This window comes from Paenibacillus sp. PL2-23, assembly GCF_040834005.1.
Lineage (GTDB): Bacteria > Bacillota > Bacilli > Paenibacillales > Paenibacillaceae > Pristimantibacillus.
In genome coordinates, this window is record NZ_CP162129.1 from 845172 (window position 1) to 902842 (window position 57671).

Annotated in this window: 44 protein-coding genes, 2 other RNA genes and 2 pseudogenes (1 of these 48 only partly in view); 39 read left to right on the forward strand and 9 right to left on the reverse strand. The window is 50.6% G+C overall.

All coding sequences use genetic code 11. The features are described from left to right. Nucleotides 1-52: 52 nt before the first annotated feature. Entirely contained in the window at nt 53-1288 is a 1236-nt protein-coding gene (gene dgt, locus AB1S56_RS03665; RefSeq protein ID WP_340872580.1) for a dGTP triphosphohydrolase, read from the forward strand. A 194-nt stretch (nt 1289-1482) separates the two neighbouring features. Here the strand turns inward: dgt and AB1S56_RS03670 are convergent, their stop codons facing one another. Then, nucleotides 1483-2820 (reverse strand): IS1380 family transposase, encoded by a 1338-nt coding sequence (locus AB1S56_RS03670; protein WP_340873812.1) that lies wholly within the window; start codon nt 2818-2820, stop codon nt 1483-1485. Between the two features lie 178 nt (nt 2821-2998). Between AB1S56_RS03670 and AB1S56_RS03675 the strand changes: the two are divergent. From AB1S56_RS03675 to ssrA (AB1S56_RS03695), 5 genes and pseudogenes are all read left to right on the forward strand, one after another. Continuing rightward, a pseudogene (locus AB1S56_RS03675) lies at nt 2999-3124 on the forward strand (hypothetical protein); the annotation flags it as partial. Between the two features lie 17 nt (nt 3125-3141). After that, nucleotides 3142-3849 carry a hypothetical protein gene (locus AB1S56_RS03680; RefSeq protein WP_340870810.1) on the forward strand — a complete coding sequence of 236 codons (708 nt, stop codon included), beginning with the start codon at nt 3142-3144 and terminating at the stop codon, nt 3847-3849. Beyond that, nucleotides 3849-4194, forward strand: a transfer-messenger RNA (tmRNA) gene (gene ssrA, locus AB1S56_RS03685). The genes AB1S56_RS03680 and ssrA (AB1S56_RS03685) overlap by 1 nt, the downstream gene beginning before the upstream one ends. An 837-nt stretch (nt 4195-5031) precedes the next feature. After that, nucleotides 5032-5289, forward strand: coding sequence for a hypothetical protein (locus AB1S56_RS03690; protein WP_340870808.1), 258 nt, complete (start codon nt 5032-5034; stop codon nt 5287-5289). 182 nt (nt 5290-5471) lie between these two features. After that, nucleotides 5472-5735: a transfer-messenger RNA gene (ssrA, locus tag AB1S56_RS03695) on the forward strand. A 40-nt stretch (nt 5736-5775) separates the two neighbouring features. Here ssrA (AB1S56_RS03695) and AB1S56_RS03700 read toward each other — a convergent pair. Together AB1S56_RS03700 and AB1S56_RS03705 are read right to left on the reverse strand one after the other, a co-directional pair. Continuing rightward, a pseudogene (locus tag AB1S56_RS03700) lies at nt 5776-6183 on the reverse strand (type II toxin-antitoxin system death-on-curing family toxin). After that, the gene (locus AB1S56_RS03705) at nt 6180-6443 is read right to left on the reverse strand and encodes an AbrB family transcriptional regulator (RefSeq protein ID WP_340870807.1); all 264 of its coding nucleotides are present in this window, start codon (nt 6441-6443) and stop codon (nt 6180-6182) included. The pseudogene AB1S56_RS03700 and the gene AB1S56_RS03705 overlap by 4 nt, the downstream one beginning before the upstream one ends. A gap of 443 nt (nt 6444-6886) precedes the next feature. Between AB1S56_RS03705 and AB1S56_RS03710 the strand changes: the two genes are divergently transcribed. From AB1S56_RS03710 to AB1S56_RS03720, 3 genes are all read left to right on the forward strand, one after another. Next, nucleotides 6887-8425, forward strand: coding sequence for a GNAT family N-acetyltransferase (locus AB1S56_RS03710; RefSeq protein ID WP_340870806.1), 1539 nt, complete (start codon nt 6887-6889; stop codon nt 8423-8425). Nucleotides 8426-8443: 18 nt separating this feature from the next. After that, on the forward strand, nt 8444-9331 hold the full coding sequence (locus tag AB1S56_RS03715; protein ID WP_340870805.1) for a carbon-nitrogen hydrolase family protein: 888 nt from the start codon (nt 8444-8446) through the stop codon (nt 9329-9331). A 359-nt stretch (nt 9332-9690) separates the two neighbouring features. Beyond that, entirely contained in the window at nt 9691-12480 is a 2790-nt protein-coding gene (locus tag AB1S56_RS03720) for an AAA domain-containing protein (protein ID WP_340870804.1), read from the forward strand. A 183-nt stretch (nt 12481-12663) separates the two neighbouring features. Here AB1S56_RS03720 and AB1S56_RS03725 read toward each other — a convergent pair whose 3' ends face one another. Next, nucleotides 12664-13479 carry an AraC family transcriptional regulator gene (locus AB1S56_RS03725; RefSeq protein ID WP_340870803.1) on the reverse strand — a complete coding sequence of 272 codons (816 nt, stop codon included), beginning with the start codon at nt 13477-13479 and terminating at the stop codon, nt 12664-12666. Nucleotides 13480-13621: 142 nt separating this feature from the next. On the opposite strand from AB1S56_RS03725, the gene AB1S56_RS03730 reads away from it, so the two are divergent. The 19 genes from AB1S56_RS03730 to AB1S56_RS03820 all read left to right on the forward strand — a co-directional run bounded on the left by AB1S56_RS03730 (nt 13622) and on the right by AB1S56_RS03820 (nt 37188). Then, complete coding sequence (locus AB1S56_RS03730) at nt 13622-14392, forward strand: sugar phosphate isomerase/epimerase (protein WP_340870801.1); 771 nt, start codon at nt 13622-13624, stop codon at nt 14390-14392. Next, nucleotides 14393-15454: a Gfo/Idh/MocA family oxidoreductase gene (locus AB1S56_RS03735; protein WP_340870799.1), complete on the forward strand. Its 1062-nt coding sequence runs from the start codon at nt 14393-14395 to the stop codon at nt 15452-15454. Nucleotides 15455-15708: 254 nt separating this feature from the next. After that, the gene (locus tag AB1S56_RS03740) at nt 15709-15909 is read left to right on the forward strand and encodes a cold-shock protein (protein WP_340870798.1); all 201 of its coding nucleotides are present in this window, start codon (nt 15709-15711) and stop codon (nt 15907-15909) included. 74 nt (nt 15910-15983) lie between these two features. After that, nucleotides 15984-16193 carry a cold-shock protein gene (locus AB1S56_RS03745; RefSeq protein ID WP_340870797.1) on the forward strand — a complete coding sequence of 70 codons (210 nt, stop codon included), beginning with the start codon at nt 15984-15986 and terminating at the stop codon, nt 16191-16193. Between the two features lie 381 nt (nt 16194-16574). Continuing rightward, nucleotides 16575-21497: an S-layer homology domain-containing protein gene (locus AB1S56_RS03750; protein WP_340870796.1), complete on the forward strand. Its 4923-nt coding sequence runs from the start codon at nt 16575-16577 to the stop codon at nt 21495-21497. Nucleotides 21498-21839: 342 nt separating this feature from the next. Next, nucleotides 21840-23945, forward strand: coding sequence for a pectate lyase (locus AB1S56_RS03755; protein WP_340870795.1), 2106 nt, complete (start codon nt 21840-21842; stop codon nt 23943-23945). 166 nt (nt 23946-24111) lie between these two features. Continuing rightward, nucleotides 24112-24993, forward strand: a complete 882-nt coding sequence (locus AB1S56_RS03760; protein ID WP_340870794.1) for a pirin family protein — start codon at nt 24112-24114, stop codon at nt 24991-24993. Nucleotides 24994-25074: 81 nt separating this feature from the next. After that, nucleotides 25075-25626 (forward strand): S-layer homology domain-containing protein, encoded by a 552-nt coding sequence (locus tag AB1S56_RS03765; protein ID WP_340870793.1) that lies wholly within the window; start codon nt 25075-25077, stop codon nt 25624-25626. Between the two features lie 196 nt (nt 25627-25822). Next, complete coding sequence (locus AB1S56_RS03770) at nt 25823-26911, forward strand: PhnD/SsuA/transferrin family substrate-binding protein (RefSeq protein WP_340870812.1); 1089 nt, start codon at nt 25823-25825, stop codon at nt 26909-26911. 150 nt (nt 26912-27061) lie between these two features. Next, entirely contained in the window at nt 27062-27844 is a 783-nt protein-coding gene (phnC, locus tag AB1S56_RS03775; protein WP_340870792.1) for a phosphonate ABC transporter ATP-binding protein, read from the forward strand. Further along, nucleotides 27837-28652: a phosphonate ABC transporter, permease protein PhnE gene (gene phnE / locus AB1S56_RS03780; RefSeq protein ID WP_340870791.1), complete on the forward strand. Its 816-nt coding sequence runs from the start codon at nt 27837-27839 to the stop codon at nt 28650-28652. The genes phnC and phnE (AB1S56_RS03780) overlap by 8 nt, the downstream gene beginning before the upstream one ends. Nucleotides 28653-28667: 15 nt before the next feature. Further along, nucleotides 28668-29474, forward strand: coding sequence for a phosphonate ABC transporter, permease protein PhnE (gene phnE / locus AB1S56_RS03785; RefSeq protein ID WP_340870790.1), 807 nt, complete (start codon nt 28668-28670; stop codon nt 29472-29474). A gap of 1187 nt (nt 29475-30661) precedes the next feature. Further along, on the forward strand, nt 30662-32665 hold the full coding sequence (locus AB1S56_RS03790) for a histidine kinase (RefSeq protein ID WP_340870789.1): 2004 nt from the start codon (nt 30662-30664) through the stop codon (nt 32663-32665). Then, entirely contained in the window at nt 32625-33632 is a 1008-nt protein-coding gene (locus AB1S56_RS03795; protein ID WP_340870788.1) for a response regulator, read from the forward strand. Before AB1S56_RS03790 ends, AB1S56_RS03795 begins: the two co-directional genes overlap by 41 nt. 207 nt (nt 33633-33839) lie before the next feature. Beyond that, nucleotides 33840-34421, forward strand: a complete 582-nt coding sequence (locus tag AB1S56_RS03800) for a phosphatase PAP2 family protein (protein WP_340870787.1) — start codon at nt 33840-33842, stop codon at nt 34419-34421. 107 nt (nt 34422-34528) lie between these two features. Then, nucleotides 34529-35380 (forward strand): hypothetical protein, encoded by an 852-nt coding sequence (locus AB1S56_RS03805; protein ID WP_340870786.1) that lies wholly within the window; start codon nt 34529-34531, stop codon nt 35378-35380. A gap of 116 nt (nt 35381-35496) precedes the next feature. Beyond that, complete coding sequence (locus AB1S56_RS03810) at nt 35497-35967, forward strand: hypothetical protein (RefSeq protein WP_340870785.1); 471 nt, start codon at nt 35497-35499, stop codon at nt 35965-35967. Then, on the forward strand, nt 35964-36449 hold the full coding sequence (locus tag AB1S56_RS03815) for a hypothetical protein (protein WP_340870784.1): 486 nt from the start codon (nt 35964-35966) through the stop codon (nt 36447-36449). The genes AB1S56_RS03810 and AB1S56_RS03815 overlap by 4 nt, the downstream gene beginning before the upstream one ends. A 67-nt stretch (nt 36450-36516) precedes the next feature. Beyond that, nucleotides 36517-37188, forward strand: coding sequence for a glycosyltransferase (locus tag AB1S56_RS03820; RefSeq protein ID WP_340870783.1), 672 nt, complete (start codon nt 36517-36519; stop codon nt 37186-37188). Nucleotides 37189-37266: 78 nt separating this feature from the next. Here AB1S56_RS03820 and AB1S56_RS03825 read toward each other — a convergent pair whose 3' ends face one another. The 3 genes from AB1S56_RS03825 to AB1S56_RS03835 all read right to left on the reverse strand — a co-directional run bounded on the left by AB1S56_RS03825 (nt 37267) and on the right by AB1S56_RS03835 (nt 40776). Beyond that, nucleotides 37267-37803, reverse strand: a complete 537-nt coding sequence (locus AB1S56_RS03825) for an NUDIX domain-containing protein (protein ID WP_340870782.1) — start codon at nt 37801-37803, stop codon at nt 37267-37269. A 79-nt stretch (nt 37804-37882) separates the two neighbouring features. Then, nucleotides 37883-38998, reverse strand: coding sequence for an alanine dehydrogenase (ald, locus tag AB1S56_RS03830; RefSeq protein WP_340870781.1), 1116 nt, complete (start codon nt 38996-38998; stop codon nt 37883-37885). Nucleotides 38999-39117: 119 nt separating this feature from the next. Beyond that, a complete protein-coding gene (locus AB1S56_RS03835; RefSeq protein WP_340870780.1) occupies nt 39118-40776 on the reverse strand; it encodes a PucR family transcriptional regulator ligand-binding domain-containing protein in 1659 nt (552 codons plus the stop codon). Between the two features lie 184 nt (nt 40777-40960). Between AB1S56_RS03835 and AB1S56_RS03840 the strand changes: the two genes are divergently transcribed. The 11 genes from AB1S56_RS03840 to AB1S56_RS03890 all read left to right on the forward strand — a co-directional run bounded on the left by AB1S56_RS03840 (nt 40961) and on the right by AB1S56_RS03890 (nt 55844). After that, a complete protein-coding gene (locus AB1S56_RS03840; protein ID WP_340870779.1) occupies nt 40961-42466 on the forward strand; it encodes a TIGR02677 family protein in 1506 nt (501 codons plus the stop codon). Beyond that, nucleotides 42459-43703 (forward strand): TIGR02678 family protein, encoded by a 1245-nt coding sequence (locus AB1S56_RS03845; RefSeq protein WP_340870778.1) that lies wholly within the window; start codon nt 42459-42461, stop codon nt 43701-43703. The genes AB1S56_RS03840 and AB1S56_RS03845 overlap by 8 nt, the downstream gene beginning before the upstream one ends. Further along, entirely contained in the window at nt 43700-47854 is a 4155-nt protein-coding gene (locus AB1S56_RS03850) for a TIGR02680 family protein (RefSeq protein ID WP_340870777.1), read from the forward strand. The genes AB1S56_RS03845 and AB1S56_RS03850 overlap by 4 nt, the downstream gene beginning before the upstream one ends. Further along, nucleotides 47847-49259: a TIGR02679 domain-containing protein gene (locus AB1S56_RS03855; protein WP_340870776.1), complete on the forward strand. Its 1413-nt coding sequence runs from the start codon at nt 47847-47849 to the stop codon at nt 49257-49259. Before AB1S56_RS03850 ends, AB1S56_RS03855 begins: the two co-directional genes overlap by 8 nt. A gap of 108 nt (nt 49260-49367) precedes the next feature. Further along, nucleotides 49368-49463, forward strand: a complete 96-nt coding sequence (locus tag AB1S56_RS03860) for a putative holin-like toxin (protein WP_257444737.1) — start codon at nt 49368-49370, stop codon at nt 49461-49463. Nucleotides 49464-49788: 325 nt separating this feature from the next. After that, complete coding sequence (locus AB1S56_RS03865; protein ID WP_340870811.1) at nt 49789-49857, forward strand: putative holin-like toxin; 69 nt, start codon at nt 49789-49791, stop codon at nt 49855-49857. 206 nt (nt 49858-50063) lie between these two features. Next, nucleotides 50064-50627, forward strand: a complete 564-nt coding sequence (locus tag AB1S56_RS03870; protein WP_340870775.1) for a helicase-related protein — start codon at nt 50064-50066, stop codon at nt 50625-50627. Nucleotides 50628-50840: 213 nt separating this feature from the next. After that, entirely contained in the window at nt 50841-51167 is a 327-nt protein-coding gene (locus AB1S56_RS03875; protein ID WP_340870774.1) for a hypothetical protein, read from the forward strand. Between the two features lie 11 nt (nt 51168-51178). After that, nucleotides 51179-53041, forward strand: a complete 1863-nt coding sequence (locus tag AB1S56_RS03880) for a DUF2075 domain-containing protein (protein ID WP_340870773.1) — start codon at nt 51179-51181, stop codon at nt 53039-53041. Nucleotides 53042-53089: 48 nt separating this feature from the next. After that, nucleotides 53090-53413 (forward strand): nucleoside triphosphate pyrophosphohydrolase, encoded by a 324-nt coding sequence (locus AB1S56_RS03885; RefSeq protein WP_340870772.1) that lies wholly within the window; start codon nt 53090-53092, stop codon nt 53411-53413. Next, the gene (locus tag AB1S56_RS03890) at nt 53400-55844 is read left to right on the forward strand and encodes a DEAD/DEAH box helicase family protein (protein WP_340870771.1); all 2445 of its coding nucleotides are present in this window, start codon (nt 53400-53402) and stop codon (nt 55842-55844) included. The genes AB1S56_RS03885 and AB1S56_RS03890 overlap by 14 nt, the downstream gene beginning before the upstream one ends. Nucleotides 55845-56180: 336 nt before the next feature. Here the strand turns inward: AB1S56_RS03890 and AB1S56_RS03895 are convergent, their stop codons facing one another. Together AB1S56_RS03895 and AB1S56_RS03900 are read right to left on the reverse strand one after the other, a co-directional pair. Continuing rightward, complete coding sequence (locus tag AB1S56_RS03895; RefSeq protein WP_340870770.1) at nt 56181-57272, reverse strand: hypothetical protein; 1092 nt, start codon at nt 57270-57272, stop codon at nt 56181-56183. A 3-nt stretch (nt 57273-57275) separates the two neighbouring features. Further along, nucleotides 57276-57671 carry the 3' end of a hypothetical protein gene (locus AB1S56_RS03900; protein ID WP_340870769.1) on the reverse strand. 789 nt of this gene lie beyond the right edge of the window, so only the last 396 of its 1185 coding nucleotides appear in the window; the start codon falls outside the window, past its right edge; it ends in the stop codon at nt 57276-57278.

Sequence of the window (57671 nt, forward strand, 5' to 3'; positions counted from 1 at the left end):
TGGGATTAAGAATTCTGCTATACCACATGACTAACAAACAAGGGAGATCGAAATGGCACGTTATATTATGCGATGGGACGACTTATTGTGTGAAAAGAGATTTCGAGAACATAGTCAGGTAACAGCTCAGACTGATGGAAGAAACGCTTTCGAAAATGATTATTCTCGAGTTGTGTTTAGTTCTGCTGTTAGAAGGCTTCAAGATAAGGCACAGGTATTTCCATTAGACAATAGTGATTTTGTCCGGACTCGCCTGACACACTCAATAGAAGTATCTGCCTTAGAGAGGTCTATTGGAGTTAGTGTGGAAAATGAACTAATTAAAAATAGAAGCTATTTGTTTGATGAAAAGCATCGTGGTAAACTTGGAGCCTTGCTATCTACTGTAGGTTTATTGCATGATTTGGGAAATCCACCTTTTGGTCATTTTGGAGAGGCAGTTATACAAAAGTACTTTCGTAAGTGGCTTGAAAATGGTAATGGTGAAGGTCTAACTGAGGCAGAGAAAGGTGATTTAATTCATTTTGAAGGGAATGCTCAAAGCTTCCGTTTGGCACATAAATTGCAGTATCTAATTGATGAGAATGGATTTAACTTAACATATGCAACTTTAGCAAGCCTGTTAAAGTACCCGCGGTCTTCCATTGAAGGGAATAAAAAAAGTGGAAAAGCTAGTTATAAAAAGTTTGGTTATTTTCAATCCGAGCATAGTTCATTTAGTGAAATTCAAAACTGCACTGGCATAAAGGAATTCAGACATCCACTTGCATTTTTGTTAGAGGCTGCCGATGATATCGCTTATTCCGCTGCTGATATTGAAGATGGATTAAAGAAGAAGGTACTGAATTACGAAATATTAAAGACGACTCTAGGTCAGTATCTTGATTTTTCTTGTGAGAAGGAACGGAAAATATACGAAAAGTTTGAAGAGTACTATTGCGATGTTCATCCTAATTATACTGATAAGTCTGAACTAGCTATTCAGAGGTTCAGAATATATGCTCAAGGATTCATGATCGATTCGGTGGTCAAAACGTTTAATGAACAACAACATCAGATATTAGATGGTACGTTTGATGAGGATATAATTCTCGCGTCTAAAGCGAGAAATCTCCGTCTGGCCTTTAAACATCTTGCTAATGAGTATATTTTTAAAGACAAAAGCATAATTCTAAAAGAACTAGTGGGGCAGCAAGTTATTTCCGGATTACTCGATCTATTTGTAGGAGCCGTTACCTCAGAAGACAGATATAAGCAAAACACAAAAGATGGTAACCTGAATCCGTGACAGCTTAGGTCCCCTACCTCCTAGGCAGTCCGTATTTTGGAAAACAGGCGTAGAAGATTGTGTATCTTACAACATTCCCATCTTCGGATTCAAACAAGAAGCGCTTTTCACAGGAAGCAAGGCATGCGAAATAAACCTCCTTTTTTACAGGGGGGAGGCGACTGGTGGCTGTGCTTGCGTTTCATTCACAATAATCAGGCAAATGCCTGGTAGATTCGACGAACGGTTTGGAACCATGGACTGTAACGGCCGAAATTGAAGGACGTTTGTCGGGCATGGCGGCTGACTCTAGCTGCGATGTAGATGATGTTCTGAATGACAGTTCGGATACGACGGCGCCCGACGCCTCCACGAATCGGTGCATCATCTTGACGTAAGCTTTCTTGTCCCATGATGCGAAGCAGGTTATAGGCGAATACGCCAGCGTGCAGGACTAGCTCATTCGTATCGAACTTGCCTGCCGGCAATCGCTCCAAATCTAGATCGGTCTTAAGCTCACTATGAAATTGCTCGCTTGTGCCATGATCGCGATAAAGCTCAATGACACGCCATGGCGAGCAAGTCAGAGATGTCCAGTAAACGTTCACTTCCACATCTGGAAACATGAGCACCTGCCCATCCCGATCGATCGTACGCACGATGACTTGGAACACTTGACGCAGGTTACAATCGAAGTCTTTCTGTGGAAATGTAATCGCGCCGATGTAGGTGGTCTTCCCAGGGCGTTGCTCACAAGATATCCCTTTGTCTTCGGCTACTCGCAGCCAGCTTTCTTTGGAAGCGCCGCGAAGATTGACTTTAATGATGTAGTCAACATCTTTCTCCGCGTGGCAAACTTGCAAGTTTTCAAGACTATCGTGAGCAGAATCCATACGGACGAGTAGACGATCACTTGTAATGCGACGAGCGTAATGAATCGTTTCCCGAAGGAAATCAGCACCATCTTTCTGGCTGTGTGTACTACCTTCACGCAATTGAAGATTTACGCCATACCCTTCTCGGCCCAAATAGGCAAAGATGGGGGCATATCCAAATGTTCCTTTGTACGTGAGGGAGACACCTTCTTTTTTCGTGCCGGAGTTATCGAACGGCGAAACGTCAATGTCCAGCGGTATGACCGTATGCTCGCCTGCGTCAAGTCCAGTTACCGGGGCATTGAGGTTTCGGATGAGGTCGGCAGATTCCTGCAACAGAATGTCATTCCAATTGGCATCTATTGTTTGTGCAGCGGCATCCAGTCGCTGACGGAGCGTAGGGCTTGAAGGCACTTTGCGAATACCCAGGCATGTTTGAAACACCGTATCTTTGCGAAAAGGCTCGATGTGGTCGAAATCGCTTTTACCTTGGCAGAGCAGACCAAGATAGCTTTTCATGACTTCGCCGTTCCCGTGGATCGGATTCTCCATTCCTTTAACGGCTGAGCGATTAAGACGCTGAGACAACTGTGTATGGGAAAGCAGCGCACCGACCGCAGCCAAGCCTGCATGCGTTGTTAAGAGGATTTCCTTAGATTGGGTGAATTGGATCTTCATATTCAGCACCTCGTTGGTGAAAGTAGATAATAAGCGATTATCTTTAATTTTCGACTTCAGAGATGCATTTTCCTTTAAATATCTCGGTTTTTATAAACTTTGTATCACGGATTCAGGTGGTAAGCTATATTCCCTGATTTCACCAAATTATCGTTTTGTTTTAGAAGAGTTTGCTTCAAAAAAAGATTCTGAGGGCAAGCCCAGTTTATATGACCGATTACTTTTAGCTACAGACTTTATATGTGGAATGACTGATTCGTATGCATTTGAATTGTATCAGAAACTAACAGGCGTCAGGTTATAATGCTTGGGGGTGATAGCATGAATAGCAGTGTTTGTCGCTTTAATAGGGTTTCGGACTATATAAATGAATTGCGTGAACAGGAAAATATTGATAATTTTTTTAGTAATCTTGAGAGATATGGAGATATAATACTTATTGGGGGTAGCATAAGAGATATTGCCTTAAATGGAAAGAAGCCTAGGGACATAGATATTATTGTTGATACTGACAAGGAGTCACTGGATGATGCATTTGTAGGAATCCAACATGTTAGAAATCGTTTTGGTGGGTATAAAGCAGTGTATATGGAGCAAGAGTTCGATATATGGACCCTAGCTAACAATTGGGCATTCAAGAGCAAAATATTAGATGCCAAGGTGGAAAATATACCTCAAGGCTGCTTTTATAACTTAGATTCTGCATACTTTAATGTCACCACTGGGAAAGGGTATGCTGACTATTTTGAAAGTGCAATATATGGAAGGCGATTAGACATTATGTTGGAAGATCAATATGTGCCAAGTAATCCTTTTCCAGAAGTAAATGTTATTAGAGCTATTGTGTTAAGAAAACAATATGATGTTTCATATTCAAACAGGGTAAGATCATATATAAAAAAATGGTTTTGTGAGGTTGATAATCCGATACTTGAGTTGCAAAAAGCTCAACTCAAACATTATAAGAGTAGTAGAAAGGTATCTAATAAAGAATTGAGAGAATTGAAAAATGAAATTTTAAGCTGGTAGGTGGACAATTAATAAGCGTGCCAGCGGGTAGCAGGGAGTCGTCTGCTTCATCAACGCTAAAGCCAATTAAATGGCAAACAACAAACAAACTACGCTGTAGCAGCTTAATAACCTGCTCGCGTGCTCTCGCTCTGTATCGCCCATGTACCGGGATGAGGGCCCAACTTTAGTGGGATACGCTGTCACATCTCCGCCTGGGGTGTGCTGAAGAAGACAATCAGGCTGACCTATAGAGTACCGTGTTGCAGGGGGACTCCGTAGGTGACATCAAAACTGCAGCTACACCCGTAGAAAGCCGTGTGGCGTGGTCTTCGGACAGGGGTTCAAATCCCCTCGCCTCCACCAAACATGAAAAACCCGACCTCGAGAGGTCGGGTTTTTGCATTTTAAACGTAAAAACTAATAGGTTTTCAATCTGATCGTGATACTACAGTTTAACTCAACTATCGCAGTGCGAAAAAAGGAATAATGATGTGACTGCGATGCGGCGGAAAAAACAGGGTTGAGAGGTCCATTAAATAGAAAAACACCACTTCAATTAGTATAAGTAGGAGTGTCGAGCAATCAACCACACAGAGATGTGTCCCCTATATGATTAGCTTATCTGCCGCAATTAAGCTGCGAAAGTTGAGTTTATAGTGAGAAAGTCTCCGCGATGTTATGTGAGCCGCAACAAAAAGCTGTTCCATAAAATTCAATAGTCTGACAATTCTAGCTCGATAGGTAATGCTCCGCCCTCCCTGTCATATACTTTGATTTTCTTAACTGTGCCATCGCTCTGATACTCTAGATAACCTTGGGTACTTTCTTCAATTAATTTTAGAGTTGGAAACGGTTCAGTTATCACGTATTCATTCTTAACTTTTTTATAATGAACGACCAGCAGTAATTCGGTGCCCCAATAACCGTGCACGATCAAATGATTTGGCCGCTAACATTAGACCTGAGAAGACGTTTCTTGAAAATATATAGGCTGCAAACCATATTGCTAGTCCAACAAATAGAATAATTAGACATGTACGTCTATAGTCCACTTGAGAGCCTCCAATTGAATATACATCGACTTTCTTTTTTATCGACATTTTCTAATATTATTTAACTTGAAGGAGTGTGTCGGTGACTTTATAGACTGTTTGCCAATATGTTATACTGAGCTAAATGAAGTAGGGCGGGGGTGTTTAAATGCGGTGGAACGAGGTGCAGGAGCGTTTTCCCAATGAATGGGTCGTACTTGAGGCGACAATGGCTTATTCCAAGGAAGGTCAACGTTTTATTGAAGAAATGACTGTAATCGATTCTTTTGATGACTCGATGAAGGCATTAAAGAAGTATAGTGAGCTGCATCAAAATGAGCCTCATCGAGAATACTGCTTCTTCCATACATCACGTCCTGAAGTAGTGGCAAAAGAACGCTATGTAGGAATAAGAGGGCTAAGATGAAGATAACAGAATACCACGGACTTCCGTTTATTACCATAGTTATTGAGTTTCGAGGACAACGATTGCATTTGGAAAACGTACTTATAGACACAGGATCAGCCAGTACCCTGCTGAATGCAGACATCGTTAGGGATATAGGCATAGTTCCCGAAAAGGATGATATAGTTGAGACGATCCGAGGTGTGGGCGGTGTAGAGTACGAAATGAACGGGATAATAGGCTTCAACCTTCTGAAACTAGTCGGAGCAAAAATTGATGTTGATGCACTGGAAATAATAGTGGATTAACTAGCTCCGCCTGGGGTGCTGAAGAAGACAATTAGGCTGACCAGAACGGAAGCTGGTTACGAAGCGTCTGCTCAGGTGACATCAAATTCGTGACTACACCCGTAGAAAGCCGTGTGGCGTGGTCTTCGGACAGGGGTTCAAATCCCCTCGCCTCCACCAAATCATGAACACCATCCGCATGAGGATGGTGTTTTTGTGTTTATGTTCTTGGAATTGTGAGGCAGTGAGCTTCAATGATCATAGCCGTTTGTTGACGGTTCAATCGATGGTTAACCATATCCACTGTAAAATCTTCGGCTTTCTTAGTATTCATCTTAAAGTGCAAGTTATTATAGCGCAGGAAAATAACCAGAGCAGTAAAAGCAGTTCGTTTATTCGCGTTATGAAAAGGATGATTTTGTCCTAATGATTCAAATAAAGCAGCAGCCTTGTCAAAAATAGTGGGATATGCATCTTCGCCAAAAACAGAAGATTGGGGACGGAAAACGGCCGATTCAAGTAAACCGGCTTCTTTAACTCCTATGTGTTCCGCTGGGCTGTAACGTTGAATCATTGCTACATTAATAGCTATTACTTCTTGAACGGATAAATATCAAATCGGTGTCATCTATCTTTGAGTCCTCGTAATGTTTGATCATATTCTTCAATGACATCTGTTAAAGTGCCCATGAAGTCAGCGCTAATTCCTTCGGGCAATAAAATCTTAGTCGATTTTTTAATAATGATCTCGCCTGTCGAAGGCCTAACATCAATGCTAACGATATCGCCTTGATCCAATCCAATCTGCTTAAGAGCGTCTGTCATCGTTATTCCTAAGCTATTACCGAATTTCGTTACTTTCCTCTCCATCTCTATCATCCTATTCATATGATTTCCTCCGTATCATTCTATTCAACTGTTATAACAATAATACAATGGTTCGAACTATTTTCAATCAGTTCTTAGCGGTTCATTTGTTCTCGTGTTCGGCGAGAGGGCCCAACTTTAGTGGAAACGCTGTCACATCTCCGCCCGGGTGTGCTGAAGAAGACAATCAGGCTGATCTATAGAGAACCGTGTTGCAGGGGGACCAGTTATCGCTTACGATGCCAGTCATTGTTCCAATGAGTTTTAGGTGGCATCAAAACTGTGGTTACACCCATAGAAAGCCGTAGAGTCATCCCCTCCATTCAAAGAAGCCTGATGCCCCGCTGGACACACTATTCTTAGTTCATCCGATAGGCCGTGAGACAATATAACAAAACCGCTACATCCCGATACTAGGGACGTGGTACAATATAGATGACAGTAATGATAAAGGGGTCATTTTTATGACATTTGATCAAACCTCGCATTCCGAAAAGAAAATCATCATCCGCAACATTGAACGCGATGATTTTGATAAAATCATCGCTCTGCAAAATATTTGTTTCCCGAACATGGATCCCTGGAAGCTGGATCAATTGGAAAGTCACATCCGCACGTTTCCCGATGGTCAGATGTGCGTTGAGCTCGACGGTGACATTATCGGCTCCTGTTCTAGCCTAATCGTGAACTTTGATGATTATTTGGAGCAGCATACGTATTCCGAAATCACGGACAAGGGTTATATTCGTAACCACAACCCCCGGGGCGGGAACCTCTATGGGATGGAAGTTATGGTACATCCGAATTTCCGCCGCATGAAGATCGGCAGAAGGTTATATGAGGCAAGGAAACGGCTGGCGGAGCGGCTGAATCTCAAGAGTATTATCGTAGGAGGACGCATCCCGGGGTATCACAACTATTCCGATAAGCTGTCCCCAAGAGCTTACGCGGAAGAAGTGTTGCAGCAGAACATCTACGATCCGGTGCTGACCTTTCAGATGATGAACGGATTTACGCTGAAGAGGATCATTACCAATTATTTATCCGATGACGCCGATTCCGAGAATTTCGCGGCCCTGTTAGAATGGAATAATATCGAATACAAGCCGAGCATCAACAAGACGCTTTATAAAATGTCTTTCCCCGTCCGTATTTGCGTGGTCCAGTATATGATGAAAAAAATCGATTCTTTCGAGGAATTTGCCACCCAGTGTGAGCATTACGTGGACGTGGCATCGGATTACAAATCCGATTTCGCCGTTTTCCCGGAGAACTTCACCATGCAGTTGCTTTCCTTCTTGGATGAACGCTCTCCGAGCTTGGCCGTCCGGAAGCTCACGACATTTACGACTAACTATATAGAATTATTCACCGAGCTTGCGGTTAAGTATAACGTAAATATCGTAGGCGGCTCCCACTTTGTCGAGAACAATAACCGGATCTACAACGTGGCTCATTTGTTCCGTCGGGACGGCACAATTGAGCGGCAATACAAGCTGCATATTTCTCCGAACGAGCGGAAGTGGTGGGGCATCAACGGGGGTAACTCACTCGGAGTGTTCGACACAGATTGCGGTAAAATATCGATTCAACTCAGCAGCGATATCGAGTATCCGGAATTGTCACGTATCGTCGCGGAGGAGGGGGCGCAAATTATATTTGTTCCTTTCTGCGCGGAAGATCGGCAGACGTTCCTGAGGGTGAAGTACTGCGCACAGGCCCGGGCGATCGAGAACCAAATGTTCATTGTGACCTCGGGTACGGTAGGGAATCTAACACATGTGGATAACGTAGACGTTCAATACGCCCAGTCCGGTATCTATACACCTGCCGATTTCTCCTTCTCTCGTGACGGCATCGCGGGGGAGTGCAGCGAGAATACGGAGACGGTCATCATGGCCGAGGTAGATATGGAAACACTGGAAAGGTACCGTAAGTCGAGCGATGCCTTGTCGTTCAAGGATCGGCGGACAGATATTTATTCCTTACAAATTCATACTTAAACCATAACAGAGGTGCATATGAAAAAGTTAACGATCGCAACAACGCAATACGGTCTCACCGATATCCGTACCAAAGAAGAGTTCTGGACGGGAATGGATACGAAGGTTCGGAAAGCTGCCGAGCAGGGCGCCTCCATGATTGTGTTTCCGGAGTACTTGACGGCTCACTTGCTAAGCTTGGAGCCCTCGATGCTGCACGAAGAAGCATGTTATTTTTTGGATGGGCTCACCGATAAGTACATCGAGTTCTTCACAGAGCTAAGCCGTGAATGCGATATTGCCATACAAGCGGGGACGCATATTTGCTTAGAGGGAGAGGGCAAGTACTCGAACAAAGCATTCCTCTTCTTTCCCGACGGACGGGTGGAGATGCAGTGCAAGGTGCATCTTACGCCGGAGGAACAGATTCGCTGGCCTCTTGTCGCAGGTAACGAGCTTAACGTATTCGAGACGGAGTGGGGCAAGATGGCGATCTTGACCTGTTACGACATTGAGTTTCCAGAGCTGGCGAGAGCAGCCGCGCTTCGCGGCGCGGAACTGCTGCTATGCCCTTCCTATACCGATAGTTCCTTCGGGTACCATCGCGTACGGCATTGCGCCCAGGCGAGAGCGATCGAGAATCAACTGTTCGTCGTATTGAGCGGCCTCGTCGGAGCTTTGTCCGAGGATCGTCCGCAGGTGGACATGGGTTTTTGCCAGGCGGGCGTATTCACCCCATGTGATCTGCCGTTCGCAGCGGATGGCATCTTGCAAGTAGGAGAAACGAACGAAAACATGACGGTGCTAGCCGAACTCGACTTCCACAGGCTTCGTGAGAATCGCGAACGCGGTTCAGTAGCCCCCTTCTACGACCGCCGTCCTGATCTATACGAACGCGAACACGAACAGCAGAAGAAGCTACTGTAAATTAAAAAGCTGTTTGCCCCCTTGCAATTGGTGGAAGTGTACCATGTGGAAGAAGATTTTGGCATCATGAAGTCTCAAGTCTCAAGTCTCAAGTCTATCATAACACTCCGGCGGATTGTGGTTTTGCACAGCCACGGTTCGGAAAAATGAACCCTTGTCCAAACAAAACCACAACGGTTAATGATGGACAGAGGTTCAATACGGTCATATTGAGAAGTCAGATATCCCCCAATACCCACGATTTCGTCAGATGGATCTCCAATTCTACAACCCGGATTCTATTCCTAGCAGGAATTGCTTGGAGTTCTATGGAATTTTACTATATTACTAATTATCCTAATATAATATAGAGGTTTATAATGGATGTAGAAAGATATCTAATTATGATTCGAGGTATAGACAAGACTGAGAATGTTATTTCATATGAATATATACAATCAAAGGTTAGAATTTTTTATAGTAACTCCTTACAAGATTATAACTACAATTCTGCAGATGTAGTTATTTTGGAGCATCCCAAAGTCATCGAGGTAGCGGAAGGGATGGAGGTTTTTTGTGATGGGTATCCTTTTTCCAATGTAATGCAAATACGTGATTTCGGTTTTAGAATAAGGGTACATTTTGCAAATGGGACTAATCGCTCCTATGAAAGCGAACGTATTCAGATTAAAAGTTGTGGCATCCGATACACGAAAGCTAAAGCCATCATGGAATATTTGCGGGATATTTCGAAGCATGTAAAGAATGAAGATGGGCAAGGGGATAAGAAAGCTTTTTTGACTAGAGAATTCACCAAGCTAACTTTTATTCACCCCGATAGCGTATTGAGTCATTATCTTAACGCTACTCCTATTCAAGGAACCAATGGGGTTGATTCTAGCTGCATATTTCCGTTTCGGTACAATCTCAGTCAGAAGAATGCGCTCCATCAAGCCTTGCAAAATACTATCAGTATTATTGAAGGACCGCCAGGAACAGGTAAAACGCAGACAATTTTGAACATATTGGCCAATTTAACTGTAATGCAGGGTAAGACCGTAGCCGTAGTTTCGGGAAATAATGCAGCAGTAGCGAATGTCCGGGAGAAGCTTGAGCGGGAAGGATACGACTTCTTTGTCGCCGGTTTGGGAAATCAGGAGAATAAAGAACACTTCTTCCGAAACCCTCCAGCATGGGATGTTTCGGATTGGCGATCTGATCAACCAGTGGTAGAAATCAAAAATAAACTGGAAAGTTTGGACAACAGCATACGCCGCTTAATGGAATTGGACCGTGAAAGGGCAGTTCTCAAGCAAAAGCTGGCGGAGTATCTTTTGGAGCAGGAGCATTTTGAGCATTTTTATGCCCAGAAGGATGTACAACAGCTAAGTAAACTGTCCTTTTACCGGCAGACGCCTGAGCGAATTTTGGAATTCATGAAAGATAGCTTCCTAGCAGTGGAGTTGGGGACCGATAATAACCTTTTATACAAATTTAAGCTGTTCTTCAAGCACGGTTTTACTCGTTTTAAGTTATTGAAGAATCAGGGACATGACGTAATGCTGAATTACCAGCGTCAATTTTATATTCTCAAAGTAGTGAGTCTGAACTCGCAAATCGATACTATCGAGCGTGAATTAAATGCTCATTCCTACCAGCATTTAATGGATGAGCACCAGAGATATTCGACTGAACTTTTTCGACATAAATTATATGAAAAATATCATAATCGTCAACAGTTGACGTGTGATGAGAAATCGTATAAGAACAGGAAGCATTTTCGACCTTTTATGGAGCAATATCCAATAGTGTTAAGTACGACTCACTCCTTGCGCAATAGTGTTCCAGCTAATTATTTATTCGATTATTGCATTATTGACGAGTCCTCCCAAGTTGACTTGTTAACGGGAGCTTTGGCCTTATCATGCTGTAGACGGGCGATTATTGTTGGTGATACTAAGCAATTGCCGCAAATTTCGGAAAAGATCGAGGAGTTAGTGGAACGGGAGCTTTTCGATGGGCTTAATGATTCTTACAATTATTTTCAACATAATATCCTTTCTTCATTGCTCTCACTATATGGCGATTCTATTCCTAAAGTGATGCTAAGGGAGCATTACCGTTGCCACCCGCAAATTATTGAATTTTGTAATAAAAAGTATTACAACGGGGAACTAATCGTATTTACACATAAGACTGAGACGGACACCCCGCTATTGATTTATGGAACGGTAGATGGTAATCATATGAGAGATGGAAGAATGGGAAAGTTTAATCAGAGGGAATTGGATGTGATTGAGCAGGAAATTCTTAAAGGAATGGTGAGTGAGGTTGCTGCGAACCATACGGATATAGGAGTAGTCACACCCTATCGTCATCAGGCCGATAAGGCCTCTAAGAAATTTGAGGGGCTGGCAGAAAGCGATACTATTCATAAATACCAAGGTCGTGAGAAACCGACTATGATTATGTCTACAGTGCTGGACCAGACTCGATCAGGAAAAATAGGAATGAAATTTGTTAACGATCCTTGTAAGATCAATGTGGCCGTGTCCCGTGCCCAGAAACAGTTTATTTTAGTAACGGACCGAAAATCTTTCAGAAAATACGGAAATGAAATCAGCGATTTAATGAGATATATGGAGTATAGTACGTTGGATCCCAATGTTGTGGAAAGCGAAATTATCTCAATCTTTGACTTACTGTACCGAGATTACTCGGACAAGCTCAGGGATTTTCGGGTAAAAGTCGGGCAATTTCAAAGCTCAAGGCATAAAAGCGAGAACATTATGCATGCTTTATTAGATACGATTTTAAAAGATTCTCGCTATAAAGATTTCCGGTTAGCCAATCAGGTGTTGCTTTTGAATTTATTTCCTGATCTAAACATGCTGGAAGCAGATGAGAAGAGGTTCGTGCAGCATCGGGCATCCGTTGATTTTGTTATCTATTATAAATTTGATAATTCTCCGGCTCTTGCCATCGAAGTGGATGGATTTGCTTTCCATGAAAATAATCCGAAGCAACTAGAAAGAGATAAGAAGAAAGAAAAGATTTTTGAAAAATATGGTGTTGATTTGCACCGTTTTCCGACAACAGGAAGTGGAGAGGAAGCTAAGCTCAAAGTGCTGCTGGATAAACATCTGTCACTGAAGATGGAGTCAATTTGAATCGGTTAGGCAATTTCTCCAAACAATCTCAACATCATATTCCGGCGGATTGTGGTTTTGCACAGCCACGGTTCGCCCCCACCAAACATGAGAAACCCGACCTGATCAGGTCGGGTTTTTTCATTTTACTGCAGGGATAATTCATAATCACAGCTGCTTGTTAATCATCCAATACCAGTGACCTCACCAATCTCGCTTCTGCTTGCGGAATTCGCTGGGGCTCATGTTGAAATGTGCTTTGAATGCTCTGCAGAAATAGGGGTAGCTCTGGAACCCGGCAGAATGCGCAATGTCCTCCAAATTCAAGTTGCTGTAAAGTATTCGCTCGGAAGCGATCGAGAGTCTGATATCGACAGCATATCGTATGGGTGTCTGGCCGAACGTCTCCTTGAACAAGTGGGAGGCGGTCGATACGCTAATGCCATATTTCTGCGCAATGTTCTTAAGCGATAAAGGCTCTGTGGCATGCCGTTCGATATATTGCTTGATCTTGTACGGAATATAGCCGCCTCCGGATACAGTTGTGCTTCCTTTTCGCCATTGACGCTCAATAGTAAGACAGAGCAGCTTCACCAGATAAGCAATCATCTCTGTATGATTCTCGTGCAGGTTTCGCTTCTCATAGATAAGCATTCTCCACAACGAAAGAAGCTCATCTGTAATCTCGATGGGGATGACAGAAGGAGCTTGAAGACTATTGAACCAGGCGTCAATCCAATCTCCCTCGACGTACATAAAGTAATCTCCGCTGTCCACGAGCCCCAGCCCGTCATCTGTCATCGTCTCTTCCATAATTAAGCGATAGGAATCGCCTTTTTTCGAGAAAAGTAAATCACCGGGTTGAATAGAATATGTTTGGCCGTTTAATATCGCTTGGCATGCTCCCTGAACCTGTAAACGAATCAGCAAACCGGATTGTCTTCGCTCGGTATAAGTATGGAACGGGGTGGAGTGATAGGCATATCCGGAAGTGAAAATCGTTAAGCCATGGTTGTCCATTAAAGTCACTCCTTCCTTGCACTTGCTAATTTCCGCAACTATTATTTTTGCAAGATAAGTCAATCATAACATGATAGGTTATTCACGCCTATAGTCGTACGATTTATACTGAGCATATTAAAAAAGAAAGGAATGATAGGCCATGACTGCTAAAGCTGCTGTCCAATTATTTACGCTGAGAGAGGAATGCAGGGCTGATTTCCCTGCAGTCTTGCGGGAAATACATCAAATCGGTTATACCGGTGTGCAATTTGCAGGCTACCATGGATATGCTCCAGAGCTGCTGAAGGAGGTCGTAGTGGAATGTGATCTGCAAGTTGCCGGCCTGCACGTCAGCTTGCATGAATTATGGGAGGACACTAGCCGACTTGTTAACGAGGCGCGCTTGTTCGGAACAAAGGATTTGATTGTACCCAGCTTGCCGCCAGAGCTGCGGAACGAAGAGGGCTACAGAAAAGTCAAGGAACAGTTGAATGCGCTTGCAAAAAGCCTGAAGCAGGATGGAATCCGAATCAGCTATCATAATCATGCATTTGAATTTCAAACGTTAATTCATGGACAAGAAGCACTGTCTTATTTGCTGGAACCGTCAAACGACAATGGGATCCTTGCGGAGCTGGATGTCTATTGGCTGCAAAAAGGCGGCTTTCAGCCGCTGGAATATATGAAGAAGTATGCCGCCAGGATGCCGATCCTTCATTTGAAGGATATGACGGCTGATGAAGAGCAGACGTTCGCGCCTCTAGGAACGGGATGTATCGACTTCGAACCCATCATTCGCTGGGGTGAAGCTTCAGGGGTGGAATGGTATGTCGTAGAACAGGATCAATGCCGAACCAGCCCACTGGCATGCATTCGTACAAGCTACGCTCATTTGTCAGGACTACTGTTGAAGCTGAGAGGAGAATGCTAAATGACTTACGGAGTAGCGGCGGTTGGCGTTGGCGGCATCTTTAAAGCTGTGCATGAAGGAGCGTGGCAGGAGCATCCCGAGGCTAAGATTACAGCAGTGTGCGATATTAGGGAGGACCGAGCGCGTGAGACGGCGGCACGTCTGGGCGTGTCGAGGGTGTATACAGACTATAAGGAAATGCTGCGAGACGGAGATATTGATATTGTAGACATTTGCACACCGAATCTTTATCATTCAACGATCGCGATTGAAGCGCTGCAAGCAGGTATTCATGTCTTATGCGAAAAACCCGATGCTGTGAATCCGGAGGAGGCTCGGAGGATGGCAGACGCGGCTTCAGCCAGCGGCAAACAGCTGATGGTTATACGCAATAATCGTTTTAAGCGGAGCTCTCAATTTTTGAAGAGATATGTGGAAGAGGGACGGATGGGCGAGATTTATACGGGGCGCTGCGGCTGGGTGCGACGAAGAGGGATTCCGGGAAAAGGTGGATGGTTCACGACAAAGGAGCTTTCTGGCGGAGGACCGTTAATCGACTTAGGTGTCCATTATATTGATCTTGCGATGTGGATCATGGGCAATCCAAAGCCGATTGCTGTCAGCGGCGCCACCTATACGAAGTTCGCAAATGATGAAATGAGCGATTCTGTGCATAGCTCCTTTGGTGATAAGCAGGAGAATGGTGTATTCGATGTAGAGGACCTGGCGACTGGCTTTATCCGTTTTGATAATGGAGCGACACTGCAGATTGAGTTCAGTTGGGCTTCCAACGTAGCTGAGGAAATGCATTTCATCGAACTTCGAGGCACAAAAGCCGGCGCATGTGTAAAGAATGACCAGCTATCCATCACTACCGAAATGGCCGGTCAGCTAGTGGATATCAAGCCCGCCGCTCGAAATGCAAACCTAGGGAACCCGCATATGGAAAATATCAAGCATTTCGTAGATTGTCTGCAAGGCCGGGCGGAGCCAACAATAAGGCCTGAGCACGGGGTAGATATGATCCAAATATTATCTGCAATCTATGAATCTGCTCGTACCAACCAGGAGATTCGTTTGTAGACGTAGGAATTACTGCAGGCGGATGAGACTTACCGCTCGTTAGTCGTTTCCGAGTTCCAGGAGGTTCGATAATGGCGGGCTGTGCGGGAAGTAAACTTATCCATTTGTAACTGCCTTCTCGTTGTGTTATGATTAATGAATCGTATATGGGACTTTGAGTCACATATTGGAAAGGGTTGCGATGCTGCCTTTTTTCGATATGGGGCTTTTTTTCTAGAAGTATATGCTAATAATATCCAATCGGAGGAATTACAATGCAAACAGGAACAGTTAAATGGTTTAACGCAGAAAAGGGCTTTGGTTTTATCGAGGTTGAAGGCGGCAACGACGTATTCGTTCACTTCAGCGCTATTACTGGCGAAGGCTTCAAATCGCTGGACGAAGGCCAACGGGTTGAATTCAACGTGGTTCAAGGTAACCGCGGTCCACAAGCGGAAAACGTTGTAAAGCTATAGTCGTCATTGACCGCTCTTGACTTAGGTGAAGAGCGGTTTTCTTATTTGTAAAGGAATAAGGGGAGGTTACGTGTGTGTATTATTCTCGGAAGAGACCTTTAGAAGACTTGCCAATGGAATTGACTGCGATCTGGTCGTGCACGAATAAAGACTGCAATGGTTGGATGCGCAACGATTATTCATTCGAGGACATTCCGTCTTGCTCACAATGTAAGTCTCCAATGACAAGCAGCATGAAAGACCTGCCCATTCTTATGGGCAGCAGCAATAAAGGAAAAGCTTGACCAAGATGCTCGTAAGAAAAAACCGTCCACGTACTGTTCACCGTGGACGGTTTTTCTTTTTTCAAACACGCTTGTGGACTTTTTTGCGCAACGCATGTTTCACGGGCTCCACCTATCATTTTTGCTCATTGAATCAAAAGTGAACGTCGCAATCAATACCCATGATTTACAGTGAAATCGGTGATGGACTACAATGCAGACAAATCCTTGCCACTGAGCAAACAACGAGATTCGGTTGAATTGATCCCAACAAGAGCGAGGTGAAAGTGTAATGGTAAGCGCTTTATCTTTACTTGAAAGCGCTTCAAGCCAGGGGGACTGAAGAAGGAGCATACTTCGGCAGGGCTGGAAATTTAATGCTTTGTGATGAGGAGTGAAGGGATGAAGAGAAGGCTTAAGAGGTACGTGTCTGTATTGCTCACAGCATCAATGGCATTTATGCTTGCTCCCGCGGCAGTCTGGGGGACGGAGGAAGGCGGTGGCGCCACTCCTGTGACGCTGACGCAGGTAGGCGAGGTATTGGATTTCGAGGATGGCGAGCTGGCCGGGACCGTAACCGGAGCTCCGGCAGTTACTGGCTCTGGCTCTATTACAGTTACGGATTTCGACTCCAATAAGGTGCTTCGGGTGCAGCCTCCATCGGATACCGATTCCAATACGGCCAAGCAAGCCAGCTACTGGTGGACGCTTCCGCTGGATAGCGGCGAATATGATCTCACGGGGAAGGATCAGGTTGAAGTAATGTTGGACTGGTGGGTGGACATAACACGCCCAAGTGCCAATTCACTGGATGTTCGGCTGAACAGCGGAGCGGATCAAGTCATAACGCTTCGAACGGCTGGAGGCGGCACGAGCACGAACTCACCTGCCACCATCTCTTATTATGCGGGCAATATGGCCGCTAACAACTCACCTGCCTTAGGCGCTTCGACAGTTGCGCTGACAGGCGTCCCTCGCCTGACCAAGCTGACGGCGACAATTCGGGTCGATTTGCTGGCGCAAGAGGCGATGATCAGCGTGACTGACGGCAATCTGCTGTCATACACCGCGCCACAGCCTATAGCGATTGGCTCTGACAAGCTGACCAGCATGAGCATTGGCGCGAGCCGCGCCAGCGGTCAGAACTGGGCCAGGTTCAACGCGGTACAGGACGTGACCTGGGATGAAAGCACCTATGGCATGCGTGTGGATAACATCCTGTTCAAGGCGGCAGCCTCCGGCGGCGTGAAGCCGATTATTGGAGCGAATGCCATTACAATAGCTCCAGCCTCCGCGGCTAACCTGGAGTATGGGGAGGGCTCGCTGGAGGACAAGCATTCCGCCACATTCAGCGCGGTCGTTATGCCTGTCAACGCAGCCGACAGGACGTTCACATGGTCCATCAGCGACTCCAGCATTGCAGCCATTACGGTGAACCCGGATAACACCGTGACAGTGACCGGCGCAGGCGCAGGCCAGGCTGTTCTTACGGCCGTATCCAATATGAACGCTGCCATTGTTGACAGCGTGCAGATCAACGTTAGTTATGTTCCGCCAATTACGGAGCCTGCTCCGGAGTTTACTGCTTTGTTAGAGGACGGGTATACGCAGCGGTTCGGCAGCTCATTCGCCGGCGATGATGCAGCCCCGCTCTGGATATTCGCGGGAGGCTCCTATCATTCCTTGGCCAGGGAAGACGCTCCTCGAATCAATCATTACTTCCGATTTGACGCCTCCGGCTCAGGCAATCGCGGCAGCAAGGGAGATTTGCCGTTTGCGATATCTGGCAGCAAGGTCTATGCTCACTTGGACTGGAAGGTTCCAGCGGTTACAACCGCGCAGAATACGTTCAACCTTAGCTTCCAGGATGGGGCCAATGTTCTGCTTAGCTTAAGAACGGGCACCTACAACGGTGCAAGGACGATCGGTGCGTTCTCAGGGGCATTGCCGGGTCCGACGGGGCCTGACCCCGCTAATTTCTGGAGCAGCAATCGTTATCATGCGTTCACTCATAACGCGGTAAATATATGGTATACGGTGGGCATTGAATTCGATTTCGATACGATGAACGCTACGGTTTCCCTTGTTCCGAGAGATAATGCCGCAGCGGAGCCTTCGGTGGTGACGGTTCCTTTCGAGGGCAGCCAGCTCAGCTCGTTCGTCATTACCGGCGAGCGCGCGGGCGGGAATAACATCGGCATCGTAGACAACGGGATAGACAATTTGTATTTTTTCACCAAGCCGCTTTCTTGGAACACGATCACAGAGGTGCTGCCGTATGACTTCCTCCCGGAGCGCCCGGCAACAGCTGACAGCAATACCGAGCAGAGCTGGTTCAAGACGGTCTATATCGGGGATGTAGCTGACGAGCAGGGGCTCAATCTGCCTGCAACTGTAGATGTCAAGGTGGCTGGCGGAGGTACAGAGTCTGTAGGCGTAACCTGGGAATTAACCGAGGTCCCATGGTCTACAGAAGCGGAAGAGCTGCTCTATGATCCCAATAAGCAGGGGGTATTCTCCTATGTAGGAACGCTTACGGACGTGCCAGACGTTGCGGTTAACCGAATGGGCGTCAAGGCGAAGCTGTATATCGAGAATCGTCCGAAAAATAAAGCGACATCCGAGCCGATCTCCATGGAGTGGCTGGACAGGGGAGTGGTCGCCGTTCCGGAGAATGGCGGTCAAGGCATGCTCGTCACCTGGCGTCTGCTCGCTTCCGAATATAATCAAGGATTAACCTTCCATATCTACCGCAATGGCATACGGATAAACCCAGCGCCGGTTGCTTTGCTTCATTATGTAGACGCGGATGGAGAAGCAGGAGATGTCTACAGGGTGGAGACGGTCGGCACCGGCGCAATGAGTAAGCCTGCTGTGGCATGGGCCCATAATTATATCGATATTCCGCTGCAGAGGCCGGCGGATCGTCCTAACCCTGCGCTTGCTTACGGGGCAGCCTCCCAAGCAGAGGCTATAACGTACACCGCCAACGACATGTCCGTTGGTGACGTTAACGGGGATGGACAGTATGAGGTGCTGGTGAAGTGGTATCCTTCCCAAGCGCAGGACCCTGGCCTTGCGAATAGGCATACCGGTGAGACGATATTCGACTTGTATACGCTGGAGGGCAAGCTGCTCTGGCGAATCAATCTGGGGATTAATATCGTATCCAGCGCACATCACAGCGCGTTCAACTTCTATGATCTGGATCAGGATGGACGAGCGGAGTTTACAGTGAAGACTGCTGACGGAACAAGAGGTTATCTGCCGAAGCAGGATGGCACCATTGATGACCTGGCAGACAGTCCGGCATGGGTGCTTGGCAACCCTGATGCCGTATGGGTAGGCGGTCTGCAGAATCCGGCCAACGAGAATCAGGTCAACAATACGGCGCTTGGCAGGGTGGCGTCAGGTCCGGAGACGATTACGGTATTTGATGGCGAGACAGGCGAAGCGCTGGATACGGCGGATTATTTTGCACCGTACAACATTACCCCGAATTGGGGAGACAACAACAACAACCGCAGCGACCGCTTCAACGGAGCGGTAGCCTATATGCCGAAGAATGGCGAGTTTGGCGCAGAGCCTTACCCTACGATCGTTGAGGTGCGCGGCCATTATGGTCCGCACTTTGTAGGGGCCTATCAGTTGATTGACGGCGAGCTGGTGGAGGTCTGGACGTTCAAGCTGGCGGATTGGAACGCTGGCAGCAATCAAGGCAATCATAATCTGAAGGCAGCGGATGTGGACTTTGACGGGTATCATGAAATGGTGCTGGGCTCTATCGTGCTGGACCAAGACGGCTCGATCCTGTGGAGCGCGAACGGGACGAGAGGGACCGTCTCCGCGGGCCACGGCGATGCGCTGCACGTAGGCGCCATGGTTCCAGGCAGCGATGAAATTTATGTGTTCACCCCGCATGAGCACGGTCCTCCGAACAATGTCACCTTGCATCGCGGATCCACAGGGGAGTCAGTGTGGACCTATGCGGCGAACATCGGTGATGTCGGGCGCGGCGTAGCAGCGAATATTACGCCATTGCCGGGCTTTGAGGTGTGGGCGATTGAGACGCCTATGTACAACATCATGAGCGGCGAGGTCATTACAACGGAAGTGGGAGGCATTGGCGTTGTGAACAAGGCGCCTGTCAACTTTACACTGTATTGGGACGGAGATTTGTTAAGCGAGTTTTTTGATGGACCCAATAATCTTGCGGTTGACGACCCGCCATCCATTACGAAGTTTCGTTATGACACGGCCACGGGGCAAAGCGAGCTGGAGACGCTTCAGACGTTAACGGGCACCTATTCCAACAACGGCACCAAAGCCAATCCCAGCCTGATTGCCGATCTGTTCGGAGACTGGCGAGATGAGATTCTGGTGCGCACGAGCGACAATGCGGCGCTGAGAATCTATACGACTGATATTCCAACGGACTATGTCATCTATACGCTTATGCATGATCCACAGTATCGTCTGGCCGCCAACCTGCAGAACTCGATGTATAACCAGCCGGGGCAGCTGAGCTTCTATCTGGGTGAAGACATTCGCGATGAAGTCCTAAGTATGGAGCTTCCGGTGCCGAACATCTATTATACGGTAGATATATCTACACCGCCTCCGGTGTATCCGATTATTCCTGGTACACCGAAGGATGAGGGGACGGAGACCGGCGGCGAGGAGCCGACGCCAACTCCGGAGAAGCCGGCATTGAACAGCGCCATCGTGAATGCGAAGCAGCTCAAGGAGAAGCTGCAGGAGGCGCTGCAAGGTAATGCTCCCGTCGCATTCTCCGATGTGCCACAGCAGCATTGGGCGGCCAAGGCTGTCGGATACGCTTCGCAGCTTGGCTTTGTAGAAGGCAAGCCTGGTGGTGAGTTTCAAGGCGCGAAGGCGGTAACGAGAGCGGAATTCGCAACGATGATGGTGCGCGCGTTAGGGATAGACAAGACTGGGGAATCCGACGCGTTCTCCGATACGGCAGGACACTGGGCGGATGCTTATATTCGAGCCCTGCGGCGCGCAGGTGTTGTGAACGGTAAAGGCGATGGCGCATTCCAGCCTGATCAAGAGATTACTCGCGCAGAGATGGCGACGATTCTGGCTCGTGTATTAAGCATGAGCGCGGTTGAAGGTACAGCGAGCTTCTCTGATGTAGGCGGCCATTGGGCTGCGGGCCATATCAAGCAGCTTAGCCAGGCAGGCATCGTGAATGGTCATGGGGACGGAACGTTTGCGCCGGATGCTCATGCGAACCGCGATCAATCTGTGACGATTATTATGCGAATGCTGAACAAGGTGCTTGATCTCGGTCTAGAATGGTAAGCCAAGTATAAGGTGAATCAACAGCCTCCCGGGCGTCTGCTGGGAGGCTGTTGCTCGTATCATCCTATTTGTCCGATAATCATTAGCTCAGAATCGCTTATGGAAGCGGGCATCCCATAGCCTCTTATCAAATGATTGTTTCGGAACCGCTTACATAGCTGGTATTATCATGCTGCAGAAGCAGCCTCGACAGCATGAGCACGATGATGAAAAGTGGAGGTGATGATGAAAGCAACGTATTGCAAGCGGTTTCAAAAATAAAGCGGGGACCATCCTATTGAGGGAGGAATTTATCTGAAGAAGAGAGTTATGCTTGTCACAAGTATGGTGTTGCTGTTCTCTATGACACTCGCATTGATAACGAATGGACTGCCTAATATGAAGGCTTATGCCTCCAGTGTGGCGATTACCAGCAGCGGCGGCTGGAACGAGACCGCTTATGTGGAATGGTCGCCTGTAAGCAACGCCCAAGGCTATAATGTCTACGTGAAGCCGGCTGGCGCTCCGGACTCTCAATATAAGCAGATTGATACAGAGCTCATTCGGAAATATCCATCCTACTGGAGGGCTGACGCAGTTGGCCTGGCAGCAGGCAGCTATGTGCTCAAGGTGGAGGCGAGGCTGTCAGGAGGTTCAGCCGTAAGCTCCGTTACCGGCGCGCTATCGGTATCGGCGTATGACCGGTCGGGCTTTGCGTTTTCGTCCAGCTCGTTGTTCGGCACGGGCTCCGGAGCCTATAACGACAACGGAACGCTGAAGAACGGCGCTCAGGTGCTGTATGTCACTTCTGCTACGGCCAAGACGGTGACGTTAGGAGTGAAAACAAGCAGCTCTGGCGCTATAACGACGGGTGTTGGTATTGGCGAGATTCTGGAGCTGCGGCAGAAGGGCTACGATCAGACGCCGCTTGCGATCCGCATCATCGGCAAAGTAACAGCGAGCGATATGAGCGGGCAGCTTAATAGCAGCGGGTATCTGCAGGTGAAGGGCAAAAGCAATTATTCCGCTTTGCATACCACTATTGAAGGCATCGGGAAGGACGCGTATGCGTATGGATGGGGACTCCTTGTTCGTTATGCGGGCAATCTGGAGGTGCGGAATTTGGGCTGGATGCTGTTCCCTGATGACGGCATATCTATGGACACAGGCAATGCTAATGTCTGGATTCATAACAATGATATCTTCTATGGCAAGGCAGGCGGAGATGCCGATCAGGCCAAGGGCGACGGTTCTACCGATCTGAAGAAGGGCTCTACTTATATTACGATTTCTCATAATCATTACTGGGACTCCGGCAAGGCTTCGTTGGTTGGCCTAAGCGAGTCGTCGAATTTCTACGTCACCTTCCATCACAACTGGTTCGATCATACGGATTCCCGCAATCCGCGGATTCGCACAGGCTCTGTGCACATTTACAACAACTTCTACGATGGCGTGTCCAAATATGGCGTTGGCATGACCTCCGGAGGTTCGGCGTTTGTAGAATCCAATTACTTCCGACATACCAAATATCCCATGATGATTTCGCTGCAGGGCACGGACGCGCTGGGAGAAGGGACGTTCTCGGGGGAGAACGGCGGAATGATCAAGGCCTTCAACAACATCATTGTTGACGCGGACAGTGTGATCTATGCCAACTCCAACGCTGGCACAGCGCCGGCCCACGCGACCTCGTTCGATGCGTATCTCGCATCGTCGCGGAACGAAACCGTGCCAAGCTCCTATAAGGCCTTGAAGGGCGGAACCGCTTATAATAACTTCGATACAAGCGTGGATATAGGAGTCAGCACATCGGATGTGGATAGCGTCAGCACCGTGGAGCAGGTCGTGTCGAGTGAAGCGGGACGCCTGGGCGGCGGAGACTTTGCCTGGACGTTCAATGATGCGGTTGATGATCCGTCATATGCGGTGAATACGGGCCTGATGTCTGCTATTACGGGATATTCCTCCAAGCTGGTATCCGTAGGAGGCAACTCCAGCGGCTCGGGCGGCACGCCGACACCAACGCCAACCACAGCGCCAAGCCCTACCCCGACGCCAGCGCCAACAGCAACGCCTACGGCTACTCCAACGCCTACAGCGGCTCCGACGCCGACTCCGACGGCGCCGCCGGCAGGGGCCCAAGTTCATAATTTTACAACGAGCGGGACTACAAGCTCCTTCTTCAACATTCAAGGCAATCTGTCCAGCTCCAAGGGAACCGTGCATTATAACGGCCTTACCTTGACACAGTGCCTGAAGATGGAAAGCTCAACGTCCATCACATTCACAACGACAAAGGCTTCAACATTGACGCTTGTATTGAATTCGCCAGACGGCACAACTGTGAAAGTTGATGGAGCAAGCTACCCCATGACGAACGGAATCGTAACCGTTGCACTTGCTCCAGGCTCGCATACCATTGCCAAGGATCAAGTAACGAATTTGTTTTATATGAAGGTGGAATAACAAGTATACCATCGTTGATCAGGGGGAGGCCGCCTACACAGGGGCCTCCTTCAATTTGTGAATTGCCGGAAGGAGGAGCGAGGGGGAGGGGGTTGACAACAGCTTTGAAATCATTTATCTTTAATTTAAGATATATAATATAAAGATAACAAAGGAGAGATCCAACATGACAACCTTCCGTAATATGGACAGCATTCGTCGAGGCGCTCCATTCCATATGGTTGGAGATGGCTTCCGGGTATCCAATTATTTCCCTAACGGCAACGAGCTTGGGGAACGCATCAGTCCTTTCCTTCTGCTTGATTATAATGCGCCGTTCGACATTACCCCAAGCGAGGTGTCCAGAGGTGTAGGAGCGCATCCTCATCGCGGCTTCGAGACGGTGTCGATCGCATACGAGGGTTATGTAGAGCATCACGACAATCAAGGGAACCACGGTATTGTCGGCCCTGGTGATGTGCAATGGATGACAGCAGGCTCCGGCTTGCTTCATAAGGAATACCATGAACGCGAATTTTCCAGACGCGGCGGCCGATTCCATTTTGTCCAACTGTGGGTGAACCTGCCTCGCGAGCACAAGATGCATCCACCCAGATACCAGGAGCTGCCCAAAGCGTCAATGGGGCGCGCCTCGCTGCCAGACGGCGGCGGTGAAGTTCGTGTCATCGCAGGCGATTACAACGGTGTACGCGGTCCAGCGGAAACGTTCACGCCGATTCATCTGTTCGATATCGACTTCAATAAGGGAGGCATTGCGGAGTTCGAGCTGCCCGCCTCGTACAATGCCAGCGCGATCGTGCTAAGAGGCAACGCCCGGATTAATGGGGAACGCGAGGTCGACGAAGGCTCGTTCATTCTGTTCGATCATTCGGAAGGTGTTATCCGTATTGAAGGCTTGGATGATGATACGCTAGTGCTCGTGCTGGGAGGAGAGCCCATTGACGAGCCTGTGTTCCAATATGGTCCGTTCGTTATGAACACCCGTGAGGAAGTGATTCAAGCTTATGCCGACTTCAAGGCAGGCAAAATGGGCGACGCGAATTTTTAAGCGAATTGCCGAAATCTGATCGGGCTAAAAAAGCCCTCCTTGACGAAATATAAGCTCGTCACAACAAAGGAGGGATTACGCTTGAAGAAGATCGGGATACCGGTGGCGATTGTCGCGCTTTCGGCAGCCTTATTCTCGGGCTGCGGCATGAATGACAACAACAACTACGGCAATAATAACAACAATAATGATCAGAATGAGAACGTCGGCATGAAATCGTACCAGAACAATTCCGGCAGATACAGGTCCTTCAATCAGAACGAAATGACCGACACAACGGATATGAACGGCACGACGGATACGACGGGCACTACGGATACGACGGAAGAGATGGAGGACAGCCGTTTCTCCGACGTAGCGGAGGGTGACTGGTATACGAGCCATATTCAATGGGGCTCCAGCGAGGGACTCGTAGAGGGCTACCCCGATGGCAGCTTCAAGCCGAACAAGGCGTTAACCCGGGCAGAGGTGATCAAAATATTGAATACAATGGCCCAGAAGGGCTACTTCAACGCCCCTGCTGAGCCAGACCCAACGCCAACTCCGGCTCCAACAGAGGAAGCATCGCCAACACCGACAGCTTCGCCTGAGGAGACGACAGCGCCAACGGCAACGCCAACACCAGCGCCATAAAGAGTGTAATAGGAGGACCCGGCCAAGCTATAACAGGCCGGGTCTTTGTGTTGTTCTGCCAATCATCACTTATTTTTACATATTCTCCACATCCCTCTGACAAGCTGTTAATAAATGGGTTGTACAATGCGGAGGTGTCTTAATACAAATATATAGGGTGGAGGACTCCAGAGTGAAAAACAAATTTGTACTGCTAATGGCGGCCGTGCTTACAATGGGATTGCTTGCAGGCTGCGGAGGCAACAACGGGGCGAATAACGGTGCCGGCAATAACGAGACAGCAGGCTCCGGCAACACACCAACATCGACTGCAAGCGAAGCGCCTACCGAAGAGCCGGGCCAGAAGATCGACGTGCTGAAGGTCAGCTTTGTGCCTTCCAAGGACCCTGAGCAAATCATTACAACAACGGAGCCGCTGAAGGAGCTGCTGAAGAACCAGCTGGCTACGCAAGGCATCACAGTAGACAAGGTTGAGATTGACGTAGGCACAACGTACGAAGCAGTTGGCGAAGCGCTTAGCGCAGGCACGACAGACATCGGGCTTATCCCAGGCGGCACATATACGCTGTACGATGACGGCGCTGAGGTTGTCCTGACGTCGACACGCAAAGCGTTGTCCATTGATTCGGACAAAGCCAAGGATTGGAACGACAACAAGCCGACTACCGGCCTGGATGACAAGCAAGCCACTTATTACCGCTCCCTGTTCCTGGCAGGTCCTTCCAAGAAGGGACAAGAGCTGGCTGCCAAAGTGAACAACGGCGAAGAGCTGACTTGGGAAGACCTGAACAGCGCTAGCTGGGCTGTCATGTCGACTTCCTCCTCCGCTGGCTACATCTATCCGACGCTGTGGCTGCAAGAGAAGTTCGGCAAAGGCTTGACGGATCTTGCTCAAGTGACTCAATCGGACTCCTACGGCAGCTCGTTCGCGCGTCTGGCTGCTGAGCAAGCGGACATTATCGTTATTTATGCGGATGCACGCCGTGACAATGAAGAGAAATGGACAAGCGAGTACGGCGCCAAGGCGCCAATCTGGGAGCAGACGAATGTTATTGCTGTCACGAATCCGATCTATAACGATACGGTCAGCGTCAGCAAGAAGTCGCCGATCATGAACGACGAGCTGAAAGCAGCTATTCAAGAAGCGTTTATTGCAATCGCGGGCACGGAGGAAGGCAAGCAGGTCATCGCCATCTACTCCCACGAAGGCTACCAGGTTGCTCAATCGTCCGATTACGACGGCGAGCGCCAAGCTCAGGAATTGATTCGCAGCATGAAAAAATAGAATGATCCCGGATGCGCGCCGCGCATCCTTATGAAACCTGAATGAGAACATCATGCTTTCATGATGTTCTCATTTTACATGCTGTTCTCATTTTACAATTGGAGCCCTTTACCGCATTGCATCTCTTAGCCAAAGGATTGAATATCTCTCATGATTGAATTTATCGATGTAGTGAAGACGTACAACAATGGCACGACGGCACTGAGCAACATCAACCTGAAGATTGAGCAAGGCGAATTCGTGGCGATTATCGGCCTCTCGGGCGCAGGCAAATCGACGCTGATTCGGTGCATTAACCGCATGCATGATATTTCAAACGGCAGAATTATTGTGGACAACGTCGATGTATCCAAGCTGAGAGGCCAGCATATTCGCAGGTTCCGGCGCAGAATCGGCATGATCTTCCAATCGTTCAACCTCGTGACCCGCACGACGGTTATGAATAATGTGCTGGTCTCCTTCGTCCCGGACCTGCCGATGTGGCGCAAGCTCACCGGCGTCTTCACGAGGGAGCATAGAGTGAAAGCGCTGGAGGCGCTTGATAAGGTCGGCATTCTGGACAAGGCGTTCGTACGCGTCGATCAGCTGTCCGGCGGCCAGCAGCAGCGCGTAGCGCTTGCCCGTACGCTTGCGCAGAATCCAGACATTATTCTGGCGGACGAGCCCATCGCCTCGCTGGATCCCGTCACCTCCCGCATCGTCATGGACGACTTCAAGCGAATTAACAAGGAACTGAACATATCGGTCATTATGAATATTCACCACGTCGAGATTGCTCTGGAATACGCGGACCGAATTATCGGCATCCGCAAGGGCGAGGTTGTGTATGACGGTGAGACATCGAAGGTTACGCAGGATATTCTGCAGGACATCTACGGCGGCAAGTGGGAAGCGGAGCAGGAAGCGCTGAAGGAGCAGATGGCTTATGTATGATAAGCTGTTCCCTCCGGCCAAGCTGACCCTTCCGAACGGGAAGGTTGTGCTCCAGAAGCGGTCGCGGCTTCCGCTTATTATTCTTCTATTGGCGATAGGCACCGTGGTGTCAGCCAGATTTACGAGGTTTAGCCTGGAGCTTCTGGTGACAAGGATACATGAGTTTTTTACCATTATTCGAGCGATGATCCCTCCGGATTGGGGCAGTCTGGCAGATATTTGGCCGCTGCTGCTGGATACGATCAAGATGTCGCTGCTGGGCTCGCTGATCGGCGCTTTGCTGGCGCTGCCTGTCGCGGTGTCGGCCTCCTCCAATATCGTGCAGTCCAAGCTGGTTATCGTCGTGAGCAAAACCTTGCTCAGCCTGCTCCGGACCTTGCCGACGCTGGTATCGGCGCTCATCGCGACCTTCGTGTTCGGACTTGGACCGATGGCAGGCACCGTGGCGATTATGCTGTTCACCATCTCTTATGTAGGCAAGCTGCTCTATGAGCAGATTGAGAATGTGGACATGGGCGCCTTCGAGGCGATGGAGTCCATCGGCATGACTAGAATTCAGGCGTTCCGCTTCGCTGTCATACCGCAGGTGCTGCCGGGCTATATCTCCACATCGCTGTATTGCTTTGAAGGCAATGTGCGATATGCGGCCATACTGGGTTATGTGGGAGCCGGCGGCATTGGCCTGCTTATTAATGAAGGACTTGGCTGGCGCGATTATTCCGCTGTCGGCATGATTATTCTGGTGCTGATTGTGACCGTCTTCATCATCGAGAGGGTCAGCGAGCATTTCCGCAAAAAGCTCATCTAAGGGAGACTTTTATCCATGAATCACATTGAAACTCAACTGCTGGCCGCTCCCCGGAATCGCCTCTATCTATCGACCATTGCCGTCATTGTGGCGATCCTGTTCCTGTGGTCGTTCACAGCGGTCAACTTCAGCAATATGAATCAGAACGGCCTCACCATTGCCCAAAATATTATTTACGGCATCACGCATCCCGATCCCGCTCTCCTGTTCAACGTCACGAAGCAAAGCGTGCTGTACCTATTGGTGGAGACGCTTGCCATCGCCTTCCTCGGAACGTTGGTCGGTGCTGTTCTCGCTGTGCCGCTCGCCTTCCTGGCCGCATCCAACATTGTGCCGAGACCGGTGTCCTGGCTGACGCGACTGCTGCTTATTACGATTCGTACCATTCCGGCGCTGGTGTACGGCTTGATGTTTATCCGTGTGACGGGCCCCGGACCATTCGCCGGTGTGCTGACGGTGGGATTAACCTCGATCGGCATGCTCGCCAAGCTGTATGTCGACGCGATAGAGGAGCTGGATACGCGCGTGCTGGAGTCCATGACGTCAATTGGCTGCACGACCTTCGAGAAGATCCGCTTCGGTATCGTGCCGCAGCTGTTATCCATCTTCTCCTCCGTTATGATCTATCGCTTCGATATGAACATGCGCGAGGCTTCCATTCTGGGGCTCGTTGGGGCAGGGGGCATCGGCGCGCCGCTGATCTTCGCCATGAGGAGCTACAAGTGGGATCAGGTAGGCTCCATTCTGATCGGACTGGTTGTGCTTATTCTTATTATCGAGTTCCTCTCGAACAAGCTTCGCGCGAAGCTGGTGAGAGGGTAGGGGCAGATGTAAGCGGTATGGCACGGAATGCTAGCTGCGAAAGACCGGTGAGACTGCAGGCAGACGGTATGAGGCGTTACGTGGCGGTAAGGGCATGAACATCTGAACCTTACAGTGACAAGCATGAATTATGGTTACCTGCACGAGCTACGGTGGTCAGCCCAAGCCACAGTTACCTTCACGAGCTACAGTGGCCGACCAACCTACAGTTGCCTGCACAACCTACAGTGATCGACCAACCTACAGTTACCTGCACAACCTACAGTTATTTAGGAGCCTCAGGGCTATTTTGAAGAGAATACCTGCATAACCTGCAGTTAAATTTGGGTCGGGGTCCTGGTTTCCCCAAAAATGATCATTCTAAGTGTACTTTCTGCAGTTAGTTATCGTTATAAGGGGACTATGAAGAAATTAACTGTATGTTCTGCATGCCGAGTATGGGTTGAGCACAGTGTTCACAAATAGCCTAGAGTAGTCTCAACCTCTAGCAAGCTCCGTGCCGATCGGCACGGAGCTTTTTTACTACAATAGAATTTATAGGTTTTCGAGCATTCGAAAAACGGAAATTCTATTTGGCGATAAATCCTACATCTAAACGCGGTCGCTCATCTTTGAAAGGCCTCGATAGAGGATTTCTCAGCAGTTATAGAATTTATAACATTTTCACGTGGTTCGAACGCCACAACGCTAACGGACAAAAAATCCGCTTAGAGCTCGAATTTAGCGCTTTCCAGCCTGTAACGGGCAAACTGGACGCTTAGCCCTCCTAAACGCACCGACTTTACCTCAATTATCGTTCTAACATCCGAAAATGTCCGTTACAACTTTGGATGGCCGATTTGATTAGTTTAAAGGATTTTTTTGACCGTTAGAAGCCCGGTCGAGATGATGACTATGGCGAAATTGATATCAAGGACGCCGTCAGGCGTTTTTCTCATTTGTGGTGCTGCCCCAGCCGATGAAGTAAGAATAATGTCAGTCCCGTTTGGTACGATAGGGCTAAAGTCTACAAAGACCACATCAGACCATATCACATGCCTGCGCAGCCTGGCCTCTTGAGGTCAGGTTTTCTGTGCGATTGCAGAATTTTGCAGGATTTTGGTGAATTTTGTCGAATTATAGCTATACATAGATCGGATAACGGGCACAAGGATAGACTGCATATCCACTCATGGCCGGAAAGGGGAATGCCATTGAACCGGCCGAAGCTGTTATTTCTGCTCGTTAGTGCGCTGTCGCTCCTTGCATTAACCTTGTACTACAGCTATGTGCTTCAAGAAACGTCACATCCCATGACTCAAGGCGCCATATATTTGTCCGAAACGGATTTTGATGAAGAGGGTGTCATAGCGTTAAGCGGGGAGTGGGAGTTCTATTGGGAGCAGCTGCTGGATCCCGAGCAATTTCTTCAAGGGGTGGATGGAGAAGTCCGTTACGCCAAGGTGCCGGGCACTTGGCTGCAGGATTTGGATGGCAACAGCTATGGGGGCAAGGGCTATGCCACCTACCGGGCAAGGATCGAGCAGATTCCTCCGGATACCTACTTTGGCCTCAAAAAGTCAAATGTAAGGAGCGCCGCCAAAATTTTTGTGAACGGTGAGCTGGTATTGCAGGATGGTCTTCCCGCGAGCACTTTGCAGGCAGGGATCGCCGGCAACAAGTCGGAGGTTGTCTACTTCCAGATCGAAGAGGGGACCGCTGAAATTATCGTTCAAGCAGCTAATCACGAATATATTGTAGGCGGCATGGCGAAGCCAATTATCTTCGGGAAGCAGAAGGTGCTGATGCAGCAGCATCAGCTGCAGCTCCTGTTCGAATTTGCCATGATTCTTGTGGTGCTTATTATCGGGCTGTTCTATTTATTATTGTACGTAAACAGTCGAAATTATAGAAACAGGGAGCCTGTAACTCTGCCTCTGGCGCTGAGCTGTATCTGCTTCAGCATGATGAGCAGCACCTACAGCGAACGAATCCTTCACGTCTTTTTCGCGGACCTGTCCCTCAATTTTATTTTCCGCTTTGGCCATTTCATGTCGGTTATGTCGGTCATATTGGTGCTGTTTGTGGTGAACAAAGTGAATCCCGTGTTTTTGTCGCTGAGGTATCGGAGGATAATGGGTTACTTTTATGGCCTGTTTATCGTACTGCTGCTCTTCATGCCGCTGGAGTTTTATTTGATGTCCGTTCCCATCTACCTCGTTGTAACGGTTGGATTGTTCTTGCTCATCGTTATTCGAATGGCCGTGCTGTACCTTCGCAGCCAGCCGCATGATAGCGGGTTGCTGGAGCAAAGGACCTTAATGCTGTCGGTATTTGGCGTCATTCTCTATTGGTTGGATAACAGCTTATACAGCTTCGGCGTTAAATCCGATATGTTCTTATCCTTTGTGGCGACTGCCGTCTATAGCATTTCACTGGCTGCCCTGCTGATCGCAAGACATCTCAAGTACTACCAGCAGAACGAGGATTTGATGGTGCGGCTGATAGACGCGTTTACGACGCTGGATCAGACCTCGAAGGAAGCGCAGAGAAATGAGGTGGCTTTTTTGCGGGCGCAGATCAAGCCCCACTTCCTGTTTAATGCGCTGAACAGCATCATCAGTCTATGCTATACGAATGCGGAACGGGCGGCTAGACTGCTGAATGATTTGTCCAAATATTTGAAGCTTTCCTTCACGCTGGACCCCCAAGCGGATGTTGTGACCATATCCAATGAGCTGGAGCTGATTCAAACCTTTGTAGCCATTGAGAAGGCAAGGTTCGGCGAACGCGTACACGTCGTCTACGATATTGACGAAGAGGCGCTGGGCCTCAGAATTACGCCGCTTATTATCGAGCCATTAGTGGAGAACGCCATTAGGCACGGGGTGCTGAAGAATAAAGGCGGCGGCAAGGTGAAGCTGACGATCAGGAGGCTGGAGCGGTCGCTGTGTATCTCTGTTGAAGATAACGGCAAGGGACTGAATGACCGGCAGGTGGACGACATTCAGCGGATACAGCACGAGCAAGCGTCCCCTCAAGGCAATGGGATTAGTCTCAAAAACATTCAAACACGCCTGCAAAGCGTGTATCAGGTTAAGCTTAATTTCATGGCGGATGCGAATGGCACCACTGTATATTTCGAAATTCCGATCGAGGAGGAGAGTCCGAATGGAGACTTCATGCCTGACAGCGGTAATCGTGGACGATGAGCTTCTGGCTCTGGATCTCTTGGAGAAGACGATTGGCGACACGGAGCAGCTGCGGGTGATCGGCAAATTCTCGGACGCGGAAGAGGCGCTGGAGCAGATTGCGACGCTTCGTCCCGATGTGCTGTTCCTGGATGTGGAGATGCCGGAGCTGAATGGAATGGAGCTGGCAGCGACGTTAATGGATGCTGAGCATCAGCATAATATGGATATTGTATTTGTTACAGCCTTCGAGCATTATGCCATTCACGCGTTCACTCTCAATGCGGTGCATTATATATTGAAGCCTGCGGATGCCGAGTCGATATTGGAAGTGGTTAAGCGGGTGCGCCAGAAGGAACGGAACGAGCGCAGGCTGCGCGGCAGCGGGGAAGTGGTGATGCTCGGCGGCATGTATGTGAGGTCGGACGGGGAGAAGCCGGAGCCGTTGACAGGCAAGCTGGAGGAGCTGTTGTCGCTGCTGATTTTGAACCGGGAGAAGGGGATCAGCAAGTGGATGCTCATGGATATATTGTGGGAAAGCTCCTCTTTGGATAAATCGCAGCAAAATTTGCACACCATGGTCTACCGGTTGAAAAAAACCTTAAAAAATGCCGGGCTGCAGGCCCATATTAAATGCAAAAACAATATATATACGATTGACCTTGCAGACGGCCATTGCGATGTAGTGGAGTTCGATAATATCACGAGCCAAGAATTGTTGAGAAGCGAGCCGGATATGGATCGGCTGGAGCGGGCGATTGCGCTGTATAAGGGCGAATTGCTGGAGGACAAGGACTATGTCTGGTGCATCGGCTTGAGAGAGAGATACCACCAGGTATTCTATGAAGCGGTGATGTTGGCCGCGGATTATTACATACGTACAGAGCAGCCGGATAAGCTTACAAGGTTGCAGGCTCGCGTGGAGCTTCTGGAGGAAGAGGCGGGAGCTCCATATGATATCCGTTTGCCCGGTCTCGCTGTAGAATGATGCCATCATCCCAATTTTGCCGACTAAGAAGCAGCTTCCTCTTGAGATGGAGGAGGCTGCTTCTTTTCTGTGTGCGCATATGCAAAAAAAAGAAGGACGGCCTCTACTGCAGGTCCACTGGTATTGGGCGGCTAACGCTGTAATATGATATAATTGTAAACGAAAACATGGGCATACAAAATGTGTAATTAAAAGCGAGGAAGCCACTTGGAATCAAATTGGGATTACCAGCTCTTCAGAGCCATCAATGATGCGGCGAACAATGAAAGCGTGCTGGGCAAGCTGCTCGTTGGCGCGGCAAATTGGGGTGATTATTTTTTCTTCTTCAGCTTACTGCTGATGTTCCTGGTTCATCGCAAAGCGGCCATCTTCGGAGCCATTACCGTTGGGCTGACGGTCGTGTGCAGCCGCGTAATTTCGTTGTTTTATTACAGGGAGCGGCCGTTTGTCACTTACGAGGATGTGAATCAGCTGCTGCCGCATATCCACAGCAACTCCTTCCCCAGCGATCATGCAGCGGCGGCTTTCGCGATCGCGATGATGTTCGTCCTGTTCTCCAAACGAATCGGCATTCCCTTTCTCGGATTTGCGGCGCTTGTATCGTACTCCCGCATATGGGTGGGCAAGCATTATCCCTTGGATGTGATAGCGGGCGCTCTGTTAGGCATAATCATCTCTGTTGTCATCTATCGCCGATTGCATCGTTCTCCGATGTACGACCGCGTGCTGGGGTACTTCTCCAAGAAGAGCCCAGCAGAGATCGAGGAGGTTCGGGAGACGGGCGTATAAGTGATTCTTAGCTGGCCAGCCTCCTATTCTGGAGGAATTGCCGTTCGCTTTTTGGCAAATGATAACTCTTAAGTTGTTCATTATGCTGCTTGAGGGAGCTGCCGTCATTGCCGAATGTTATACCTTATCTCGTCCTGACTCTTATTAGCGTGTTGCTGCTGGCAGCCATGATGCTGCATCAGCGGAACGCGAGGCTCGTCGTGCTTCTGCTAACGTTCTCGGGTATGGTCTATGTGGCGGAGTTTTTTGTCCTGGTGGTCTGGAATGGGTACGAATATCTCCCGCATGTGCTGAGCACCCGATATCAAGACAACTTAGTGGGAGCCATCGTCTCCAACTTATGGATTATCCCAGTCCTTGGGGTGCTGGTGGCGCTGTATCGGCTGGGTTTTTTCTGGATGCTTGCTTTTGCCCTGGCACTGGCGGGAGTGGAATGGCTGTTCACTTGGCTGGGTGTCTATGAGCCTTACTGGTGGAAGAGGACATACACCGTGGGGGCCGTTCTGTTCTTTTTTGGACTCGTCCGCTTCTGGTACAGTCGACTGAGACAAGGGCAGCCTGTCGTACGCTTCGTCAGCCTCTGGATGCAGGCCTGGAGCGCTGTGGCAACTGTTATGTTCCTCATGTCAGTCCTGCAGGTTCGTTACTACCAGATAGGCGTCTATGAGGATCCTGAGCGGGATAACATCTTCCTGAGCTCCATAATGGGCCTGCTGAAGGCGGGGGTGTTCTCCGCGCTGGTGGCAGGCATTCCGGATCGGAGGAAGCAATGGCGGCTCTTGGCTCCGCTGATCATGCTGGCTGTAGATGCGCCGCTGTATTACGCGGGATGGCTGTTGATCCATAGCCCGTTGTGGCTGTATGCGTGTGTCTATCTCCTGTGTGCGCTGGCACTCCTGGGCTGGAATACGTTGGCTTATCGATACATCTGGAAGCTGGGCGAATCTTACAAGGGATAGCTAGAAGCGTTCTCCTGCGGGGGAGGCGCTTTTTTGCTTTGGCGGAATCTGCATGGAGAAGCGGGAGCTTGGGGAAAGCTGGAGGTAACACGGCAAGGGAATGAGAGGTGTTACAGATGGGGTTTGTTACAGCGTTCGTCGCGGCATGGCTTGCGGCGTTTATCTTTTACGGCATGAACAAGAGACTGTCGGTGGTTGAAAATACGTTTGTGTTCCTCGTGGCCATGATTATCGGGATTCATCTTACATGGTTCGTCGTGGAAGAGCTTCAGTGGATCGAATCCACGGATGAAGGCTTTCTGTATGCGGGAGCCCTGCTCTATCGGAGCGTGATCTTCCCGCTGGTTACCGTCATTCTGATGAATGTTGTCTGCCGTCTGGGCGCTGTCTCGAGGCAGCTCTTGGCGGGAGCCATTTCATTGCTGGCCCTGCTGGCGCTCAATGCGGCGTTCCTCTTCTATGACATTCAGCGCTATGTGAAGTGGAGCCTCTTGTACGAGGCGCTTGCTATCGTGCTTATGCAGCTTCTGGTCTATGTCCTGCTGCGGTTCTACCGGAGAGCTTCCGAGAGGAGGTGGAGCGCGTGATATTGTGGGAGCAATTCGATCGGAACGAATGGTATATCCTCGTTATGCTTGTCGTATCGTACGCCGCCGTCGTCCTGCTGCCGAAGAGGGTGTCGCCCAAGCTCATGTTACTTGGACTTGTGTGGGGGTTTGCGAGCTCTACGCTGTTCGATTTCACAATTGGCGGCGGATTAATGGATTTCTACCGGGTGAACGATTCCAATCAGTACGAGCTGTTCGATCTGCTGGTGTACGTCCTGTTTGCGCCGTTTGGCTATTTCTTCATCTACTTCTACGAGGTGCTCCGAATCGGACGAAGGACGCTCATCTATTATATAGCGGGGTGGACGATGGTTGCTGTCGGCATGCAGTGGCTGTCGGAGTGGATGCGCCTGACGGAGTACCAGAATGGGTACAGACTGGAATATAACATTGTCGTCTTCCTGATCGTGCAGTCCATCACGGGTTTGTTTTACGCCTATTTGAAGGCTCGGTCGGAATAATTAACGGATTTTCGTCCAAAATAAACCTGTTTGTTCCAACACTCTAAGACAAGGGAGATTTCTGTTCATGAACAAAAACATGTTGGCGCCAATGCTGCTGGCAATGGCTCTGCTCATCGGAGCGGCTCCAGCGGCGAGCGCCGCTGCGCATGACGAAAGCCACAGTGCCGCAGCCAGCGAAGCTGCCGCGGTGGAATGTGTGAAGCCGAACATCGTGAAGCTGCAAAGCGCTTTGACGAAGGTATGGGTGGATCACGCGGTGTGGACCCAATCGTACATCGTGAGCGCGCTTGCCGACCTGGAGGATCAGCAGGCTGTATTGGACAGGCTGATGAAGAACCAGCAGGACATTGGCGACGCAATCAAGCCGTATTACGGCGAGGACGCTGGCAACAAGCTGGCGGAGCTTCTGAAGGAGCACATCGCTCTGGCAGGCAAGGTCGTCGCGGCGGCAGAGGCTGGCAATCAGGCGGAGTTCAACAAGGCCAACAAGGAGTGGTACCGGAACGCCGATGATATCGCGAAGTTCCTGAGCGGCGCCAACCCGAACTGGGCGATGAAGGACCTGCAGAACATGCTGTATGTTCACCTGCAGCTGCTCACCGAGCAGACCAAGGCCAGACTGGCCAAGGATTGGAAGGGAGAGATCGCCGCATACGACAAGGGTGTGGATCACCTGATCATGCTGGCGGACGTGCTGACGCAGGGGATTGTGAAGCAGTTTCCGGAGAAGTTCTAAGGACAGGGGACACCTCCCCAGTTAGCTGGCAATGACGATCAAGGGCCTATGCGAGCATCGCATAGGCCCTTGTTGATTTCAAACGGCGCTTGCCTTCCCCAGCAGCTCCCGCTCGACCAGCTCCAGCACAATGGTCTCTCGCGCAATGGAGAAGCCCATCGACGGCTCCTGGTTCGCCATAACCTTCCGATTATGCTGGATGGCTTCCGCAATGTCGATCCACACGGGGTAGGAGCCGTTCGCGATCTCGTAGTCCTCGGGCTGAACGTTCTCGAAATCGCAATCCACCTCGCAGACGTAGAAGTAGGACTCCATATGGATCAGATCGTATTCCGGCTTGTGGTGCGGCCGATACTCGTCGATGTACCCGAATTCCTGAAGCACCTTGGTCCGGCTGGCGCCCGTCTCCTCGGCCAGCTCTCGGTGCAGCCCCACAATCAGGTCTTCATTCTCTGCGACGCCGCCGCCGGGGAAGCTGTAGTCGTTGTAGCGTTCGGTATAGATGAGCAGAATCTTCGTCCCGTCCACAATAATGCCCCGGGCAGATCTTCGTTCGAAGGTTCGCCCGTTCAAATCAGGAACAGCCTGATGAATCAATTGCTGTATCAGTCTCATAGGTGCTGCCAGTCACTCCTCTGTCGTTATCATGCGCATGCTGCCATTATACCGGATCATGGAGTGTGAAATCGATCATTTACCGAAAGAATGTGCGGATATCCGTATACGGATGCCCATGTGCCTCGGCAACCGCCTGGTACGTGACCTGTCCGGCGGCAACGTTAATGCCGCGGGCTATAGCGCTGCTCTCCAGTGCGGCGCGGCTCCAGCCCTTGTCCGCAATCTGCAGACCGTATGGCGTCGTCACGTTCGTCAGCGCCAGCGTGGACGTTCTTGCTACGGCGCCCGGCATATTCGCAACCGCGTAATGAATCACGCCGTGCTTCTCGTAGGTAGGGTTGTCATGTGTCGTAATCCGGTCAATGGTCTCGATAGAGCCGCCTTGGTCAATCGCGACGTCCACGATAACGGAGCCGGGAGCCATTCTACGCACCATCTCCTCTGTAACCAGCCGCGGCGCCCGGGCGCCTGGGATAAGCACCGCTCCGATGAGAAGATCCGAACGCTCCACGACCTCAGCGATGCTGTAGGGGCTGGACATCATCGTCTTCACCCGGCTCTGGAACAGGTCGTCAAGCTGGCGAAGCCGGTCCGGGTTGACGTCGACGATGCTGACATCGGCGCCCAGACCGATCGCCATCTTCGCTGCGTTCGTCCCCACGATGCCTCCCCCGATAATCGCCACCTTCGCGGGCTCTACACCTGGCACGCCGCTCAGCAGAATGCCCTTGCCGCCGTGTGCTTTCTCCAGGAAGTGCGCTCCGATCTGCACCGACATGCGCCCTGCAACCTCGCTCATGGGCGTCAGCAGCGGCAGGCTGCCGTTATCCAGCTGGATCGTCTCGTAAGCAATAGCCGTCACCCCGCCCTTCACCAGCGCCTCGGTCAGCGCGGGTTCAGGAGCCAGATGCAAGTAGGTGTATAGAATGAGCCCTTCGCGAAAAAAACCATATTCCTGCGCCAGCGGCTCCTTCACCTTCACGACCATCTCCGCCGACCACGCTTCTGCGGCCGTCTCTACAATACGCGCGCCAGCTTGCTCATACTGCTCGTCCGTGAACCCGATCCCGGCGCCCGCGCTCCGCTCCACCCATACCTCATGCCCCGCCTTCACATATGACAGCACGGAGCCTGGCGTCATGCCGACGCGGTACTCGTGATTCTTAATCTCCTTCGGTACTCCGATCTTCATCGTATCCACCCCTTACCTTCCCATGAAAAGGATATTATCGCTTGTCACCAGTGTAGAGGAATTCTCTTATGGATCCATTAGACAAAATGTAAGGAAGTCGAACCGATCTTTCGTCACGACTAGGCATCCGGGTTCAGCAGCTGATAGACGCGGATCGCGACCCCCAGCGCCAGCCTCTTCTCGGGCTCCATATAATCGCTGCCCAGCAACGCCTCGATCTGCTCCAGCCGGTAATAAAGCGACTGTCTCGCGATGAACAGCCGCTGCGCCGCAAGCTGCTTGGAGCCGTCGTGATCCAGATATACCTTCAACGTACGGAGCAGCTCGCTTCCCTTGCTCTGATCGTGATCCAGGAGCGGACCGAGGCTGCTGCGCATGAACGTGTGCAGTGCAGCCTTATCCCCGATATGGAAGAGCAGCTGGAACACGCCAAGCTCATCGAAGAAGAGTATGTCAGAGCCCAGCGTGCCGGACAAGGAGATAGCCTGAATCGCCTCCTGGTAGCTTAGATAGGCGTTCATGTATCCACGGTTGGTCCCTCCGATACCGACGGTGAGCCCGATGTCCTCCTCGTCCTTCATCGCCCGAAGCGAAGCAATGGCATGGCGCAGCCTGTCCTTCGCCGGCTTCGTCGGCAGTCGGTCGAACGCAATGACGACGAGCCTGTCATTCTGAATCGTAATGAGCGGGTAGAAGCCCTGCTGCTCGAATATGGCCCGCGCCGCCAGAGACAGATGCAGGCCAAGCGCGTCCTCATTCTCGTCCAAGAGGGAGGAGGCCGTCGCGCGGCCGGACTCGCGTGTGATTTCGATGAGGCAGACGCGGTAGGGGAGCTCGTTGTTTCTTTTGTAATCCGGTCCAATCAGCGCCTTGATCCCCTCCTCGTCACGGATGCGCAGATGCAGCAGGTCGTCAATCCACAGCGTCTGGGAATACAGCTTGCGCTCCTCCATGTACCGCTTGCGGAGCAGGTCCTGCGCAATCGACAGGGAGGCGGAATCCAGAATGAGATATTCGAATTGCTGCGGCTGGCGGTCGAGAATGAGCGCCAGATGCGCCCAGGTCTTGCCCATAGCGCCTACGGGCTGGGCGATCATCGTATGCCTGCCAGACTGTATGTGGTAGGGCAGGGCGGCAGCGCTTTGCTTGTCCAGCGGCTTGCTGTCCATATGCTCCAGCAGCAGCTTCGTCCAGCGCTTCGTTGCATCGTCCGAGGCGTAAGGCACGCAGCGGGACTGCCCGTCCGGCGCGATATATAGAATCTGGGCCTGCGTGCTTCGATGAAGCAGTTGCAGCACATGGTTGACGCCTTGCGAGGTGAGCGTCAGCCGATGGAATTCCCGCGAGATCCGCTCAAGGTCCTGCAGCGCGTCATGATGACGGTTAATGATATGGGCGTGGATGTCCTGCGTAATATCGATGAACCGGACTGCCTGCGGGAATACGATAAGCGGCAGTCCGTTCACCTCCGCCAGACGGACCCACGCCTCCGGCACCTCCTGGATGGAGTGGCCGAGCTCTATACACAGGCAGGCGACGTCCCGACGGATCAGCTGCTCCATATACGTCTCGAACAACCCAATGCTCGTGCCGAACGCCGCTCCGGTCGTCAGAATCATCTCCCCGCCCTGCAGCAGCTCCTCGAACTGAATGACCTCAATAATATGGACCCAGCGCACCAGCCGGCTCAGCCCGGGCTGCCCACCCGCTACATAAGCGTGCCGAAACTGGGGACGCTGAAGAATTTGCTCAACGGTGAGCTGGTAGTTTTGGTTCATAGACTCACTTCTCTTTCTGTTGGGAGAGTGAATGGAAGTGCTTCTATTGTAACGGATTATGACGGAAGTGGTAATAAGTGCTGAGGATCGGCTGCAAAAATAGTACCTGTGGAAAGGTTTGATAGGTATCTTCCATTTAATTAACTTGGTAAAATAATAGCAATAGGCAAAGGAGGAACGGAGCTTGGAATTCACTTTATCATCGGCGGGACTTCGGGCGGTCCCGGAATTAAGTTACCTAACCGCCATCAACGTTGCACGGTATCGTGCCATTATGAAATATATTTACTTCGAATATCAGAAGCTGAAGTACTGGCTCAGGCCGGAGGAAATCTATGAAGGCGTGCAAGCCTTCGGCGTATTGGAAGGCTACACGCTGGATCAATGCCTGTCTGACCTCGAGAGCTTGAAGGGCTGGGGCAATCTCGCTTCTCGCCATGACGGCGGACGGGCGCTGTCACTGGAAGAATATATGCGCAAGAAAAGTCAGTATCTGCTCACGCCCTATTCCATCGAGATCGAACGCATGCTGGAGGCGCTAGAGAAGGTGAAGGGGTACGGAGGCTCGCTGGAGACGACGTACTTCGATACCATCGCGGCCTGTGTGCACGAGATTCGCGAGAAGGGAGCGGAGTTCGAGCCGGGAGAGGCGCTGCACAATTGGGAGAAGCTATACGTCGCGTTTAAGACCATGCATGAGAACGCGGCGGATTTTATCGCCAGTATTCACTCCATTCAGGCGGAGGAGATGATGGCGACGGAGGGCTTCCTCGCGCTGAAGGATAATCTGGTGAACTATTTGCAGCATTTCGTCAAGGTGCTTCAGAGGAGCGCGTATCGTATTGAAGGGCAGCTGCTCCGTATTGGGGACGGCCTAAGAGATCTGTATTTGGGCCATGTTCTGGATGGCGAGCTGCAGAAGCCAAGGCTGGAGGAAGGCAAGTCGGCGGACGAGCTCATGCTGGAATTTCAGCAGGGCTGGAGCAATATGAAGCGCTGGTTCGTCGGAGATCATCAGGAGCCGAGCGAGCTGACGCTGCTGGAGAAGGCGACCAAGGAGGCAATCGCCAAGGTGGTGCGCAGCGCGGTTCGGCTGCAGGAGCGCAGACGAGGCGGCGTCAGCAGAAGGAATGATCTGGAAAGCCTCGGGCGAAGATTCGCGCAGACGGACAGCCTGGAAGAAGCGCATAAGCTGGCTGCTTATGCGTTCGGCCTGTTCCCAAGCCGGCACCTGCAAGGACAGGATGCCAGGGAGACGGAACGAGCGGATGCCTCGACCTGGGAGGAGCCGCCCAATATTAGGCTGATTCGCACGCGAAGCAGGAAGCGCTCCTCGAGGTCCAATTCGGAGCCGATGCGGACGCATAGCTCGAAGCGTGAGGTTTACCGGGAGCAGATCATGGCGCAGCTTGCGGAGGAGAGGGCGTTCATTGACAGGATGCGGAGCTACGGCAAGATTGATATAGCAGGGCTGCCGCAGCTGAAGGGCAAGGAGCGTCTGAGGCTGCTGCAGTGGATAGGCCGTTGCACTGCCAACGCATCGAGATCGTTCGTTACAGCGGATGGACATCGCATTGCCGTCAAGCTTCCAACAAGCGAAGAGGAAGCTGTGCTTCGAAGCGAAGACGGCGATCTGACCATGCTGAATTACGCCATTGAAGTAACGGGAGGCGATGCCGTACATGGCTAGAGGCGGAACAACTTCTTATGCAATCAGAAGAATGCGAGCCAACAAGAAGGCGGATGCGGAGCAGTGGAATGAACGCCGCAGAGCATGCGCGCATGCTCTTCTTAACCGTCCATGGATTACGAAGGAAGAGGATCCGGAGATCTTCTATTGGATTCGGGATCAATATACGGAGCTGCGTGATTGGTTCGCGGAGTACACGGGTTTCCTGCTGGTTCTGACGCGGACGATGGCCAAGCTGGATAAGGCGCCGCTGGCGGCGGAGCCGTGGATGGGCTTCCCGGAGTTTCGCGATCCACGGGACTACGCGTTATTCACGTACGCGCTATGGTATCTGGAGTCGAAGACGGAGCTGGATCAATTCGTGCTCACGGACATTGTCGAGCAGGTGAGCGAGCAATTAACCTCGGCGGGGCTTGCGATGGATTGGGAGAATTACCAGCACCGGCTATCGATGGTTCGAGCGCTCAAGAAGCTGAGACAGCTTGGTGTCCTGCGGCATATTGACGGGGAGGAATCGGACTGGGCGCATGATACGCAGAAGAATGTTCTCTACGAGAGCTCGCCTGCCGCAAGGTATGTGCTGAGACATTTTCCAAGAGAGATCCGGCATTATGGGCAGCTTGACGAGTTCAACGAGCAGCTGGTGTATCCGGAGACAGTAGACGGGGAGCTGCGGAAGCGCCGCCACCGCGTCTACCGAAGATTGCTGCTGGAGCCGGCCGTCGCGGATCGGGAGTGGCATAAGGATGATCTTTATTATGTCGTGACGCAGCGGCGAGCGATTATGGACAACATGCAGTTCATGTTCGGTATGGAAGGAAGCCGTTATCGGGAGGGCCTGTACTTCTTCTATCCCGAGTTGACTGCGGAATGCGGCTTGTTCCCGACGGCGGCGGGCATATCGGATCTCGTGCTGCTGTTCGCCGGTGAGCTGCGAAGAAGATTGAATGACAGTGACTGGTATGTTTCCGAGCAGGGCACCGTGGAGCTGACAAGGACGGATGTGGAGGCGCTGCTGTACAGCCTGAGACAGAGATTCAGCGAGTATTGGAGCAAGGAGCACCGGGAGATGGGGCTTAGCGAGCTTGCGGAGGCGCTAACGTCACATATGATCGATTGGAGGCTCGGCTCTTGGGTTGCATATGAAGAGAGAGGAGAACGATTCGCCGTATCGGCGGTCGTCTCCCGTTGGACCGCGGATTATTCCATCGATGAGGAGGAGCAAGGGACGGTATGAGTATAGAAATAGGACATGAACGGGAGCCTCGCACTCGATGGCAAATGAACCGGGCGGGCATCCTCAACTTCTGGTTTTACGAGGATGAGGAATTTGAGCTGGAGGACGGACGCCTCGTGCTGCGAGGCACGAATGGAGCAGGGAAGTCGGTTACGATGCAGAGCTTTGTGCCGCTCGTGCTGGATGGAGATAAGAGGCCCCATCGGCTGGATCCATTCGGCTCCAAGGATCGGAAAATTGAATTCTATTTGCTTGGGGACAAGGAGGAGCATAGCGAGCGGACCGGCTACCTGTGGCTGGAATTCAAGCACCCAGGCAACAACATTTATAAAACGGTAGGCATTGGCCTGCGCGCCAGACGAGGCGTGGCACAAGTAAACTTCTGGGGATTCGTGCTGGAGGACGGGCGCAGAGTGAATCACGACTTCTGGTTATACGATCACATGCTGGAATTGGAGGGTCAGGGCAAATATCCGCTGGACCGGAAGTCGCTCGAGCAGGCGATCGGTGCGGGAGGACAGGTCGTTCAGGAGCAGCGAGCCTACCGGGATTTGGTGAACCGTTCCTTATTCGGCTACCATGACAAGGAAGCTTATGTGGACCTGCTGCAGCTGCTGGTCCAGCTGCGCAGCCCGAAGCTGTCCAAGGACGTAAAGCCAACCGCAATCTACGACATCCTGGTTCAAGCGCTGCCGCCGCTTCATGAGGAGGAGCTTCGCCCGTTATCCGAAGTTATGGAGGATATGGATCAGCTGGCGGACCGGCTGGAGGAATTAAAGCTTCACCGCTCGGAACTGGAGAAGCTGAACCGGAGCTACGAGCAATATAACCGTTATCTGCTGTACCAGAGCGGAGAGCAGCTGCTGGCCGCGCACGAGGAGCAAGAGCAGGTGCAGCGCCAGACGTCCGCCCTGTCCAGGGAGCTCCGCAAGGCGATGGAAGAGCAATCGGGTGTAGAAGCGGAGCAGTCCTCTGCAAGGGAGCAGCTAGTGGCTGCGGAGACTGAGCTCGAGCTGCTGGGCCGGAGCGAGGCGCTGGAGAAGCAGCAGGAGCTTGAGCTGGCCGAGCTGGCCTTGAAGGAGACGGAGACTTACGCGGATCAGGCGCAGAGGCGATTGACGGAAGCGCTCCGCAGCCGCGAAGCGGCGGAGCTGGCGGCGGAGAAAGCGCGGAAGCTTCAGACGGAGCTGCTGGAGGCGCAGGAGGACGGGCTGGCCGAGCTTGACGCCATTGCCGGTGATATGGAATTCGAGCACCATGGTGTGTACGCGAGATATTGGAGTCCGGAGCCTCCGGAGGAGCTTGCCTTCCTCGCGGCTTGGCGCAAGGATATGGAAGCGCACCGAAGCGCTGTCGGCGAAGCGATCAAGCTGGCCGAGCAGGAGCGGGAGGCCGGGATGCTGGTCGCCGAATATGACAAGCAGCTGGGCGCTATGCGGTCAGAGCGGGATCAGGCGGAGCAGGTTAAACGTGTGTCGGAGGAGGCTGCGGAGGCAGCGCTGCGCGCCTGGAAGGAACGTGTGCTGACATGGAAGGAAGGGCTGCGTCAGCTGAAGCTGGGCGAAGAGGCGGTACAGAGGATGTTCGCCGAGATCGGCTCCCTGTCCTACGAGCGACAGGAGATGGAGGGAGTGATCCGTCCGGTTCGTCATGAAGCGGAGCAGCAGAGGCAGTCGCTTGTTATGGACAAGCTGGAGCAGGAGCAGCAAGTGAAGCTGCTGCAAGAGGAGCTTGCGGGCCTGACCGCGGAGAAGCGCGCCTGGGAGCAGACTCGTGAGCCGGAGCCGGCGCGGAGCGATGCGCGGGCGCTGACGCGAAGCCGCTACGGCGAGGGTCAGGGAGCGCCGCTGTACGAGGTGTGCGAGTTCCACTCGCATATCGGCAGCGAGGAGAGGGCAAGCGTGGAGCAGGCTTTGCTGGCCGGCGGACTGCTCGACGCGTGGATACGTCCGGATGGCCGGATCGGCGCGGTGAACGAGCACGATGAAGAGGTGTGGATCGTCGCGCAGCCGCTGGAATGGGGCTATACGCTGGCAGATATGCTGAAGCCGCTCCCATCCGACCAATCGGGGCTGTCGGAGCAGCAGGTGGAGGCGGTGCTGCGTTCCTTCGCCTGGGGCGAGACGTTCATTCCTGCCGCCGTTATGCAGGACCAGTCGGCGATGGTTGTGGGCCGAGACTACTATCAGCTTGGTTCATTGGTTGGGAAAGTGAACGGCAAGCTGCATCAGGCGCAATACATTGGCAAGGAAGCGAGGAAGCAATTCAAGCTGGCGGAGATCGCTCGCTTGCAAGGGGAGATCGCTCATTGCGAAGCCCGGATGGAGACGCGCCGCGAGAACATTCGCGTTATAGAAGTCGACATGTCGGCACTGCAGCAAGAGCTGGAGCTCTTCCCTGTACGCGATGAAGCTCATCAGGCGCTTCGTTCCGCATGGTCGTCGCAATATGAAGCGACAACTCGGTTCGGTCTCCTGCTGGAGCAGGAGAATAGGCTGGCAGAGCAATTGCGAATGAAGCAGCAGCATTGGTCGCAATTGAAGCAAGCTCTTATTGCTTCCACGGCGACTTGGTCCCGTCTGAAGACGCTTAGGGATTTGCAGGAGGCTGTCAAAGCTGCTGCCGATTATGCGGAAGGCATATCCCGTCTTCAATCGGACTGGAGAGAATACCGACAGCGCGACTCCGAGGCGGCGAGGTTCGAAGAGGAAGCCAAGCGCCATGCGGAGACATCGGACATCGAAGAGGAGAACCGCGATAGTCTCCTCGACAAGAAATTCACACTACGGGTAAAAGTTGATCAACTGCGCAAGCTGATGGACGAGCTGGGCATCAGCGATTTGTATGCTCGAATCAGCGGGCTGAAGGAGCGGCGCGTTCAGCTGCGTGCGGAGCAAGAGCGATTGTCTAAAGCTATGCTCGGCATCGTCTCCCGTATCGGCGCATTGAAGGAGCGTCAGACTTCTCTGGCGGAGCAAGAACAGACGGCTGAGGAGCGGGTTGCAAGGCGAATGAGTCATTTCCGCGAGGAGTGGAGGATGCAGCTCGTTCCGGAAGTGGCGAGCCAGGAGCTTCACGAGGCTGCTCGCGCCGAGCTGCTGTCAACGTGCAGAGCGGTAGTCTCGCAATTGGAGCCTGGGGTGTCCCGTTCCAACAAGGAGCGGTTAAGCGGCGTGCTGCAGGATCACTACAATGCCGCCAAGCACTTGCTGGGAGAATATATACTGGAAGTCGACATTAGCGAGCAGGGGCGCATTACTATCCTATCCATGCGCGACCGGACACGGCCGCAGAAGCCTGCCGCACTGCTGGCGGAGATGGGCGACATATTGGCGGAGCAGGAGAGCTTGCTCAGCGAGAAGGACCGCGAGCTGTTCGAGGAAATTATTCTTCGCAGCGTAGGCAAGGCCATTCGTGAGCGCATTCAGCGCGCGGAGCTATGGATGAAGTCAATGAACAAGCTGATGGCGGAGCGCGACACCTCAAGCGGCTTGAAGCTTCAGCTGCAATGGCTGCCGAAGGCGGCGCAGACGGAATCGGAGCTGAACAGCGACGAGCTTGTGGAGCTGCTCCGAAGAGATTCGCACCTGCTCCGGGACGACGAGGTGGAACGGCTGGTCGGCCACTTCCGCTCCCGTGTTCAGTGGGCGAAGCAAGGTGCTGTGGAGGAGCGTGAGGCGCTGCGCAAGCATATTTATGACATGCTGGATTACCGCTCTTGGTTCCAGTTCTCCCTCCGATACAAGAAAGGAGAGGAGACGCAGTACCGCGAGCTGACGGATTCCCGGTTCAATGTGCTGAGCGGCGGCGAGAAGGCGATGTCCATGTATATTCCGCTCTTCGCGGCCACGTACTCGCGTTATGCGGACGCCAGTCCGGACGCGCCGAAGATCATCTCGCTCGACGAGGCGTTCGCGGGCGTCGACGATGAGAATATTCGAGACCTGTTCGGACTATTGACCGACATGGACTTCGACTACATGATGACCTCCCAGGTGCTGTGGGGCTGTTATGACACTGTGCCGAAGCTGGCGATCAGCGAAATTTACAGGCCCAAGGATGCCAGCTATGTCACCATATTCCGGTATCGCTGGAATGGCAGACGACTGGAGTCAGTCGTGTCGGATGAGGAAGGCTCGGGCGATGAGTGAGAAGGAATCGGTTAAGCGTTATTTTCGCCAGCCGGGGTTCGAGAGGTTCCTGGAGCTGTTGAAGCGTCAGTATACAACCTCGAATGTCGGAGCAAGAGGTTATATAACGCTTAGCCGGATCGATGAGCAGGAACGAAGCGCTCTGGACGCCTTCTACGGCACGTACAGCCCGCCTAAGCCAGACGAGACGAAGCGGTATTCCATTAAGAAGTTCGAGCAAATATTAAAGGAAAGCCGATTCGGGCTGACCGTGCCTGAGCTGTTAACAATTATAAGTGACGCTCCTGTGCTTACTCGGCTAGAGCTCAAACAGTTAGCCGAAGCGGAATGGGAGCGGCTGGTGCGCGATGCCCTGAGCAAGGTGTACTCCTTGTTCCCGGAACTCGATAGCCGCATTATTCGCTGGGCGGAGGGACTTCGGGACGAGTCCTCCCCCGGTACTCGTACGCTGCGACATGTGTATGCAAGGTCAGCGCAGGAAGCGGAGAATGAGCTTGCTGCTTGCATTACTGCTCTGCATCGGGTGATGGATGGCCGTCTGAAGAGACCTGTACGACTGCCCATTCTGGCGGCAGAGGTAACCGGAGATGCTCATTCGCTGGATTGGAAGCAGTCGCTTGGCAGGTTGTTCTGGTGGGGACTGACGTCCATACACGGGCAGATGCCGCCCGAACTTGTCGAGGACGAAACTTCGAACCGGGAACAGGAAGCTGAGGAATCTAGCTCGCAGGCGATTCTCATCCGGGAAGGGTATCGGAGAGGCGGCGTGGCGGACGATGACTTGTCCTCGCAGGTGATGGTCTATGCCCCAGCCTTGTTCCATGGAGAGCGCGAAGAGCGCATATTGACGCTCAGGCAGGTGGAGCGGCTCGACTTCGAGGCCCATCGTCGTGCTTGTGCCGAGTCTATGCGAATCTTTATGGTGGAGAATCCCTCTGTTTTCGCTGAGCTTGTGGATGCTGATGTGGATGCGGTTGGTGATGCGGGTGCAGACAGTGATGTGTCGGTAAATCAAGACGCGGGCAAACAGAATGCTCGTCCCGCTATCATATGCGGGAACGGGCAGCCGACAACAGCGGTGATCCGGATGCTGGATGGCTTGCTGGAGAGCTCGACGGGCTCGCGGCTGTATTATGCCGGTGATCTGGACCCTGCCGGTCTGGCCATCGCACTGGGGCTGCAGCTCCGGTATCCGGAAGCTTTCCGAGCTTGGCATATGGATGTCGAGCTGTATCTCCGTTACGCGGACAGAGGGATTCCAATGACGGAGGCCGAGCGCGGGAGACTGCAAGCTTCGAGTGTTGGGTGGGATTGCGAGCTCGTTGACACGATGCTGCGTGTTGGGGTTAAGCTGCATCAGGAGCTGTGGGCGAAGGAGTTAGTGGATAAGCTGTACAACAGATAAGAATCCGAACATTTGTTCTTCATCTTATTGGATGATGATGGTACAATAGGGATAGACAATTGAATCTTGGGTGGGCATGGTATCCCTTCTTTGAAAGGAGGCGATACCATGAAAGTAGAAGCAGCAATAACGATCATGCTATTATTCGGATCATTTATTCTTGCGCTACTCACATACATCTCGAATAACTACAAGAAGAAGTAAGAACCCACCCCGAGGTTAGCGCCAAAGGTGGGTTCTTATTGTTCCCGACTACAGAGGGGACAAGCCCATCCAAGCCAATTGTTCAGCCGAGTGTTCCCGCACTCGGCTTCTTTTATAGGTATGATATCATAATTAGAGAAAGAATTGAACCTAGAATTTTAACGCTAGTAGCGCCATGCATATTGATTCACTCGCGAACATTCGTTCTTCATTTAATTGGACGATAATGGTACAATAGGGGCAGACAATTGAATCTTGGGTGGGCATGGTATCCCTTCTTTGAAAGGAGGCGATACCATGAAGGAAAGAAGCAGCAATAACGATCATGCTATTATTCGGATCATTTATTCTTGCGCTACTCACATACATCTCGAATAACTACAAGAAGAAGTAAGAACCCACCCCAAGGTTAGCGCCACAGGTGGGTTCTTTTTCCTTTAGACTATAGAGGGGACAAGCCCATCCAAGCCAATTGTTAGGCCGAGTGTTCCAGCACTCGGCTTCTTTTATAGGTATGATACCATAATTAGAGAAGGAATTGAACCTATAATTGTAACGCTAGTTAACGCTAATGATCCTTTGTCTAAGGTTGTGAGCAGTATGGATTATGTTCAACTCAAATATGAGGCAGCCCTGCGCGAAATCGAACGGCTGAAGGAAGAGAATACCTGGCTAAGGAAGCAGCTCGGTCAGGCTCGCAATACGATGATATTCGATGATTTGCTCCATTGCCTGGATCAAGGAAGATCGCCTCTGCTGCTTGTAGAGCGGAGGTCGCATGTGGACTATTTTGAAGAGAGACTTCGTGCTTTCGCCAAAAATGTCATTGTCCTTCGCGGCGGCATGGGCAAGAAGCAGCGAGAAGCTGTCCGGGAGATGATCGCCAGTATTCCGGACGATGAGGAACGGGTATTCATCGCGACAGGCAAGCTGATCGGCGAGGGCTTCGATGATGCGCGTCTCGACACCCTATTCCTCGTGCATCCCATCTCTTGGACGGGCACGCTCCAGCAGTATGCCGGGCGGCTGCACCGCTCCCATGTGAACAAGCGGGAAGTGAAGATCTACGATTATATTGATCTGCAGGTGCCGATGTTAATGAGCATGTATAAGAAGCGGGTGAAGGGATATCGGAAGATGGGGTATCGTGGAGCTGAGATTTGATTCGAATATTTGAAAAAAGTAGAACCCACCCCAAGGCTGACCGCCGAAGGTGGGTTCTTATTCATCTAAGGATGTACAGTCGATGACAGCAATAGACAAGATTCTTTCACAAACTTTCCTAATGGTGGAAGGGTAGGAGGGAAGTCTCAGCGAATATAGTAGAGTAGAACTACTTGCAGAATTGGTCTAATACTCTAAATATAGGTGATAAACATGCGAGCAATCGAACTGAAATTTCATAGAGCGATGCTGAATATCTACGAACAGGCGAAGAGAGAAGCCCACGGGTACCAAGCGACCTACTTCAAACGGATGGTTGCCGAGAAGGGCGGCCTGCAAGCTGCCAAGGAGCTGATCGCCAGCGATTCGGCCTCCGGCTTCACAGAGCTATACATGAGGGGCTGTCTGCATCTCAGTGTGGAGGTGCTTGTGGCCTACCACGAGGAGTACCATGAGCTGTTCACAGACGAGGAAATTGCTGTAGCGAAGGCGAAGCTGGATCAGTTAAGCTATGTGCATGAGGGTCATATTTCCATATAAGCAGGTGTCCCATGATTATATATAGCAGCTCAGTGGCGGACTTTAAGGAAGCTGTCGACGATAATAAAATAGCGAATAGCATCGAGTCGGCGTTTATCGAGAAGCTGGGCAAACGCCCATCTGTGTCGGAATGGCGCTCCTGGAACAACTCCATGCAGTTCATGGAACGTATCGTCCGAAACTCCAAGGTGGCGGATGATTGCGGAGTCATGATTGAGTTCAACATTCCAGCCACCAGTAAACGTGTGGACTTCATTATTTCGGGTGAGGACGAGCAGGGAAGCCGCAATTTCATCATCGTGGAGATGAAGCAGTGGCAGGAGGCGTGGGCGACGGACAAGGAGGATGTGGTCAAAACCTCCATAAACGGAGCGGTCAGAGAAACAACGCATCCCTCCTACCAAGCCTGGTCTTATCGGCAATATATGATGGATATGAATACCGCCGTCTATGAGAAGGATATTGGAGCTAGATCCGTCGCATTCCTGCATAACTACCGAGAGAAGCAGCCAGAGCCTTTGAAGTCGCGGCAATATGAGAAAACCATTCAGGAAGCGCCGATGTTCCTGCAGCATGAGACGAAGAAGCTGCAGGAGTTTATTTTTCGCTATGTGGGCAAAGGGAAGGGGATGGAGCTCCTCTACGATATCGAGAACGGGAGAATTGCACCTTCCAAATCGCTAGTAGAGCACATTCATTCCTTATTCGAGGGGAACTCCAGCTTCATCCTGCTGGACGAGCAGAAGGTCGCATATGAGACGATTATGACACTTGCCAAGAAGCAGGACCGGAAGAGGACCATTATTATTAAAGGCGGCCCCGGCACGGGAAAGTCCGTCATCTCCATAAATGCCCTGGGCGGACTTCTCCGAGAAGGTCTGAATACGAAGTTTGTCGCGCCAAACTCCTCCTTCCGCAACGTACTGATCGAGATGTTGACCGAGCAGAGCTCCAAGTCCAAGATGAGGACCAAAAGTCTGTTCATGGGCTCCGGCAGCTTCGTGGACGCGGAGAATCAATTCGATGTCCTTGTCGTCGATGAAGCGCATCGGCTGAAGGGCAAGGGCAGCTATATGTACAAGGGTGTGAATCAGATCGAGGATATTATGAAGAGCGCCAATACGAGCGTGTTCTTCATTGACGATAATCAGCGCATCCGGCCGGACGACATCGGAACTATCGACGGGATCAAGCGTGCAGCACAAGAGCTGGGCGTGGAGGTTCATGAATACACGTTATTTTCACAATTCAGATGCTCGGGTGCAGAAGGCTACTTGAACTGGGTAGACGATGTGCTGGGCATACAGGATACGGGCAACTATGGCGGCTGGGACAAGGACGCCTTCGACTTCCGCATCGTGGAGTCGCCGAACCGGCTGAAAGAATTAATTGAAGACAAACAGAAGAATGGACATCGAGCTCGCATGCTGGCCGGGTATGCTTGGAATTGGACGACGCCCAAGGAGGGCAATTCAAACGGGCAGATCGATGATGTCATCATTGAAGAGCATGGCTTCCGGATGCCATGGAACGGCTATTTGATCCGAGAGTCTTGGGCGGTGCATCCAGATGGCGTTAATCAGGTCGGCTGCGTCCATACGACGCAAGGCCTCGAATTCGATTACGTCGGTGTTATCATCGGCCATGATCTGAAGCTGAACCCGGAGACGGGACAGCTCTATGCGGACTATAACGAATACAAGGACAAGACGGGCAAGAAGGGGCTCAAGCAGGATCCGGAACGTCTCAATGCCTTGGTGAAAAATATTTACAAGGTGCTCCTGTCGCGCGGAATGAAAGGCTGCTACGTTTACTGCAGAGACCAGGAGCTTGCGGCGTATATGAAGAGACGGCTGGCTTTGACCAGCCAATAGATGGAGAGATTAGATCTGGACATTCCACTGGAGAGAGGTGTTCCTGCAATGCCAACCTACAACAAGCTGGTTCGGGACAACATCCCGCAAGTTATTGAAGCAACGGGGAAAACATTCCGCACACGCATCCTAGACGATGCGGAATATCGCGTGGAGCTCCATACGAAACTGAGAGAAGAGATGAACGAATACTTAAGCGCCATGAACTCGGCTGACGCGCTGGAGGAGCTGGCGGATCTGCTGGAGGTTGTCCGCGCGCTGTCCGTCATCCACTGTTCCACGCCAGATGCCTTGGAGGCGCTTCGCGCACAGAAAGCCGCCAAGCGGGGCGGATTCCAGGAGCGGGTGTATTTGATCAATGTCGAGGACTAAGCTGAATGTAAAGCTGATTACGGAAAATTTGGCGGACGAGCTGATTGTCGGAATGCAGCATGCATCCGGTATCTATATCATGACCTCTTTCATCATGCAGTCTGGCGTCAGGCTGCTCGCTCCGCATCTGAAGAGTGCGATTGAGCGCGGGGCGGAAGTGAAGGTGCTGGCAGGTGACTATTTATTCGTTACCCAGCCGGAGGGCCTGAAGCTCCTATGCGACATAGACGACAGGCTTGAGGCGCGGCTGTGGCGCAGCATGGGTACGTCATTCCACCCCAAAGCCTATTTGTTCGACTACGAGAATGGCGAAGGTTTGCTCATCGTAGGCTCCTCCAATTTCTCCATGTCCGCCATGCGGATAGGGATGGAATGGAATCTCGCCATGAACGCGCAGGCCGAGCCTTACACCTTCCAGCTGGCGCTCGACAAGTTCATGCACAACTTTTATCACGACTCAACGACTCCGCTGAATGCGCATACCATTGCGAACTACGAAGAAGAGTACAAGCAGCGGCATCGCGAGAACCCGGAGCTTATTCGAATGGTATCCAGTATGGAGGAAGAAGAATACCGTTCGGAGAGCGGGGATATGACAGGTACCTCTCGCGAAGCTCAGGAAGAGACCGTGAGCATTCAGCCCAGGCATGCTCAGCTTGAGGCATTGGAAGCTCTTCAGAGAACCTTGGAAGAAGAATACGACAAAGCCATGGTCGTTATGGCGACAGGTCTTGGTAAAACGTACTTGGCCGGCTTTTTCGGCGAGGGGTTTAAGCGAATCCTGTTTGTCGCGCATCGGGAAGAGATTTTGCACCAAGCGAAGGCTTCATTCTCCCGTATTATGCCGAATCGCAGCTTTGGCATTTATAACGGAGCGATGAAGGAGAAGGATACAGACTGTGTTTTTGCATCTATCTATACATTAGGGATGAAGAAGCATCGAGAAGGGTTTGATCCAGAGGCATTCGACTTGATTGTGGTTGACGAGTTCCATCATGCGGCGGCCAAATCCTATCAGTCGGTTATTGACTATTTCCAGCCGCAGTTTCTGCTAGGCATCACAGCGACTCCCGATCGAATGGACGGCAAGGACGTGTATGCCATTTGTGATGGGAATGTAGCGTATCAGATTCATTTTCTCGAAGCGATCAGGCGGGGCTGGCTGTCGCCGTTCCACTATATCGGCGTATACGACGATACGGATTACTCCCAGATTCGGTGGCTTGGCAATCATTACGATGACGAGCAGTTAGCTGCGGCTCAACTGAAGGAATCGCTGGCTGCAACCATATATAATGCCTGGGAGGAGCACAAGCAAACTCGCACGATCGCCTTCTGCTCTTCGATTCGTCAGGCGGATTTCCTGGCCGACTACTTCCATAGTCGCGGAGCAGAGGTCGTTAGTCTGCATTCCGCAACGGTTGGCATGGGGCGCGGCGAAGCGATCCGGCGATTGGCGGAGGGCAGTTTGGACGTTATTTTCACAGTTGACCTGTTCAATGAGGGTGTAGATATTCCGAGCGTGGATACGCTCCTGTTCGTGAGACCGACGGAGTCATTGACGGTGTTCACCCAACAGGTTGGCCGCGGTCTCCGACTGTTCGAGCAGAAGTCCCACTGCCACATCATCGACCTGATCGGCAACTATCGTAATGCGGACGTGAAGCTCGGGCTGTTCGCGGATAACGAGGACGCAGGCGTTCAGAAAGGGAATGCCGCTGCTATTACGGCTACTCTTCCAGCGGGCTGCGACATTCGGCTGGACACGAAGGTTATTGATCTGCTGGCTGAACTCAGGCGGAAGAAGCTGCCTCGCCGGGAGCTGCTTCGCCAGTCGTTTAACGACCTTAAGAATGAGCTCGGTCGAATACCGACTTATCTGGAGCTGCATTTGCATGGCCGGGCGAACAGCAGGGAGTATCAGAGCGAATTCGGCTCTTATGTGGGTTTCCAGGCGTGGGCGGATTGTTTGAACGAGATGGAGCAGGAGCTGTTCTACCGTTATGAGGCTTGGCTGAGGGATGTAGAGAAGACGGGAATGAACAAGAGCTACAAGATGATCGTCATGCTTGCTATGCTGGAGCGTGGTGTAGAGGATTGGCTGACTCCTATTACGCCGCAGCAGGTAGCGCCTTTCTTCCATCAGTATCTGACGGAGAAGGAGTATCGGAAGCGGATCGATTTCTCGGACCAAGAAGCGAAGAGGCTGTGGAACTATAACGAAGCAGGTATCAGCAAGCTAATCGCCAATATGCCGATGAGTAAGTGGTCTGGCGCCAAGGGAAGTATGACTACGTTTGAAGGCGGTCGCTTTGGTGTGAGACTGGAGCAGCCGCATGATGCAGAGCAGGCAGAGATTCTGTTCAACTGGACGAGAGAGATTTGTTTGTACCGGTTGCATCTGCATTTTGAGCGACGTGGGTACAAATGAGTATTTGAAAGAGAAGACAGCTGTTGAATTGTATGGAGATGGATGGTAGGATCTTCACGATTTATTGCGGAGTGCGCTTCGAGATTCGCGGCATTCCTTGCTGGCTCGAGCTTGACTATAGTCAGTACGTAACGTTGTTAGGTGAGTGCTATAATTTGCGGAACAACGATCATTACCAGATTCAATTCGTTTAATAAAATGGGAAAGCCGTACGATCGGCTTTCCCATTTATCGAGTTCATAGGTCATAATTACGAGCAGTGTTTGGACATTTAACGTGGTTAATATCCTGACATTATTGATTAGCATAACAATTATTGATAGGATTGACTGCACTTTAAAGACTTATTTCCAATAATAATTCAACAATAAGATCTTCGAACGCTTCATTTATGTTCCTAATGAGGAAGTGACCTTCAATGGGAATACTCCTATAATCATGAACAAGTAAGTTTCTTACACTATAAAGAGCATCTGAGGCATTTTTCTTCGGTTCTCTACCCACTAGGCTTAATAACTGATTACCGTAGTCCATTACAGTCTGTTTTGATCCTAATGAGCTTGTATACTGATTAAATAGCTTGGAAATTCTTTCCTTCTCTCTAGCGAGATTCCCTAGCTCTTCTTTCAACTTAAACAAATTATTAGTATGTGTAGTGACTTCGTTAACCAGATCAATTATCTCTTTATTAAATATTTTTTCAATCAACAATTCTACCGCCTGATATAGTAGATAGAACTTAACTAAATGGTGCTTCTCACTATGTAAAAGCTCTTTGAATAAATGTATGAGGAAATCCTCTGTTTTTACATGATTCGAGATACTGCTAATGGAAAACTTTTGTCCCTCATGATTTAAAACAGGCCTTCCGTATTCTCCCCTCGTTGCATAAATACCCTGACTATACAGAGAAGCATAATAGTTTTTTATACTAAAATTGGGGATGGTGTCTGTGATCTCATTGCAGGTGATAAAAACAAAACTGTCTTGAGGATAAAAATCAAATAAAGAAATAGTTTTATCATAAGTTACCGGAATTTGTTTATAGCTACAATCGCTTTGATCAATAAGAAGCTTTTGAAATGCAATAAATGCATATTTAAGAAAATGAATGTTATCACTAAAATCATGTTCTAGAGATACCAATGCTTGAATTGGAAATATCCAACCAATTCTTTTGTTTATATCAGATTCAAAGACTTGGAATATGTTATTTTCAATGTAATCTTTATTATAAAAAATGTAAACAGTGTAGTCCTCTGGACGATACGTTTGGTGCGGAGTTAATACATAATCAATTTGAACATCATTTTCGGTTTGTGTCACATTTGAAATACACTTTAAATTGAAGCAGCTTTGTTCCGAACTAAAAGTGACATCTGCAACAAATAAATCTTCATCCTGATTGGTCCTGATCTGAAGTGCCATTTCTTACTCCGACTGACTGCGATATTTGTGGTATCCATTATCTACAGCTTTTACAAAACTCAAGTATGAATCTCCATCCGGATTGAACAACTCTCTAAAGAAATATTGAAAATACATTCTTTGTGAGTTGCCAATCTTCTTAGAGTTACCTCTAATATTATCAAGCCTAGTCAAAAGCATTAATAGCCAATGTGATGGGTCCTCATCCGATTCTAGTTTATCAATAATTGAAATCATTTGCTCAAATGAATGAATAAGACCAAAATCTTTGAGTTTGCCTACTGCCGCCCCATATCCCGTAAATGCTTGGGACTTATTAAAAATATTATATGCCTTTTTACCGAATGGTTGTCCAATTAATGTTATATCATCTTCATCCAGATCTAACTCCCAATGTTC

What these genes read in the sequence shown, in the direction of transcription:
- dgt (WP_340872580.1), top strand. Translation starts at nt 53, where the DNA reads ATGGCACGTTATATTATGCGATGGGACGACTTATTGTGTGAAAAGAGA.
- AB1S56_RS03670 (WP_340873812.1), bottom strand. Translation starts at nt 2,820, where the DNA reads ATGAAGATCCAATTCACCCAATCTAAGGAAATCCTCTTAACAACGCAT.
- AB1S56_RS03680 (WP_340870810.1), top strand. Translation starts at nt 3,142, where the DNA reads ATGAATAGCAGTGTTTGTCGCTTTAATAGGGTTTCGGACTATATAAAT.
- AB1S56_RS03690 (WP_340870808.1), top strand. Translation starts at nt 5,032, where the DNA reads ATGCGGTGGAACGAGGTGCAGGAGCGTTTTCCCAATGAATGGGTCGTA.
- AB1S56_RS03705 (WP_340870807.1), bottom strand. Translation starts at nt 6,443, where the DNA reads ATGAATAGGATGATAGAGATGGAGAGGAAAGTAACGAAATTCGGTAAT.
- AB1S56_RS03710 (WP_340870806.1), top strand. Translation starts at nt 6,887, where the DNA reads ATGACATTTGATCAAACCTCGCATTCCGAAAAGAAAATCATCATCCGC.
- AB1S56_RS03715 (WP_340870805.1), top strand. Translation starts at nt 8,444, where the DNA reads ATGAAAAAGTTAACGATCGCAACAACGCAATACGGTCTCACCGATATC.
- AB1S56_RS03720 (WP_340870804.1), top strand. Translation starts at nt 9,691, where the DNA reads ATGGATGTAGAAAGATATCTAATTATGATTCGAGGTATAGACAAGACT.
- AB1S56_RS03725 (WP_340870803.1), bottom strand. Translation starts at nt 13,479, where the DNA reads ATGGACAACCATGGCTTAACGATTTTCACTTCCGGATATGCCTATCAC.
- AB1S56_RS03730 (WP_340870801.1), top strand. Translation starts at nt 13,622, where the DNA reads ATGACTGCTAAAGCTGCTGTCCAATTATTTACGCTGAGAGAGGAATGC.
- AB1S56_RS03735 (WP_340870799.1), top strand. Translation starts at nt 14,393, where the DNA reads ATGACTTACGGAGTAGCGGCGGTTGGCGTTGGCGGCATCTTTAAAGCT.
- AB1S56_RS03740 (WP_340870798.1), top strand. Translation starts at nt 15,709, where the DNA reads ATGCAAACAGGAACAGTTAAATGGTTTAACGCAGAAAAGGGCTTTGGT.
- AB1S56_RS03750 (WP_340870796.1), top strand. Translation starts at nt 16,575, where the DNA reads ATGAAGAGAAGGCTTAAGAGGTACGTGTCTGTATTGCTCACAGCATCA.
- AB1S56_RS03755 (WP_340870795.1), top strand. Translation starts at nt 21,840, where the DNA reads ATGACACTCGCATTGATAACGAATGGACTGCCTAATATGAAGGCTTAT.
- AB1S56_RS03760 (WP_340870794.1), top strand. Translation starts at nt 24,112, where the DNA reads ATGACAACCTTCCGTAATATGGACAGCATTCGTCGAGGCGCTCCATTC.
- AB1S56_RS03770 (WP_340870812.1), top strand. Translation starts at nt 25,823, where the DNA reads ATGGCGGCCGTGCTTACAATGGGATTGCTTGCAGGCTGCGGAGGCAAC.
- phnC (WP_340870792.1), top strand. Translation starts at nt 27,062, where the DNA reads ATGATTGAATTTATCGATGTAGTGAAGACGTACAACAATGGCACGACG.
- phnE (WP_340870791.1), top strand. Translation starts at nt 27,837, where the DNA reads ATGTATGATAAGCTGTTCCCTCCGGCCAAGCTGACCCTTCCGAACGGG.
- phnE (WP_340870790.1), top strand. Translation starts at nt 28,668, where the DNA reads ATGAATCACATTGAAACTCAACTGCTGGCCGCTCCCCGGAATCGCCTC.
- AB1S56_RS03790 (WP_340870789.1), top strand. Translation starts at nt 30,662, where the DNA reads ATGCCATTGAACCGGCCGAAGCTGTTATTTCTGCTCGTTAGTGCGCTG.
- AB1S56_RS03795 (WP_340870788.1), top strand. Translation starts at nt 32,625, where the DNA reads ATGGAGACTTCATGCCTGACAGCGGTAATCGTGGACGATGAGCTTCTG.
- AB1S56_RS03810 (WP_340870785.1), top strand. Translation starts at nt 35,497, where the DNA reads ATGGGGTTTGTTACAGCGTTCGTCGCGGCATGGCTTGCGGCGTTTATC.
- AB1S56_RS03820 (WP_340870783.1), top strand. Translation starts at nt 36,517, where the DNA reads ATGAACAAAAACATGTTGGCGCCAATGCTGCTGGCAATGGCTCTGCTC.
- AB1S56_RS03825 (WP_340870782.1), bottom strand. Translation starts at nt 37,803, where the DNA reads ATGAGACTGATACAGCAATTGATTCATCAGGCTGTTCCTGATTTGAAC.
- ald (WP_340870781.1), bottom strand. Translation starts at nt 38,998, where the DNA reads ATGAAGATCGGAGTACCGAAGGAGATTAAGAATCACGAGTACCGCGTC.
- AB1S56_RS03835 (WP_340870780.1), bottom strand. Translation starts at nt 40,776, where the DNA reads ATGAACCAAAACTACCAGCTCACCGTTGAGCAAATTCTTCAGCGTCCC.
- AB1S56_RS03845 (WP_340870778.1), top strand. Translation starts at nt 42,459, where the DNA reads ATGGCTAGAGGCGGAACAACTTCTTATGCAATCAGAAGAATGCGAGCC.
- AB1S56_RS03850 (WP_340870777.1), top strand. Translation starts at nt 43,700, where the DNA reads ATGAGTATAGAAATAGGACATGAACGGGAGCCTCGCACTCGATGGCAA.
- AB1S56_RS03855 (WP_340870776.1), top strand. Translation starts at nt 47,847, where the DNA reads ATGAGTGAGAAGGAATCGGTTAAGCGTTATTTTCGCCAGCCGGGGTTC.
- AB1S56_RS03860 (WP_257444737.1), top strand. Translation starts at nt 49,368, where the DNA reads ATGAAAGTAGAAGCAGCAATAACGATCATGCTATTATTCGGATCATTT.
- AB1S56_RS03870 (WP_340870775.1), top strand. Translation starts at nt 50,064, where the DNA reads ATGGATTATGTTCAACTCAAATATGAGGCAGCCCTGCGCGAAATCGAA.
- AB1S56_RS03875 (WP_340870774.1), top strand. Translation starts at nt 50,841, where the DNA reads ATGCGAGCAATCGAACTGAAATTTCATAGAGCGATGCTGAATATCTAC.
- AB1S56_RS03880 (WP_340870773.1), top strand. Translation starts at nt 51,179, where the DNA reads ATGATTATATATAGCAGCTCAGTGGCGGACTTTAAGGAAGCTGTCGAC.
- AB1S56_RS03885 (WP_340870772.1), top strand. Translation starts at nt 53,090, where the DNA reads ATGCCAACCTACAACAAGCTGGTTCGGGACAACATCCCGCAAGTTATT.
- AB1S56_RS03890 (WP_340870771.1), top strand. Translation starts at nt 53,400, where the DNA reads ATGTCGAGGACTAAGCTGAATGTAAAGCTGATTACGGAAAATTTGGCG.
- AB1S56_RS03895 (WP_340870770.1), bottom strand. Translation starts at nt 57,272, where the DNA reads ATGGCACTTCAGATCAGGACCAATCAGGATGAAGATTTATTTGTTGCA.